Raw genomic sequence first — 57,671 nt, 5'->3', positions numbered from 1 at the left:
AACTGCGCGACGCGTTGCGGCAGGAATATTCGCGCCTTCTCGGCCAGTTCGAGAAGGCCGCCTGAGCGGTGCTCTCGCGCCTGTGGACAAGCGGGTATGCCTGCCGTTACAGGCATACCCGAATCCCTGCAGCGTGACGCGTTATCGCTGATGCGCAAGGAGCGTCGTAACACTTAACGACGGCGGAAACGGAAGATCGACAATGGCACGCAAGGACGGAACCCCGATTGGGCCGGAAGGCGCGGAAAGCGGCGAGATCGATCCGCGCAGCTCCTCGCTGTTCGTCGGTTCGTCCGAAAAGATGTTCCGCATCCTGCATGCCTTCGACGGCCCGCTGCGCCAGATGCCACTCTCGGACATCGCCAAGGTGGCGGAACTGGACCGCAGCGCAGCGCAACGGCTGGTCTACACGCTGGAGACGCTCGGCTATCTTCGCCGTGTGCAGAACACGCGCAACTATGCCTTGACCTCCAGGGTGCTACAATTCGCCTACAACTACCTGCATGCCCATGAAGTGCTGCACAAGGCAGCGCCCTACCTGCTTCAAATCAGCCGGGCCGTCGGGGAAACCGCGAACCTTCAGGAACTCGACGGACCGGAAATCGTCTATGTCGGGCGCTTTCCCGGCCAGCATCTCGTGAATGTCGATATCATGGTGGGCAGCCGCCTTCCGGCCCTGTTCACGGCGTCTGGCACGGTTATCCTGTCGCGGCGCACCGGCGCCGAACAGGACGAGGTGTTCGAGCAAACGGAATTCCGGCCCCTCACCCCATCGACAGTGACGGACAAGGGCCTGTTGCGCGCCCGTATTCAGGAAGCCGCCGAAAAGGGCTATGCCATCGTCGCCAATGAAACGGTGCTGGGCGACATTTCCGTCGCCGCCGCGATCACCGACGAACACGGCCGCGCCGTCGCCGCGGTCAACATTGCCGCGCCCACGACCCGCTGGACCATCGAAAGCGTGGAAGCCGAACTCGCCCACCATGTCCAGGTGGCCGCGACGTCGATCTCCATGACGAAATTCACGCCTTACATTCCGTAAGGCGTGTGCCGCTTTTCCCGATGCCTTCCAACGGAGTTCAGCGCCGGGAGGTTCATCGTCACGACAGGTATCTACGCATGAAACCGTTGAATGTTGCCGATTATCGCCGGCTTGCCAAAAAGCGGCTGCCCCGCGGCATGTTCGAATACATTGATCGCGGCACGGAGGACGAGGTGGGGCTGCGCGGCATCCGCAACGCGCTTGACGCCACGAAACTCTGCCAAAATCTTCTCAACGACGTGTCGCAGCCGGACACCTCCACCACCGTTTTCGGTAAGAAACTGCCGATCCCGGTCATCATCTCGCCGACCGCCGTCGCCGGATTGGTATGGCACGATGGCGAGGTGCATCTGGCCCGCGCCGCCGGCTCGATGGGCATTCCGTTTTGCGTCGCAACCCAATCCATGACCTCGATGGAAGATATTGCCGAGCGCGCAAAGGGCACCGACCTTTGGTTCCAGCTCTATGTCTTCGAGGATCGCAGCCTGACCCGCGACCTCCTCGTGCGCGCTAAAGCGCTCGGCATCCGCAACCTGCTCTTCACCGCCGATACGCCGCGCTCGCCGAAAAAGGAATGGAATATGCGCAACGGCTTCGGAATACCGATCAAGCCCTCCGTCGCCGGTGGGCTCGACTTACTCGCACATCCCCGCTGGTCTTTTTCTGTCATGCTGCGCTACATCCTGACGACAGGCATGCCGACCTATGCGCACTATCCCCCTGAATACCGCACCAGCATCACGCGGGCGAGCGTGTGGGACAATGTGAAGCTGGCGCGCAAGCTGACCTGGGACGACTTTGCGGAGGTTCGCCGCCAATGGGACGGCAATCTCGTCCTCAAGGGCGTACTGACGCCCTCTGATGCAGGGCGGGCGCTGAAGCTGGGAGCCGACGGCATCGTCGTCTCCTGCCACGGTGGACGCAACATGGATTGCGCGCCGACGGCGATCGACGCGCTCCCGAGGATCGCCGACGCCGTGGACGGACGTATGACCATCCTCGCAGACAGCGGCATCCGCCGCGGCAGCGACATCGCCAAATATATCGCTACCGGCGCCGACGCCGTGCTCATCGGACGCGCTACGCTCTACGGAACGGCCACAGCCGGAGAAAAAGGCGCCCGAGACGTTCTTGAGATCCTGCGAGAGGAACTGGATCATTGCATGGCCTTTACCGGCCAAGCCCGCCTTGACGACATCACCGCCGATCTAATCTGGAAGCAGACCCCGGCCGTTGGATGAGCACAGGATCGCAAAATGGGCCGGATCCCTCTTCCGGTCAGCGGCGCCGTGTTGGCCGCCCTCTACCTGAGCGACCTTCTAAAGGATTTGTATGCTGTTACGACAGAGCTGCCCATCTGATCAGTTCGCAATTTGCGGCTTATAGACTTAGGCGTAATCCCTCGAGGGATGCAGCCCCCAAGGGATCTTGCGGTCGGGACCGCACGCCCCTTGGCTGGAACCGTAGGTGAGTTTGGTCCGCCCGTCTTCGCGTTTGTCCTGAACAGATGATGGGGAGCAAGTCCCGTATGCAAGGCAAGGTTTCACCCAAACAAGACGCGGCATCTTCAGTTTACGTCGGCGTGGACGTGTAAAGACTGGCTCGATGTCGATGTCCTTATCCATCCCCAAGGCCAAAGCCGGCGGGTCAGCAATGACAAAAGCGGCATCGGTCAGCTGAAGTGGCTTCTGGTTCGGTTGGGGCCGGTATGCATCGTGATGGAGGCGACGGGCAAGTTCCATCGCCACGCCCATCGCTCGCTCAGTGCCGATGGCTTTCCCATCGCCATCGTTGATCCGCTGCGGGCCCGCATGTTGCCCGCTCCAGCGGCTAACTCGCAAAGACCGACCGGTTAGACGCTTGCCTCTTGGCCCTGCTGGCCCAGGCGCTCCGACCGGAGCCGAGCCCACCACCGTCCCCGGCCATCGAGACCCTACAGGAACTTGTCAATGCAAGATCGGCCGCGTTAGGGGAGCTCACCGCATTCAAGAACCGATTGAAGGCAACCAGAACCGCCTTTCTGCGCGCCGAGCTTTCCCGTCTCATCCAAGTCTTGCAGCGATGAGTGAAGAGATCGATCAAGATCTGCGATGACCGCCGATAGCGTGAAGCGGAAGCGGCTCCTTGGAAACTTCCGGCCCAGAGCGACGATGAGGTTTGGTGGACGACGATATCACTCCGGGAATGGTGCTCAATCTCAAAACGTGAGAGCATGTCTGCAGTAGCGACAAAGTGCGCGACGCAGCCAAAGTCTAGCTTTGCGAGCCGCGAAGGGACGGGGCGTGGAGCATTCTGGCTGGGGCGTAGTATGAAATCATTTTTCCTGGCCGCAGGGCTTTCCTTGTTCCTTCTCGCCGCCTGTTCTCACACTGTGCAAACATTCAGGCAAACACCGTCATATTCGCCCGCGCAGCCGACAAGCACGCGGCTGACACAAGCTGTCCAAAGGCTTGGTGATCCTAGGGACGGTCGCTCCGGGGTCAGGCTGATCGGCAACGGAGAAGAAGCGCTGGCGGCGCGCTTGGCGCTTGCAGCGGCCGCCGAACAGACGATCGATGCGCAGTATTACCTTCTGCACAATGATCCTACCGGAAAAATCTTTGCGTGGAGCTTGCTGCAAGCCGCGGATCGGGGTGTGCGGGTGCGGCTATTGCTCGATGACATGGACACTAAGGGCTATGACGCCGTGACTGCGGCTCTGGACTCGCATAAAAACATCGAAATCCGGCTCTTTAACCCGTTCTGGCGGAATCAGAGCCTTGTCGCGGCCGTCCTCACCGACTTCAAGCGGATCAACCGCCGGATGCACAACAAGTCGATGACCGCCGATAATGCCATGTCGATCGTCGGTGGCCGCAATATCGGCGATGAGTATTTCCTGGCCAAGAGGGAATTGAACTATTCGGATCTCGATGTGCTGGTTGCTGGACCCGTTGTCGATGAAGTCTCGACAAACTTTGATGAGTACTGGAACAGCAAGTTTGCAGTGCCGGCGCGCGCCGTCGTTGGCGAACCAGAGGGGTTCAGTCTCGACGAAGCGCGCGATCGCCTTGACGAGATCGTCGGGGATGCTCGAGAGACGGAATATGCCAGCGTGGTGCGTGCGGCTGCGAAGCAGCATCTAACGCCATCGACGCTGAAGCTCGCGTGGGTTCCCGCCAAAATGTACTCGGACCCCCCTTCAAAAGCGGCCGGTGAAGACAACGAAGAAGAGATTCTTGCCTCTCAACTGTCAAAGTATTTCGCCGATGCGACATCAAAGATTGAGATCATCTCTGCATATTTCGTGCCAGGCAAACGCGGCACAGAGTGGTTGCGGGAACTTGAGGCGCGGGGCGTCGAGGTGTTGGTTGTAACCAATTCGCTGGCATCGAACGACGTGAAACCAGTCTATGCGCATTATGCAAAGGACCGGCGGGCTCTTCTGGAAGGTGGAGTCCACCTCTACGAACTTCGGCCTGACGCAGATCAAGAAGCGCGGCGCGGCGTCAATTGGGGTGAATCGCGATCGGGTCTGCATGCCAAGGCGTTTACCATCGACGATCGTTACCTGTTCGTCGGCTCGTTCAACTGGGACCCGCGGTCGGTGAATATCAATACCGAGATGGGCATTCTGATCGACTCGCCTGAATTTACCAGGAAGACCTCGAATGCCCTAAGAGGCGTTTTAAGAGAAGAAACCTTTGCCGTAAGGCTGAACAAGGACAAGCGGATCTCGTGGACGCAGACCGAGCCGGACGGGACGCAGCGGATCTATTATCATGAGCCGACGGGTTCGCCCTGGGATCGATTCGTGGCGGGATTTTATGCGATTCTCCCTATCGGCTCGCAGCTCTGAGGTTTTCGCGACGCGGGGGCGCCGGTATTAGGCCTAGCGTTGGCAGGGGCAAAACCGTCCTAAGAAAATCTGGGGCTCCTATTCCGCTTTGGCCGGAGAGCCGCCGACCATCGAGTCTCTGCTCTTGAGGGGAATCGAACCGAGGATCGGCACCTTCGGATGGCTTAAACAGGATCGCGATTGCGAATCTGTATCGTATGATGATACATATTAATTGACTTTCACCAGTATCACCATATGATACAAGCATGAAGAGCGGGACGTGATCAGGTCATTTAACGATGACAAAACCGAGACTGTTGCGCGCTGCAAAGCCTCCAAAAGGCTTTCCTTCCGACATCGTGAGGTCAGCCGTTCGTAAATTGACGATCCTGAACAGCGCTGCTGCTCTGGACGACCTGCGTTCCCCTCCGGGAAATCGACTTGAAGCCCTTAAGGGCGATAGGAAGGCCAACATTCGATCTGGATCAATGATCAGTGGCGCATATGTTTTGTATGGACAGATGCCGGTATCGAAGACGTCGAAATAGTAGACTACCATTGATGGCCGATCGTGGCACACAGGAGCTTGAGATGACCCATATCCTTCCTCCGGTCCATCCGGGCGAAATCCTCCGCGAGGAGTACCTACTTCCGCTGAACATGAGCGCCGGTTCACTGGCGAAAAAGCTCAATGTCCCTCGCACTCGCATCGAGCGTATAGCGGCGGAGCAAACACCGATAACGACGGATACCGCTCTGCGCCTCGCCAAGTATTTCCGCACAACGCCGGAATTTTGGATGAACATGCAGACCAGCTTCAACCTCAAGACGGTGGAAATAGCGCTTCACGGCGAACTGGAGTTGATCCCGGAAATCGATAGAGCAGCATAGCCGGACCCTGCCCCTGGCACGGCACATTCCAGTCGATACATGGCCTTTATCAACCAAAGACAGCGACTGCTGATTTGACGATGATCCCACCATCCGGACTTCTGCGCATTTGGCGGCCGGTAGCGGTGCGAAAGACTTGCAGCAATTGCAGCGCCGGCGGTACCCGCGACCACAGGGTTTTCATGCGTTCCCTGCCATTTCGGCTTTTCCGCACTGCCTGGCCCGTAACAATGCTGTGACCAGCGGGAAGCCGATCTCGTGGAAATACAGGTCGGCATGCTGCGAGCTGATATGATGAAAGACGCCGGCAATTGTGCGAGGGACACGCTTAGTTCTGCAAACGGCAGCATTGCGCCCCATGCGGTTGTCCAGGCTACTGAAAGGAAATCCTAGAGGCCGACGGTCTGCTTTTCCGCTCGTTTCCTTCCGGAATCGCAGATCACCAGTCGCCTACTGGCCGCAAACCGGTCATTCACGCATTGCAAATCTGTGTCCGCTTGGAGCGTTGTAGAGACAAACAAGCTTCTCCACTGGCGGTTCAATTAGCTCACTGTCGCGAGCTCACGCGCAAGTTCCAAGAACGCCCTGACCCCGGCTGACAGATTTCGGCGCCCAGGGTAGTAAAGGCAAAGCCCCGGATATGGTGGCGTCCAGTCTTCCAGTACACGGACGACGCGCCCCGCCTCAATGTCCGGGAAAATGTCTTGCTCGAAGATGTAGCCTATACCGGCGCTTTCCAGGACAGCGGTTCTTGTGAGGCTAGCCTCGTCCAGCGATATCGGGCCGCGTGCATCGATTTGCACCTGCTCCCCGTCCTTCTCGAAACGCCACCGAAACAGGGAGCCATCGGGCAGGCGAACGCGAATGCATCGATGGCTGAGAAGGTCTGGAGGGACCACCGGCTTCCCATGCCTCTCGAAGTATTCAGGAGACCCAACCACAGCATGTCGCTGGGGCCGGCCGAGCGAAACGGCAATCATGTCGCTGGGAACGAGGCCCGCAACCCTGACTCCCAGATCAAACCCGTCCTTGACGATATCGACCATCTTTCCTTCAGTTACAATATCGACATTCATGTCGGGATAGCGGCGCAGGAACTCAAGCACGAGCGGTGAGATGATTGCGCGCGCCGCGAACGGCGCCGCGTTGATCCGTATTGTTCCGGAAGGTGTCTCACGTTGCGCACGCACCGAATTCAAAGCGGCATAGAGATCCTGGAGCGACGGCGCCACCTGCTGCACAAAGAGCCTGCCGGCATCCGTCAGCGACACGCTGCGTGTGGTGCGGTTGAACAATCGCACCCCAAGCTCCGCCTCAAGCCTGCCTATTGTGTGGCTCAATGCTGTCGTAGACATGCCGAGATCGATGGCCGCTGCGCGGAATGTGCCGCGCCGGGCGATAGCAATGACCGCTTCAAGTTCCTTCAGGTTGGCTTGTTCCATTGTCCCGATCTGTTCATTGCTGCATGCCGGCTTATCCCACTTATCTACGCAATGGTCGAGCGCTACTATCGGGTCAGCCAATGAGGAGAAACACAATGGATATGCCCGATATCGTGAACACGTACTTTGACGCTGACAGCGGCAGCAACGCGGATGCGCTGTCGAACACGTTTGCGATCGAAGCCGTTGTCGAAGACGAGGGATCGCGCCATCAAGGCGTCGTCGCAATCCGTGAATGGTGGGTGGCTGCGAAGAAGGCGACGCAGTACGTTTCTGAACCTTTGGAATCCACCCTTGACGGCAACAAAGTGCTCGTCCGAGCCAAAGTTAGCGGCCAGTTTCCCGGCAGTCCGGTGACGCTCTCATATGCCTTCACCATCAAGGACGGCAAGATCGCTAGGCTGGAGATCCGGTGATGACAGACTTTCTCAACCTGAGAGGCAAACGAGCCCTCATTACTGCTGGAACCAAGGGCGCCGGGGCTGCGACCGTTAGCCTGTTTCGGGAACTCGGCGCGCAGGTGTTGACGACCGCGCGGGCGCGTCCTGAGAACCTGCCGGAAGAATTGTTTGTCGAGGCCGATCTCACGACTGAAGAGGGTTGCGCGGCCGTCGCGGACGTTGCGCGTCAACGTCTCGGCAACATCGATATCATCGTTCATATGCTGGGTGGCTCGTCAGCAGCCGGCGGTGGCTTTGGGGCGCTAACTGATGCCGAGTGGCACAAAGAAATGTCTCTCAATCTTTTTCCCGCTGTTCGACTCGATCGCGAACTGGTTCCAGACATGGTCGCACGAGGAACCGGTGTGGTTGTGCATGTCACGTCCATCCAAAGAGTGCTGCCTCTCCCGGAAGCGACCACGGCTTATGCCGCAGCCAAGGCGGCACTCTCGACTTATAGCAAGGCCATGTCCAAGGAGGTATCGCCCAAGGGCGTCCGCGTCGTGCGAGTGTCTCCGGGTTGGATCGAAACGGAAGCGTCCGTTCACTTGGCCCAGCGCTTGGCGGACAAGGCGGGTACGGATCTTGAGGGTGGCAAGAAGATCATCATGGATAGTTTGGGCGGCATACCTCTCGGGCGCCCTGCCAAGCCGACGGAAGTGGCAAACCTGATTGCTTTCCTGGCATCGGATCGCGCTGAATCGATCACAGGTACCGAATACACCATCGATGGAGGAACTGTGCCAACAGCTTAGGATCGAGACGCCCTCACAGATCAAGCGGGCGCGTCCCATCCGCCGATCTGTGAATAATGGCGTCGCGGAGATGCCGGACATCGCGATTCAAGGATGCCAACTCCTGGGGCGTCTGTGTAGAAGTTGCGAGCAATGTGTCGCTGAGGCTTGACCGGTTAAGAGCCTCGTCTCGGAGGATCAGCATCGCGACGGCCAACGGCCGGGATCCTGCAAGCCTAGGCCCGGCAAGTCACTCCGCTTGATCGTTGGGGCGTGGCCAACGATTTGAACAAGGGCTTGTCCGGCCCTCATTGCAATGGAGCGCGCGCAACGTTCGCGTGCTCTGAGGACTTGTCCGAAGATCGGTCCGCAGCCCAGCTGCGGGCCGCTTTTGATATGCGTGATTTCGTCGCCATCCCTCACTCGGGGGAGGAGCGCTCCGCATCCACAATGGCCTGCAACTGCTTCATGTCAGTCCTTTCTCGCTTCCAGTTTGAGAAGCTCACCTACCATTTTGAAAAACTCATGAGCGCGCGAACTCCAGCAAGGGTCCGATATCGTGGTTATCGGCCGCCCGAAGTGCAGCAACATAATGGGCTCGGGTCTTGCCCGCATCGACCAGATTTGCCCGGCCCCAGCTAAATGGCGGTCGTCCAAGCTGGCGCCCGAGCAGATCGCCCGCTAGGCGAGAAAATCGGCCGTTTCCGTTTGGGAAGGGATGGATTGCCACCAGCCTGTGGCTGAACCGGACAGCGATCTCGTCGGGTGGAAAGGTCTCGTGTTCGACCCAATAGCGCACGTCGTCAGCCACCTGCCTGACATCCATTGCAATGCGATAGGCATCGACGCCGATGTTTCTAGGTGTTGTCCGGTACTGGCCAGCCCAATGCCAAACGTCCCCAAACATGCGGCGGTGCAACTCACTGAGGAATTCCTGGTCGAGCAGGTCCCTTTTTCGCGACTTCGCCCATCGCAAGCCTTCGCCGATGTTAACTTGCTCGGCCTCGTTCAATTCGTGCCGTGCCGCAAGGTGATGTAGGAGGGAATGAGCTGCTCCCGTTCCTCAGGGGTTAACGGCGTATTTGCTTCATCGTCGTCGTGGAAAAGAGGCTCCTCCTCCATAGAGTCAATCCTCTTCCCACAGGCGTCGCCCAGCGTCTGCAAGCAACGCGTCGATAAGCCGGCAACGTTCGTCCTCCAGGTCCGACTTGATCAACGCCTGGTTTTCCAGACGCATCGTATGATCGAGCCGCGTCATCTCCTCACCGACCTTTTCGGCCGCGCGCTCGCGAAGGATATCGTCAAGCGGCTTGATCGGCACGAAAGCGTAGACAAAGGTGCAATTCATTGCCGCGGCCGCTTCCCGTAGCGTCCTGATCGTTGTCGCTCCCGAAACTTCAGCCTTCTCGATTGCCGGTATGCGGGACGGAGCGGCACCCATGCGCATGGCGAGCTGGCGCGTAGTCATGCCGAGGGCCTCGCGGATGGCCTTCATCCAACCACGTGGCGGCGATATGAGCTCTAGGTCTCGCACCGGCGCCAGACGTCGTTCCAACTGTTTTCGAGCGAGGGCAGCTTGCTTTTTGTTCATCTATTTATGTCCATTTTCGAAAAAAATAGCATATAAAAATGAGCAATGATATCCGATTTGAGCATTTAAACGTATTCAGCGTGAGGGGCTTGGCTCGGGGCCCAGCATCCAGCATCCGCCTTATAACCTCAGTTACGGAAGCCGAAATCCGATACGGCATTGCGAGAATGGATGACGGGGTCGACGCCGCCAGCAACTTGAGAGCGCCGTCATTTCAATCTTCAGTGAAGATTTCGCTGGGAGAATTCTCCCATTCGACAGCGACGCGGCTTTCGCGTACGCAGCGGTCGTGTGTGAACGCGTCCAGGCTGGACGGCCGATCAGCCAATTCGATGCCCAGATCGCCGCGATGCGCGCGGCGGGCCGCTGGCAACGCGCAACGTGCGGGACTTTGAGGGGACGGGAACCGTGACGTCGACCCTTGGGAATACAGCGCTTAACAAGGATACAAACGCGACCTCATTCGGCCGGGCACGATCGCAGTAATGCCTCACCTTCAGCTAAGCGCTCCCAAAACTGCTTCTACTCCAGCCAAGCGTCCGTGATGGGCAGAACTCAACGTTATCAGTTCGTGGTAGGCGAGATGGCGAGCGCATATATCGCGGACGCCAGATTGTCGGTGATATTTACCCCCAATCTTTGCTCGCGCCGGTTCCCTCGTAAAACGGACGAGCCTTCGAGCAATGCGACGATAAGGGCAGCCCGCGACCGAATACACGCGTCAGGGTGATCGTGAGGGATATTTGTTCTGATGAGCAAACACACGCGGTCGATGTAGCCGCTATAGAAAGATGTCAAGGTATCGTTTGCCGCAGGATCCCGACCGGACAACGCCCAGAGTTCCCATAGCAGCTGGCAATCGTCACGTTCCTTTTGCTTTCGCAACATGAAATCAACCGCGCCCCTAAGCTCGGTCGGACCGTCCTGCATTACGGTATCCCATTCCTGCAGATGGCACTCCACCACAGCCGCTAGCACCAGGTCTATTGTCTTGAAGTAATATTGAACGTGGCTAAGCCCGATCCCTGCTTCAGACGCAATCGCTCGCATTCGAAAACCATGAGCGCCTTCTCGGATTAGGACCCTCAGGGCAGCATGTACGATTGTGTCTCGTCGTTCGTCACCTTTTGTCACGATATGTTTCCCCTATCCACAAATCCTTTGTAACAAAAAGCAAGGCTTGTTCAAATGACCAACTTTGGTTATAGGTCATTTGACCAATATGGAGTTCAGCCTTGACTCAGCGAAAAATAGTGCTTGTTGGCGGTAGCGGGGTGGTCGGAGCCCAAGTTGCCCATATCCTGAAACGCAGGCAGCCACACGTTGATATGATTATCGCCGGCCGAAACATCGATACGGCGCAAGCGGTGGCAACCTCAGTGGGAGGTTCCGCACTCAGCATCGATGTCAATGCTCCCGATTTGCCCAGTGACCTAGACGGCGCCATTATTGTTGCCCTGACAAACGATCCACATGACCATCTTCTTAAATTGGCACTCATGAGAGGGCTGCCTTACGTCGATATCACGCGTTGGACTGAGCGTGTGAAACAGGCGCTCATAACAGTAGCGGGGCAAGGACCTTTACGGGCGCCTGCCGTTTTTGCCTCTGCTTGGATGGCTTCCGTATCTGGGTTGTTGGTCCGTTACGCGTGTAAACCACTGTCTGTGGTGGACAGTATCTCGATCGATATTCTCTTCGCTGTATCCGATCAGGCTGGTCCCAATTCAGCGGCCTATATGGACCGACTTTCCGAACCCTTCTACACTTTGGATAAGGGCCATTGGGTGCGCCGCACCGGGTTGATCGACGGCCATGCGGTAGAATTCCGCGGTGTGGGCAGCTATAAGACTTATCGTTTTGATGCACCGGATCAGGCAAATTTGCCACGAATAACCGGAGCCTCTACCGTCGATGCACGTATAGGCTTTGACGACCGAAAGGCGACAACCCTTCTTCATCTTTTGGTACGCAGTGGAATCTGGTCTTTGTTGTCGCGCCCGATATTCGACAGCGTTCGCCGTTCAATCCTCTACAACCCTGGGCCAGGAGCCGCACATCGTATTAAACTTACCGTCAACGGCCGTGACGAAACAGGCAAGTACTGTACGGAAACCATGCAAATTATTGACCCGGCGGGCCAAACGCACCTGACCGCTCTTGGTGCGGTACTGCAAATCGAGAATTTGTTGAGCGCCTCCGCGCCTCCTGCTGGGAGCTACCTCGGCGAAGCACTGTTGGAACCCGCATATGTTTTGATGCAGTTGAAGAATGAAGGTGTAAGCGTTCTTCAGGAGAACACGGAATGAGCAGACCTTTTCCGCGGGCGCTGGGAACCGGCAAATGGGCCGAGGCTCGGCGGCCCTGATACCGGTCGATCGTCGGCAGCACCTGTTGTGACAGCCTCTTCCTCCGACTTCAACTTCTTGGCCTTGGTCCGCTTGTTGAACTGGGCGATGAAGCTGGCCGAAACGCGCCTCAGACGCTGCAGGTCGATCATGTTTTCACAGTCGGCTGGGCGGACATCAGCTTTAGAGTTTAATGAGATAATTCACGCTCATTTCGGTCTTGCCGGAGGGAACAACCTCGGGCTGCGCCTCGCCCACCTGTTCAAAGCCTGCAAGGAGAAGAATCCTTTGCGAAGCGGGATTCTCTTCCACCGTTCGAGCGCGTAGCCCTTTTAGACCAAGGGTACGGGCGACTTCGATGGCCAGGGCAAGTGCTCGGCTCGAAACCTTTTGGCCGCGACGCTCTGGAGCAACCCAATAGCCAATCTCTGCGTTATCCGTTTTGATGTCGAAGAAGACAAGACTTCCAAGTAAGGCATCCGACTTTGCATCGGCGATCGTAAGGACGGCCAGAGTTCCATCGCGCAGGCCATCTGCAATCGCGCCTTCGATCAAATGGCAAACGAGCTGCGGAGTATAGTTATCCATCGGCAAGTGAGCGAAGCGCTTCACCAGAGCATCATCCGTTCCGGCCGCGTATGCTTCTGCGTCAGCGTTTGACATGGCTCTGATCGTTACCGTCCCGTCTGAAACAGGCAACGATGCGAGAAAATCGTGATACGGCGACCTGCCAGAATTATCATCTGGGTTCGCAGCTTCAGCCTTCATACTCTTCTATACCTTGGTTTCCGACACGTCGTCCCGGGATGTTAAATTAGACCCTGCGTTTCGATGAACTCGCCAAATCCTAGGCCAATGATCTGTTTCTCGAACATTGTTCGATATTTAGAATGATGTGCTAGATTGCGCTCGACTGTCAAGCGAACGTCGGGAGAGAGCAATGGCGAAGAATGGACTATCGAAAGTGGGATGCAGTTCCCCAACCATCTGGCTAAAACCGGCGAGGCGCTCGCGTGACGCTCCGGCGCTGACACGAGAACGCATCGTCCAAGCCGCGGTCGAAATTCTTGACGTGGCGGAACAAGGCGGTCTAACGATGCGCAAGTTGGCACAACGTCTTAATGCCGGTGCTACATCGCTCTACTGGCATGTAGAAACACGCGACGATGTGCTTGAACTCGCGCTGGACAGCATCCTTGGAGAAATTTCCCTTTCAGAAAAGGAGCAGAAGTGGGACAGGGAGTTGACACGCTTCCTGTTAGAGTGGCGTCACACGCTTCTACGACATCCTTGGTCAACCAGCCTGTTCGGTTTTCGACCGCTACTTGGTCCAAATGCCTTGGTGCGATCCGAGCATCTTCGAGCAACCATCACAAAGTCAGGCTTGTCGGACGTCGATGTAGTGCATGCAGGATATACATTGTCGAACTTCATGCTTGGGTCGGTTGCCACACAGGTAGCTTGGCAGGCCGGGGATGTGGCTGCATCGCATGATCGCATCGTCGACTTCTTTAAAGAAAATACGGCGCAGTATCCTACCCTTTCTTCTCAGATCGGGAGCGAGACCGATGATTGGGACATGAGCTTTTCTCGTGGCCTGGAGTGGATAATTCGCTCCTTGGCTTCTTAATAGGATTTGGCTGGATGCGATGCGGCGGCGCTTGCAAAAGCTTTCCGACGTTGACGAGGCGTCGCCGTTATTGCGTGGCCGCGTCACAACGGAAGCACTTGTTCAGACGTTTGCAGTGGCTGATTATCTGAACGTTGACGCCCCAGAGAGAAATCGCTGACCGAACGGCAACTGGTATTTCCTGGTTGGGTTGATGCCGCGCTATACGAATTTAATCGGCGTCTGTTAGCCCCCGAAGAAAACTCGTCAGCAACAGTGGTAACGCTCCTGAAGGATAGCCCCCTTCCTGCACGACCAGCGTTTTCCGCCTCAACCCACCCAGCATGGCACCCATCCGCTCAAAACCTTCGATATTCACACCCATGCAGGCGAATGGATCGGAAACGGCAGCGTCCAATCCGAGTGCGATGATAACGATATCGGGCGCGAATGCTGTTACCGCGTCGCAACCGACAGCGAGGGCTGCAAGATAAACGCCGCTGTCGCTGAAGAGCGGTACCGGGAAATTCCGGTTGAATCCCAGCCCTGCCCCTTTGCCTCGCTCATCTTCATAGCCAGCATAATACGGATAGAGAAATGCTGGGTCGCCGTGGACAGACACCGTCAAGACATCCGCGCGATCATAGAAAATCGTTTGCGTACCGTTCCCGTGGTGTACGTCGACATCGATAATAGCCACTCGGCAGCCGAGCTGTGATGCAAGATTGGCGGCAATCGCCGTGTTGTTCAGATAACAAAAGCCACCTGCCTTATCACCATAGGCGTGGTGACCGGGCGGGCGACACAGCGCATAAGCACGGTTCTCGCCCGCAAGGACGCGTGACATGGCGTCGATTGCAGTATTGGCACTGGCGCGCACGGCCTGCCAAGTTCCCTCCACCAGGACGCAACTGGCGTCGGCCTGAAAATATCCGGCCCGTCCGAGAAGGTCGAGCGGCTTTCGGTTCATGTAGACGTTCGGGTGAACGCTGGCACGCAATTCTGGCCCATTGGCAGGCGACTTCCGCCATGCGGCAAAGCCGTGCTCCAGGAAGTCCAGATAGTCGGCATCGTGGATTGCCCGGATTGCCTCGTCGCCATGTTCGGCCGGCTTGATGACCGGCACGCCTGCAGCTTTAAGGCCAGCCAGGAGCATTTCGAGGCGTTCCGGTTTTTCCGGGCTCGAAACCAATTGCCCCCCGGCCAGGCGCGTCAACGGTTCATGCAGCGCCTGGCGTTCATCATATATCGCAATCATTCAACTCATGCTCCAGGCTCAGTCGAGCTTGCCGCCACTGGCGATATAGGCGTCCAATGAACTGTCGAGCGCGCGCTTGAAGCGGGAAGCGATCTCGTCGAGCTGATCGTTCGTGCAGACAAGCGGCGGCGCAAAGGCGATGGCGCTTCCGAGAGATCGACACACAAGCCCGTTCTCGAAAGCACGATTCTGGACGCCAAGTCCGAACTGAAGGTCTGCGGCGAAGGCCTCGCGGGTCTGTTTGTTAGAGACGAGTTCCACGCCCCACATTAGGCCGACGCCCCGCACTTCTCCGACAAGGGGATGGTCGATCAGTGGATGCATGAGATTGCCCATGTGCTCCCCAAGCGCCTTCACGCCATCGATTACGCCGTCTTCTTCGTAGATCCTCAGTGCTTCGACACCCACGGCGCAGGCGACCGGATGGGCACCATAGGTATACCCGTGTGCGAAAACCCCAATCTTTTCGCTTTGCGCACGCAAACCTTCATAAATCCGCTCGGAGAGCAGAATCGCCGACAGCGGCATATAGGCAGAGGTCAATGCTTTGGCGCAGGTGATAATGTCGGGGCGTAGATCATATGTCTGCGACCCCCACCAGGAACCGGTCCGACCGAAACCCGTGATAACCTCATCGGCGACGAGAAGGACATCATGCTTCGTCAAAACCTTCTGTATCTTTTCGAAGTAGGTCTTCGGCGGCAGTACAACTCCACCGGTACCCATGGCCGGTTCTGCGAAAAAGGCCGCGACGGTTTCGGGACCTTCCGCGATGATCAGGGCGTCGAGTTCCTCGGCCAGCCGTGTCGCGAACTGCTCCTCGGTCTCACCCGGCAGCCCGTCCCGATAGAAATGCGGGCAGGTCACATGAAGGAAGCCATCAAGGGGCAGGTTCCAGTCGCGATGCAGATGCGGGAGCCCCGTAATGCTGGCGGATGCGATCGAAGTTCCATGATAGGAGCGCTTGCGGCTGATGATCTTCTTCTTTTCGGAACGCCCCTGCGCGTGGAAGTAATACCAGACCAGCTTGACAGCGGTGTCGTTGGCTTCCGATCCCGAACTTTGGAAGAGCACCTTCGACATCGGTACGGGGGCCAGCCGCAGCAGGCGATCAGACAGCTCAATGCCCGGCTCCGTCGCGCGATGCGCGAAGTTCTGATAGTAGGGCAATGTATTCAGCTGCCTGGTCGCGGCCTCGACCAGGCGCTTCTCGCTCATCCCGAGCGCGGCGCACCACAGCCCGGACATCCCCTCGATGTACTGCTTGCCGTCATCATCGTAGACATAGGCGCCCTCGCCGCGAGACATGATCGTCGGTCCCAGCTTCTCATGCAGAGCGAGGTTGGTCTGGGGATGGATCTGCACGGCGATGTCGCGCATGCGAAGCGAGTTATGCAGCATGGTCATTCTCCTTGGGAATCTAGTGTCGTTCAGTGGGTCGAAATTGGTGCAGCTTTGCCCGGTCGTTTCACGAACTGGGCCGCGACGAAAATGACGATGGAAGCGATGACCAACATCGAGGAAATGGCCGCCACTGTCGGGTCGACCTGATCACGGATGTTAGCGAACATGCGCTTGGTCAGCGTCGAATTGGCGCCGCTCGAGACAAATAGGGAAACGATCACTTCATCGAACGAGGTGATGAACGCAAACAACATGCCCGACAGTACGGAAATCTTGATCTGCGGCAGGGTGATCGTGAAAAAGGCGCGCGCCGGCGAAGCGCCGAGACTGCGCGCTGCACGTTCTTGATTGATATCAAACCCAACAAGGCCGTTGGTCACGGCGATCATCACGAAAGGGATCGCCAACGTCGTATGGGCGAGGATCAGTCCTGTTAGCGTGTTGTTCATTCCAATGCGGGCAAAGACGAAGAACACCCCGATTGCGACGAAGATCAGCGGCACCATCATCGGCAGGACGAGAATGCCGCGGATCGCAAAATTGAAGATGTTGGACGATTTGAACAGACCGTAGCTCGCCAGCGTACCTAGCACCGTCGCAAAAACTGTCGTTGCACCGGCCACTTGGAACGACACCATGGCCGATTGCCGCCACTCCGTAGACGAAAAGAAAGCCTCATACCAACGCAGGCTCCAAACCCGCGGTGGAAACTCGAGATATTGTGAATCCGAAAAGGACATCGGAACAACGATGAGGCATGGGATGATCAGGAAGGCCACGATCAGCGCCACCACGGCATAGAGCCAAAGGCGGTCGAGGTGCGTTATCTGGGTTGATGTCGCAGCTTGCTTCAGCATTATCGCCCTCCCCTGGTGACACTGGCAACCTGGAACAAAGCCTTGACGGCCCAGAGTATCAGGCCGGTTACGACGAGCAGCACCACACTCAGCGCGCTTGCGGCGCCCCAGTTTGCAAACTTGGCGATCATGTCGGCAATTTGTGTGGACCACATCGCGACGCGACCGCCCCCCAGCAGCGCCGGCGTCAGGTAAAAGCCGAGGCAGAGTACAAAGATCAGTGCGACACCGGTGGCAAGCCCCGGCAGTGACAAGGGCAGGAACACCTGGCGGAACGCCTGCGCGGGCGACGCTCCGCAATTGGCGGCCGCCCGTAGCAGGATCGGATCGATCGTCTTCATCGAGGCATAGAGCGGCAGGATCAGGAACGGCAGCATGATGTGCACCATGCCGATGACCGTGCCGGTGAGATTGTTGACGAGCGGCAGAGGCTCGGAGATTACACCCAGCGACGTCAGCCAGGTGTTGATGATGCCCTGTCTTTGCAGCAGTACCAGCCATGCATAGGTGCGAACCAGCACCGACGTCCAAAATGGCAGAATGATAAAGATCAACAGGATCTGAGCCGCACGCTCCGGCAACTGCGACAACAGGTACGATACGGGGTAACCGAGTATGACGCAGACAACGGTTACGATCCCGGCAACCTTGAAGGTCGTCAGGAAGCTGTCGACATATGCCGGCCGGAGGAGCCGGGCATAATTCTCCGTCGACAACGCGCCAGATGCGTCAAACAGCGACAGCCAGGAAAGCCACGCGAAGGGAACGATCAATACCAGCGCCACCAGAACCAGGGCCGGCATCGCCAGCCCGACCAGAGCGCGGTCCGCCCTCTGTCGGGAGCGCCGCAAGACGTCTGCATTGAGATCGACCGCAGTCCCCATATATGCTCCAACCATCGTCATTGCCTTGGACCTCCGACAATGACACTCGACTGGGGGGTCATCCAGAGCTTAAGGCTGTCACCCGACGCCGGAAGGGCCACGCCCTCAGCGCCGGTATGGCGAATTGAGATCTCGTCATTCTCGGGAAGTGCGATCGAGATCATGTGGCTGTCACCCTGATAGATCACGTCGACCACCCTGCCCTCGATACAGTTGTCCTGCTCAGGAGCACCATGCCAGCGCAGCCTTTCCGGGCGAACCATCAGCCATGCATCCTCACCCGCCTTGGGCTTTGCCGGGTTGCTGAGCCTGACCCGTTTACCGTTGAGGGCGAAGTCTGAACCGCTGCGTACGACCGACAGGAACCGGGTGTCACCCATAAAGCCGGCCACGAACTTGCAGTTCGGGGCATCATAAATATTCCTTGGGGTGTCGAGTTGCATGATACGCCCGCGATCCAGGACCGCGATCCGGTCCGACATCGTCAAAGCCTCCTGCTGGTCATGGGTCACATAGACGGTCGTCATGCCGAGGCTGCGGTGCAGCCTTTTCAGCTCGATCTGCATGTGCTCGCGCAGGTTCTTGTCGAGTGCGGACAGCGGTTCGTCCATAAGCAGAAGCTTCGGCTCAAAGACGATCGCCCTGGCAAGTGCAACCCGCTGGCGCTGCCCGCCTGAGAGTTCGTTGATACGGCGTCCGGCGAGATGGGCCATGTGAACCGTCTCCAGAGCCTTGGTCACCTTCAGCTTTGTGGTGGCGGCATCGACTTTGCGCAATTTCAGCGGATAGGCGACGTTGGCAAAGACATCCATATGGGGAAACAGGGCATAGCTCTGGAACACCATGCCCAGATTGCGTTTGTGGGGCGGCTTCGTAATGAACTCTGCATTGTCGACCAGCAGGCTGCCGCCGTCCGGTCGCTCGAAGCCGGCAATGACATTGAGCAGCGTCGTCTTGCCTGACCCCGACGGACCGAGAAGCGTTAAGAACTCCCCGGCGGCGATATCGAGCGATATGCCGTCCAGTGCCTTGTAACTTCCATAAGCCTTATGGATCTGACGTAGCGAAACTGCACCCAATGTCATTGCCGTTCTCCGTGTCCGATATGCGTCAGTTCGACATCATCAGGCTGTAGTCCTCGCGAACGAGGGCATTGTTGTCCCGCCACCAGTTGGCATTGAGGAAGGTCTGCTTCTTGATATTCTCGGGAGACATGTTGGATTTCGCGAGAACATCTGGAGCGAACTTCTTGACCTCGAAGGCACGACTGTTCGGCGGACCGTAGTAGGGCATCATTTCGGGAATCCGGGCTTGTGTTTCGGGCGCAACGACACCGGCGATGAATTTCTGTGCGGCCGCCGCGTTTGGCGATCCCTTGAGAATTGCCAGGCAACCATAGCCGAGTATCGCATCCTGATAGGTGAATTCCACCGGGGCGCCATCATTGATGACACTTGCCACCCGGCTGCCCCAGATCGCAATCATATCCACTTCATGGTCCTTGATCAGCTGCGCCGATTGGGCACCGGAAGACCACCAGACGGCGATATCCTTCTTGATCTTCTCCAGCGCTTCGAAAGCGCGCTTGCTATCCAGGGGATAAAGCTTGTCCTTGTCGGCACCACTGCCCATGAGGGCGACTTCCAGCATTTCCTGCGGATAGGTGCTCAATGCGCGCCGACCGGGAAACGTCTCGGTATCCCAGAAATCCTTCCAACCCTGCGGCTTCTTGTCTTTATAGACATCCGAGCGCCAGGCGAGCACGACGGAATAGGTGTTCGTCGCGATCCAGTTCTCGCCATAGGCTAGCTTGTCGAAGCCATCGGTGCTGATGACCTTGTAGTCCAGCGGCTCGAACAGACCTTCTTGGCCGCCCACCGCGCATTCGTCGGCACCCAGATGAACCACATCCCATGTCGGCGAGCCGGACTGCACCTGCACCCGAACCGCAGCCAGACCGTCATGCGTCTCTTCACGCAATTCCACCCCCGCGGCATCCGCCGCCGGTTGCCATAAGGTCTTGCGCAGATCGTTCTGCAGATTGCCGCCAAAACCGGCGATCGTCAGTGACGTATTTTCTGCCACTGCACTCGATGCGATGGATGCAAGAACTGCGGCGCCAAATAGGCCGGCCGCACGACGCCTTAGGGAAATCATGGTTGCTCCTCCAGCAAAGACTGATCCAGATCGGCGCAACTCACTCCCAAGCTGCTTCGGCTGGTCGACAATCCGACCGCGCCATGCCAATCTAGTTGACGAACTTAACTATATCGTTCACGTTGTCAACCAATTTATTGCTCGGCATTCCCAAAAAGCCAGCAGCGAGCAAATCTGGATGGAGCGGAAATCGATAAAGCCGCAACCTGAGAGGAAACATGACGCGAAACCACGATGACCTGGATTCAAAGGCCGGCGATTACTTCAAGCGCCGCGAAGCGCTGCAGGAGAGAGAGGCCGACATTCGCGACCTGTTTTCATTTCAAGTGCAGCGCCTGGCCAGCCTATCTACTCGGATCGCAGCGCTATCCATCCGCCCACGTTATGGCATTACTCCGCGAGAGTGGCGGGTTATCGCGGTCTTGAAATACCTTGAAAAAACGTCGCTGCAGGACCTGGCAAAGCATAGCGGGGTCTTGAAAAGTCAGATGAGCCGGACGGTCTCGGCGTTGATCGAGCGCGGCTACATCGCCAAGGCTGCCAATCCCGAGGACGGGCGCAGCATCCTTTTACAACTGAGCGCTGAGGGTCTCGAGCTTTCAAGCAAGGTTCTGGAAGATTCCTTCCGCCGTAACGACGAAATGCTGGCGACGCTGAGCCACGCAGAGCAGCAGATACTCGTCGAGCTGCTTCGCAGGGTCACGCAGACGAGCAGCAAATACTACCACGAACTCAAGAGTTCTGCGTCGCAATCGGACCTCAAGAGCATCGAGGAAGAGTAACAAGATGGAATTTTTCTCGGCAACAATGGTTGACAATGTGAACAAATAATCTCAGTCTTGCCTCACGTCGAATGGAGGTGAGGCATGTCGACCGAGATAACGCTATGTGAATGCTTTGCTCGTGACGGGCTGCAGCACGAGACCGTTTCCGTTCCCGCAGGGGAAAAGATTGCATTGATCAATGCTTTCTCAGACGCAGGGTTTCAGCGCATAGAAGCGACCAGCTACAGCAGTCCTGTCCATGTCCCTGTTTTTGCGGATGCTTCAAGGGTGCTGGCCGGCATCGCAAAACGGCCCGGCGTCGCGTACAAGGCCACCTGTCCGAATTCGAAGGCCGTGCAACGAGCCTTATCGGATCTGGATGCCGGCCATGGCGTCGAAGAGGTCAGCTTGCTGGTATCTGCGACTGAAGCGCATACCCAGCGCAATCTGCGCACCACGCGCGAAAGCCAATGGGCCAATGTCGCCGACATGGTTAGACTGGCAGGGGGCCGCTTCAGGCTCATCGGCGTGATTTCCATGGCCCTGGGTTGCCCATTCGAAGGCAAGGTGGATCCATCCAGCGTGATCGCCGATCTGCAGCGCTTCTGCGACCTCGGCGTCAGCCACGTCTCTGTGTGTGATACCACGGGACATGGGACGCCAAGCGCGATCCGCCGCCTCTTCGACAGAATTGCGCGTGAGACGCCCGATGTAACGCCAATTGCCCATTTCCACGACAGTCGCGGCACGGGCATTGCCAACTGCTTGGCCGCCTACGAAGCCGGATGCCGCTGGTTCGACAGCTCCATCGGCGGCGTTGGCGGTCACCCCACGCAGATCCGGTACGGCGAAGGATATACCGGTAACGTCGCCACCGAGGACCTCGTCAATCTATTCGAAGCGGAAGGGATCAGCACGGGGTTGGATCTTGAAAAATTGCGGGAAGCGTCCCGGCAGTGCGAAGCTGTGCTCAAAAGAGAACTCCTGAGCAAGGTCGCCCGCAGCGGCTTCGGCCATCTGGCAGCATAGGATCAACATGACAAGCACTTCTCAATCTTCCGTCGTCCTGGTTGAAACGCAAGGGGCCGTCCGCATCATCACGATGAACCGCCCAGACAAGCTCAACGCCCTGAACACCGAGCTCACCCAAGCCATTTACGATGCCCTGCTTGCGGCAGACAACGATCCGTCCGTCCGTGCCATCGTTCTTGCCGGAAATGGCCGTGGCTTTTGTGCCGGTGCTGACCTTTCGGAATTCGACACATTGACGCCGGCCAACCAGGATCTCGTGGAAAAGCGCGCCGATCTGACCTGCCGGACGCAGGCGATGATGCAGGGCCTTTCGAAGCCTGTCGTCTCGGCGGTGCAGGGAGCAGCCGTCGGCGGCGGTGCTGGACTGGCAATCGGCTGCGACATGATGGTGGCGGCGACAAACCTGAAGTTCGGCTATCCGGAACTGAAGCACTCGATCGTTCCAGCGTTGGTTATGACCGGCCTGCAGCGATCACTCGGACGCAAGGCCGCGTTCGAAATGATCAGCCTCGGCCGTCTGATCGGCGCCGACGAGGCGTTGTCGCTTGGGCTTTGCAATCGCGTGGTTGCACCACAGGATGTTCTGGGGAAAGCGGTTGAGATTGCTGAAGCCTGGTCCGCCGCCAACTCTCTCGCCATGTCGGCCGCAAAGGCCCTTTACTATGCGGTCGAAGACCTTCCTTACGCCGAGGCGATGGCCGCCGGTCGCGACCTCAATGCAAAGATGCGTAGCTTCCGGGGTGACGCCAAATGAAGCCTCTCGACGGTATTCGTATCTTGGACTTCTCTCGGGTTCTTGCAGGACCGATGGCGACACAGATCCTAGCCGAGCTCGGCGCGACCGTCACGAAAGTGGAGCGACCGGGCGGAGGTGATGAGTCACGCATTTTCGAACCCCGTCTTCCCGGTGGCGAAAGCGCATATTTCTTCGCGTTCAATCGAGGCAAGCGGTCAATGACGCTGAACCTCAAGTCGCCGAAAGCCCAGGCCATTGCAGCACGGCTTGCTGCGCGGCACGATGTCGTGCTCGAGAACTTCCTGCCGGGGGACATGGATCGTTTCAATCTCGGCTATACGCAGCTGTCAGCGCTCAATCCACAACTGATCTATGTGTCCAACACAGGCTTTGGGCAAAGCGGGCCTTATCGCAACAGAGCGGGTTACGACACCGTGTTCCAGGCATTGTCTGGCATCATGCATCTCACAGGCCATCCGGATTCGCCGCCAGCCAAAACCGGCGTGCCGATTGCCGACATGACCGCCGGATTGTGGATCGCCATAGCCATCCTCACGGGCCTTGTTGGCCGGGCACGAAGCCAGAAGGGCTGCCATATCGACCTTGCCATGATGGATATCCAGGCCAGTCTCCTGGCGCTCGCCGCTGCCCGCTTGTTTGCGCTGAACGAAGATATCTCTCGCTCGGGCACCGAGCATCCCGGTCGCGTGCCTTCCGCCGCCTTCCAATGCCGCGATGGTGGCTGGCTGCATATCAGCGGCAGTGATCAGCATTGGTTAGGGATGTGCAAGGTTCTCCGTCTTGATGACCTTGCGGCCAATCCGGCCCTCGCCAAAAACGCCGGGCGCGTTGCCAACCGCAACCAGGTCATGGACGCGATGCGAACCGCGATTGCCGCCCGCGATCGTGAGAGCCTTGCCGAAGATTTGCGTGCTAGCGGCATTCCAGCTGGCGAAGTAAACACCGTGCGCGAGATCCTAGATGATCCGCACATGCGCGAGCGCGGGACTGTTGGCACCTTCGACCATCCGGCAGAAGGCCATTTCCCGGCCCTGCGCACGCCGGTCAATTTTGACGGCTTCGATCCGCCACAGATCGGCTGCCCTCCGCTGCTCGGCGCAGATACCGACGACATCCTGAAACATGAACTGAACCTGAGCGCCGCCGAAATCGACGAGCTCCATAATGAAGGAGTGATCTGATGACGGAAACCCATGATGCGGTGCTTGTTCGGCAGGACGGCGCCATTGCACACGTAATCTTGAACCGGCCTCAGGCACGCAATGCCGTCAATCTGGAAATGTGTGTCGCTCTTCGTGAGGCTTTTGAACGGCTCGACACGAAATCTGACATCCGCGTCATTCTTTTGTCCGCCAACGGCCCGGTGTTCTGCGCCGGCGCCGATCTGAAAGAACGGACGGACAAGGACGAGGCGTGGATCATAGCACGCCGGCACGCATCCTTTGCAGCCTATGACGCCATCGGGCGCTGCTCGAAACCTGTCGTCGCCCTCACTCAAGGGGCCGTCGTGGGGTCCGGTGGCGAAATCCTGATGAGCTGCGACTTCGTTATCGCTTCTGAGAAGACGACGTTCCGTTTCCCCGAACCGCAATGGGGAACAGTTGGTGCAACTCAGCGCCTGCAGCGTGTCATCGGACGCATGGGCGCCAAGGAGCTGTTGTTTACGGGCCGCCTAATGCCTGCGCAAGAGGCCTACCAGCGCGGTCTTGTGGCGCGCATTGTCGCGGCTGACGCGCTTGTAGCGGTCGGACAGGAAATCGCCCACGCCATCGCTGCCGCCCCTGCACTGGCCATCGCCCTGACCAAGCAGGCGGTCGATCTTGGTCATGAAACGAACCTAACCAATGGCATCCGCATCGAGATGGCGGCAATCGAACGTTGTCTGGCCGATGGAGGCTGGCGATCCAGCATCGAAAAGTTTTCCGAAATCGTCGGTGGGAGGAGTGGCAAATGAAGAGCGTACACCTCGATCTCGCGACCATTTGCCCCCTCACTGTATCGGCGGCACTCGCCCGCGCCGCGACCATCGCGCCCGATGTCGAGGCAATCGTGGCGGCCGGCGGCAGGCTCACCTTCCAAGAACTTGCCGAAAGAGTCACAAACGCCCGAGCAGCCCTCGTCGCCGCCGGCGTCCGCAAGGGCGATCATGTTGGTTTGTGTCTCGGCAATTCCACCGATTGGGCGGTTATATTCCTGGCGATCGGCACGCTGGGCGCGGTGACCGTGCCTGTCAACACCCGTTTCGTCGCAGTCGAGATGGCCTACGCGCTGAAGCAGTCGCGTGTCACGACCCTGATCACCTGCGATCGCTTCCTCAAGATCGACTTCATCGAAATGTTGCGTGAGATCTGCCCGGGTGTCGACAACACGCTTCCGCACGGTGCCCTGCCCGACCTTAATCGCATCCTCGTCGTCGGCGACGATATCCCCTCGACGGCCATCAGTTGGCGCCAGTTATGCGCGAGCGAGCCGGAACCGGTCGCTGCAGGCGATCATGCAGAGGATATTTTGCTGATCCAGTATACGTCCGGCACCACTTCCTTTCCCAAGGGTGTCCTTCTGCGCCACCGCAACATGCTCGCCAATGCGTTTTTCTCTGGCATGCGAACCGGCCTGCGACCAGGTGACCGGTTTCACAGTGCCCGTCCCTTCTTCCATGTTGCCGGTACCACGCTGTCCATCCTGGCCTGCCTTCAGCATGCCGTCACGCTCGTCAGTATGGACAGGTTCGATCCCGGCGAGGCGCTACGGTTGATGGAGGAGGAAAAGTGCACCCATTTCTCCGGTAATGATACGATGGCGCTGATGCTGCTGTCACATCCCGACCGCCCATCCCGCGCACTGAACCTGCGTGGTGCTTGGCTTGCGGCATCTCCCACGATTGTTCGTCGCGTGATCGATGAACTTGGCGCGCGCGAGTGCGTGGTTGGCTATGGCCTTTCGGAAGCGTCCCCAAATGTCGCCCAGTCTTGCTGGTGGGAACCTGAGGAGGTTCGTATCAGTGCAGCCATGCGCGTGCAGCCCGGTGTGGAGGTGCGCATACGCACAGAAAGCGGCCATGACGCCGGTCCGGACGAACAGGGTGAGATCCTGGTTCGCGGCTGGAACGTCATGAAGGGTTATTTCGACAAACCTGAGGAAACTGCTGCCGCTCTTGACGCAGAGGGCTGGCTGTCTACCGGCGATCTCGGCGCTCTGGATAGGGCCGGACGGCTACGTTTTCTTGGGCGCGCCAAGGACATCGTGCGGGTCGGCGGAGAAAATGTGTCGCCGGCAGATGTCGAGAACGTTTTGCACCGGAACCGGCTGATCCGCCAGGCCGCGGTCGTGGGTGTCCCGGACGAGCGACTGGTCGAGGTGACGGCAGCGTTCGTCATCCTCAAGGAAGGCTGCGCAGCCACGCCAGCTGAGATCATTGACTGGTCGAAGCGTGAGATGGCCGGTTTCAAGGTGCCGCGGCATGTCTGGATTGTCGACGATTTTGAATCGATCGGCATGACTGCAAGCTCGAAAATCCAGAAAAAGCAGCTTGCCGCCCATGCGCGCAAGCTCGCAGGCATCGAGGTCTAGAATGCGCATCGAAACCAACGTCACGAAACTGCTCGGCATCGATCTTCCCGTCATTCAGGCAGGCATGTCCTGGGCATCCTCCAACGCGGCATTGCCGCTTGCAGTTTCCAATGCGGGTGGTCTCGGGGTCATCGCCGCCGGGCCGATGTTTCCTCATCACCTGGAAGAAGCAATCGATGAGGTGAAGGCCGGGACCGACCGTCCTTTTGCCGTCAACTTGCCGCTCTACCGGGAAGGTGCCGACCAGATCATAGACATGCTGTTGAAAAAGCGCATCCCGGTCCTGATCGCCTCGCAGGGCGGGCCAAAAAAATACCTTGATCGGTTCAAGGCGGTTGGCACCATCTGCCTTCACGTGGTGTCCGGCGAGGTGCACGCCCGCAAGGCGGCTGATGCCGGCGTCGACGGACTGATCGCCGTTGGCGGCGAGGCCGGCGGGCATCCGCCACCCGAACTTGTTTCCACCCTGGTCCTCGGCCGCGCGATCGCCAAGGCGGTGCCAGATGTGCCGCTGATCCTCAGCGGTGGATTTGCCGATGGTCACGGCCTTGCCGCGGCGCTCTCGCTCGGTGCCGGAGCTGCGCAGTTCGGGTCGAGATTCATGCTGTCGCGTGAAGCCAGACTGCACCCGGCCTATCAGGATCTGCTCGTCAAGGCTGGCGTCGAAGACACGATGGTGGTCGGCCGGGGATTTGGCGTTATCCGCGTCATTCGCAACCGATTTGCAGAAGACATGTCCAAGGCGGAAACTGACGGTTTGTCCGATGAAGATCGAAAGGCGCTCTTCATCGCCAGTTCGCTGAAGTCCGCGGCGTTTGACGGCGATGTGGACGGGGGCAAGGTCGAGGCCGGACAGAGCACGGGACTGGTTTCCGAGATCCTCCCTGCCGCCGAAATCGTCAAGCGTATTGCCGAGGAATATGTGCGGGTCGCTCGCGACCTGCCGAAGCCAGTTTCAAGTCAAAGCCATGAAGGATTGAGCCATGTTGGATAAGCCGCTTCTGATCAACGGGACCTGGTGCGCGCCCTCGGGAAATCGCGTTGCCGAGGTCAAAAATCCGGCAACCGGCCAGACCATCGCAAAATTGCCGATCTGCGAGCGCGACGATCTCGACAGGGCGCTTGCCGCCGCAGAGGCAGGGTATCGCACATGGCGGAAAATGACGGCCCTTGAACGTGGTCGCATCATGCACCGAGCAGCCGCCTTGGTGCGCGACCGGGCGGAAGCAATCGCGCAGCATATGGTGAGAGAACAGGGCAAACCACTGGCCGAAGCGCGGGGCGAGGCCAATGCCGCGGCCGAGCATATCGAATGGCATGCCGAAGAAGGCCGTCGTGCCTATGGCCGCGTCATTCCTTCCCGAATTCCAGGCGCCCGCCAGATGGTGGTCAAGGAGCCGGTTGGACCGGTCGCGGCCTTCTCCCCCTGGAATTTCCCGATCAATCAGCTTGTACGCAAGATCTCCGCCGCACTGGCTGCAGGATGCTCGATCATCGCAAAGCCTCCGGAAGAAACGCCCTCCGCCTGCATCTTGCTCGTCAAGGCATTCCAGGATGCCGGCGTGCCTGATGGCGTGATCAATATCGTTTTCGGCGTACCACCCGAGGTCTCCGAATATCTCATCGCCTCGCCGATCATCCGGAAGGTGTCCTTTACGGGGTCGGTTCCCGTCGGCAAGGCGCTTGGGGCCATGGCTGCCTCCGGCATGAAACGATCGACCATGGAGCTTGGCGGCCACGCGCCCTACATCGTCGCCAGCGATGCGGATGTTAGGGCCGCAGCCGCGCTCGGCGTCATGCTGAAGTTTCGCAACGCCGGTCAAGTGTGCGCTTCGCCAACTCGCTTTTATGTCCAGGACGCCGTCTACGATAGTTTCAAGGAGAGTTTCGTTGCCGGCGCTCAGGCGCTCAAGGTTGGTGACGGTCTTGCAGATGGAACACAAATGGGGCCGCTTGCAAATCCTCGCCGGCTTGATGCGGTGGAGATGTTCGTGGAGGACGCCGTCAGTTGCGGTGCCACGTTGGAGTGCGGTGGACGGCGTATCGGCAATGCGGGGTTCTTTTTCGAACCAACCGTTCTGTCCGATGTTCCCGAACATGCTCGCATCATGAACGAAGAACCATTCGGGCCGGTTGCTGCGCTGGTGCGCGTCGGTTCGCTCGATGAAGCGATCGAACGCAGCAACCGCCTGCCCTTCGGACTGGCTGCATTCGCCTTTACTCGATCTCTGGCAACGGCGGATCGGTTCGCCACGGAACTCGAAGCGGGAATGGTCTCCATCAACCATTTTGGCATTGCATCGGCTGAGACGCCGTTCGGCGGCATCAAGGACAGCGGCTGGGGCAGCGAAGGTGGCACCGAGGGACTTGAGGCTCACCTCACGGTCAAGTTCGTCAGTCATATCGGCGCGTGACGCAAAGCGTCTTGGCAAAAAAAAACGGGGCGTCACCGCGCTGCCGTATCGCTTCCAGCAGGAGTTGAAGCTCGGATGAAGACGTTCGATTACATCGTCGTTGGGGGCGGTTCGTCAGGCTGCGTGGTGACAAACCGGCTGGTGTCAGCGGGTAAAAGCGTACTTCTGCTTGAGGCGGGCCCGCGCGACAACACCCCATACATACACATTCCTGCGACTTTCGTGCGCGTCCTCGGCACCAGGCGCACCTGGATGTACGAGACCGAGCCGGAACCCGGCGCCAACGGGCGCGTGCTCGTCGTGCCGCAGGGTCGGACACTCGGTGGCGGCTCATCGGTCAACGCGATGATCTACATCCGTGGTCAGGCGCAGGACTACGACACATGGCGTGACCTCGGCTGCGAAGATTGGGGATACGACGAAGTTCTGCCGGTGTTCCGGCGCTGCGAGGATAATGAGACGCTAGCGGATGCATTTCATGGAACGGGCGGGCCGCTCAAAGTGTCCGAACCGCGGTTTCGCCATCCAATCAGCTCCGCCTTTGTGCGGGCCGCACAGGAGATCGGCCTACCCTTTACCCATGATTTCAATGGCGCGTCACAGGAAGGCATCGGGTTCTTTCAGACGACCACGTCCAAGGCACGCCGCGGCTCGACAGCGGCAACCTATCTGAAAGCCGTGAAGGCCTCACCACTGCTGACGATCAGCACTGAAAGTGCGGTTCAAAACATCATCATGGAAAATGGAAGCGCGTCCGGCATTTCCTACCGCACCGCGGACGGCGCTGTGCACCGTGCCCGAGCAAGAGAAGAGGTAATCCTTTGCGCCGGTGCGCTGGCGACACCGAAGCTCTTGATGCTGTCTGGGATTGGACCCGCGGCGCATCTTTCCTCGCTGGGCATCCAGGTCCTGCGCGACCTGCCAGGTGTCGGCGAAAACTTCCAGGACCACATCACGGCATCGGTTTATGGCATCACGGATCGACCTATCTCACTGAAGGGGCAGGACAAAGGGTTTCGTGCCGCAATCAACGGCCTACAGTATCTGTTTAATCGGTCCGGCTTGCTTTCGTCCAACGTGGTGGAAAGCGGCGGCTTCGTTGATACGTCGGGCTGCGGCCGGCCGGATATCCAGTTCCACGTAACCCCCGCACTGGTCGGAGATGCCTCGCGTGGCCAGATGGATGGTCACGGCGTATCGATCAATCCTTGCATTCTGCGTCCAGAGGCACGCGGAAAAGTGTTGCTGAGAACCTCGAAGGCACAAGACCCCATCATCTTTGTAGGCAACAACCTTACCAGCAAGGCCGACGTCGATACGCTGGTCAGGGGCATCAAGCTCGGTCGCCGTATTCTTGCCGCACCCGCCATGAAGGCACTGGGTTTTCGGGAGCTGGCGCCCGGTGACGACGCACAATCCGACGAGGCGCTCGAAAACCACGCGCGTTCAATCGCCAAGACGGTCTATCACCCATCGGGCACGTGCAAGATGGGAAGGGACGCAATGGCGGTGGTCGATAACCAACTGAGAGTGATCGGTGTCCCACGTCTACGTGTTGCTGACGCGTCGATCATGCCAACACTGGTCAGTGGCAACACGAATGCTCCGGCCATCATGATTGCCGAACGCTGCGCCGATTTCATTCTGCAGAGCCACGCGCGGCGGTCGCGCTAAAAAAGAGTCAAATGCCGTCTGGAAACACGGATGATGGTCAAGTGAAACGGCTCTGTTGAAGTTCATCAAAAAAGTTAGCGTCACTTGCCCAATTTCTCGTTCGCACCGCCTTCGCTCAAGTGAACGTCGGGAACAGATCCCGGTTGGCGAACTCCCTATCTCTCGCACCCTCTTCGAAACGCTCCAGCATCTTTCTTAGCTGAACACCGGGCGCGCTCGCCTATCATCGCCAGTTCGAGATATGCTGTTGCCTACGGTTGCAGTGCTGAATAGGTCGGGCGTGGAGTTTACAGCGCGGGCACCGCCCGCCGCGCTGTAAACTCCACAAGGCCATAAATGTCTGTCGTTTCAACCAGTTAGCTGGTCTTCCTAAAGGAGAAAATCTCGCCCGCCGCCATGATCGCAAATCCGTATCGGGATCATTGGTCAGACGTAGGTAAACGCGCAACCCAGCCACATTGCAGGAGGTCGCCTCGGTCCAGTCCAGCCTGACAATGGGTGCGCTGCCTCGAATGCACCGCTATCTGCTGAAGCTACAGTTTCTCCACCGATGCCCCTTCTCAGCGCATTGACCAACGCCCGACTAGTGAGGGGAAAAGCGCTTGCATACCCGGCGGGTCAAGGTTAAGCCGGCGCCACCCCTGTGACCACGCCAAGCTGGAAAACCTCTGTCTCCTCGCCGCGCCCGCGCAGCCTATGCTCACCCATCGGGATTGTTGTGAAGCTTTCGTCAAGCCTCGAGGCAGTCGCTTTGGAAATGGTGATGCAGGCGGCTGTATCCGGCATCGACAGCTTTCCCACCTCCAGGAGCCGCTGGCTGATGTTCACGGTATCCCCCACGATTGTGTAGTTGACCCGGTCGGACGCTCCAATATTGCCGACAATGACAAGGCCAGTGTGGATGCCGATGCGCACCCGGAGGGGTGGTCGACCTTCCACCGCTCCTTTTTTATTGTCGTTCTCCAGATCTTCGCGGATGGCTGCGGCTGCACGGACCGCGGCAACAGCGTGATCGTCCAAATGGTCCGGGGCACCGAAGAATGCCAGCATTCCGTCGCCCAGAAACTTGTCGACGGCACCGCCGTTTGCGTCAACCGAGCGGCATAGAATGCCAAAGTGATGGTTGAGTAGCTTCCCGGCAGAGGCCGCATCCATTTGCTCCGACAACGTTGTAAAGCCAGTGATGTCAGTGAACATGACGGTGACAATTGCTTCGCGAGGTTCGGCAATCCCAGTCTGTCCGGTGCGTACCAGCTTGGCGACCAGGGAACGGGGAACGTAGGTGGAAAACGCCCGAAGACCCACAAGCATCGCGTTGAAGGCAGATGCCTGCTCATCCAGTTCCAGCACCCTGCTGCGCGGCAGGGGCCTTAAGTCATCAAGCTCGAAATTGGCAACGCGCGAGGCCTGGCTCGCGATCTCCTGAATCGGACGTGACAGACGCCTGCCCAGCAGGACCGCTACGACCACCGCCGCAGCCATTCCGCCAAGCCCCAGGAGTGCCGACCCCATGACGCGTTCAATCTCGTCGCCAATTTGCCTAGCCTCAAAATACGCGCCAATCGTCCAGGGCCGGCCGCCATAACCTGTGATCTTGCGCGTGATGGCGACATACGTGTCCGCTCCCGGTCGCAAGAACGATGCACCTTGCCCATCGGTCTGGATCTCGGCAACCTCAATATCGCGGCCGCGCTTAGCGCTGAACTCCGTCTGCCTTGACCGCTCGCTGTATCGCGCAAGAACTGGATCGCCGAATGTATCAAGCGGCGTCAGTGGTAGAATGCCCGCATCCGGATCGGCCAAGCGCGGGTCCGCCAGGATTGTGCCGTCGCCATCCAGAATGAAAGCATGCGTACCGAAGCGAGAAGACAATTCCTGGGTGATTTCCGACAGCTTCTGTAATTCCACCGCGGCGATCACCCAACCGCGCGTCACACCATCGCGTTTGAGTGGCGCTGAGACGTTCGCGAACAGACCATGCTCGTTGGCTACGAACGCACCCCACTGGCGCCCACTGATCATCCGCCGATTTTCAAGGAAAGCTCTGACCTCGGGAGATTTCTCAGGCTCCGCCGGAACATGCCGGATCCCGCTGCTCGGACCACCGTGCGAGCCGCGTACCGCACCACTGCAGATCAGGTCGGTGGTGCATACCAGCATCGCGTTTGCGCCGGACGTGGCCGAAAGGGCGCCTGCAAGCGCGGCCGACATCGTCGCCTCGTCGATCTGGAAATCGCCCTGAGAATAAAGCTGTGAGACGCCGTCCACTGCGTTCTCGGGGCCTCCCATTTGGGCACGTAGTAGGTCCTCCATAGCATCGACCAGGAGAGTCGACTGAGCGCCAAGCAGGTCGAAAGTATTGCGAATGTTAGCGCCCACCGACAACACCAAAACTCCGCCCACTGACACAAGCACCAGTGCACCGAAACTCAACGCCATGAGCACCGCTACGGGAATGCGGCGCCATCTTTTTCCGGAATGAACCAGATGCATTGATTGCTCGGAGGTGTTCATGCGTTCAATGTCGTCAAGTCCCCCGGATTTGCAAGCCTCTCATCATGCGGCAAGGTGACCTTCTCCATGTCGGGCATGGTCGTACCTTGGGTCTTTACTCTGGCAACCCGCTTTACCAATGCGTGTCGCCGGGTCCGGGTGGCGCGAAGCGTAGCTCGCAACCGCCCGTTTATAATCTCAGCGTCCCTTCAGCTCAAATAAGGGAGGGGCGCAGTGGCGGCGGCCGCCTTCCGCCGCGCTCTCGTTGGCGTAGATATCTCGATAGAGCCGCAAAGCTGCCTCCTGAAGAATGTCCAGTGTGCGGCAGGCCGAATGAAACGATCGGGTCTGCCAACTGCATCTATTCTGCGGGATCCGACAGCGCTTCACGCTGCTGCATTGCCACCAGTTCGCCGGCTTTGATATCGTCCGCCGTAACGGACGTGAGTTTCCTAAGTCGTCTACTAAGCCATATGTTTACATCATCCATTACCGTGAACATTGCTGGAACAAACACCAAGCTAAGCCCGGTCGACGCTATGAGCCCTCCGATCACCGCCACGGCCATCGGCGCCCGCATGCCGGCATCAGCTCCAACGCCAATTGCCGCTGGCACCATACCTGCCACCATCGCTATGGTCGTCATGATAATCGGTCGTGCTCGTGTAATACCTGCCTTTAGCAATGCGGAACGACGATCCAGCCCTTCCTTGCGCACCACAATCGCGTAGTCGACAAGCAAGATTGAGTTCTTGCACACGATACCCATCAACATCAGGATGCCGATGGTTGACGAGAGGTCGAGGGCAGCGCCGTAGAGTATCAAGGCCAGGGCCGCACCGCCGATCGATAGCGGAAGCGCAATCAGAATTGTCATCGGTTGTAGGAAGTCCTTGAAGAGTAACACAAGGACGGCAGCAACCACCATGATGCCCGTAAGGAGCGCGAGCGCGAAATTACTGAACATCTCGTTCATGTATTCGGTATCGCCGTATTCTATCCGGCTCACACTTGCCGGAAGGCTCTTCAGAGAAGGCAATGCTGAAATTGCTTCAATAGCCGTTCCGAGTGTTGCACCGTTATTAAGATTTGACTCGACTGCGATAAGGCGTTTGCGATCAAGCCGTTCAACCTTCCCTTCTTCGGCACCGAACGAGAGGTCGGCCACAGAGGTGAGCGGCACCACGCCCCCCGCTGCAGTTCCAACGCGAAGTTTCTGTATGGTCCCTAGATCCCCCCGTGCGCCTTTGTCGAGAAGCACGCGAATAGGTACCTGACGATCACCGAGGTTAAACTGAGCCGATCCGGAATCAATGTCACCGATTGTAGCTATTCGAGCAATCGTGCCAAGTGAAACGACGGAAACGCCAAGGCGTGCGGCTTCATCAAGGCGGGGTGTCACGGCAAGTTCTGGCGCACGCAATGGTTCAGTAGACAGAACATTCGTGAGCTCGGGAAGCATGCGCATTTCGGACTCAAGCTGACGGGCCGCCTTGGTCAGCTCCTCTGAATTGTTTCCGACGAGGTATATCGAGACTTCCTTGGCGCCGGTATCCGTGACAAAAGTGAAGAGAACATCTGGTGTTTCGGCCAGGATTGGACGAATGGCCAGCTCGAATGACTTCTTGTCGAGTTTGCGTTCGCCGCGTGGCTTCAGCTTGATGAGCAGCTGTACTTCGCTAACACTGTCTGCGACCGCCAGCACACTTTCGATCTCCGGCCGCGCTGATAGGCGCTTGACTATCCCGTCGGACACCTTCGCAGTTTCTTCCAGCCGCGTCCCAGGAGGCATGGACACTTTGACTTGAGAAATGTTGGTATCATCTTCTGGCAGAAAACCTGTCGGAAGAAGGGCGAGTAGATAGATGGAACCTGCAAAGATTGCACCGACAAGTGCAAACGCCGTTTTCCGATGATCGAGCGTCCAGGCAAGGAGTTTTAGGTAAGAGTTGCCTATCCGGGATGTTTTCTCCTCGTGATGGGCAGCTGATTTAGGCTGCAAGATATAGGCTGCCATAAGTGGCGTAAGCAACCGCGCCACGACCAGCGAGAGCATTACGGCGATCGCCACTGTCAGGCCAAACTGCTTGAAGTATTGCCCAACCGCTCCGCCGATAAAACTCACAGGCGTAAAGACGGCAACAATCGTCAATGTTGTGGCAACCACAGCCAGGCCGATTGCATCTGCCGCTTCGATAGCTGCTATGTAGGGCCGCTTGCCCATATCGATATGTCGTTCGATATTCTCGATCTCGACGATTGCGTCATCCACCAGGATGCCGATCACGAGTGTGAGGGCCAAAAGACTAATGCTGTTCAGCGTAAAGCCAAGCAGATGCATGGCCGCAAATGTCGGCAATATAGACAATGGCATGGCCACGGCAGCTATAAGCGTCGCGCGCCAATTTCGAAGAAACAAGAACACGACAATAACAGTAAGAGCGGCGCCTTCCACCAGCGCGGCGACCGCATTGTCGTAACTCTGAAGGGTGTACTCAACGGTAGAGATCAGCTCCTTGATATCGACGTCAGGTGTCCGACCCTGGATTTCCGCAAGGCGTTTGGTAACGCCAGCAGCGACGGCAGTATCGCTATATCCTTTGGCGCGAGCGACCGAGAAGCCGACGACCGGTTGCGTATCAAGGTGGGCGAAAGTGCGTGGCTCCACGGGTCCGTCATCGATCCTCGCAATCTCGCGAAGCGGAATCCAACGATTTCCGGGCAAGGGAATGGTTAGGCGCGCGAACTCCTCGAGTGTCTTGGCGCTGCCAACCGTGCGGATGGATTGCTCCCTGTCACCGATTTCACCACGCCCGCTGGGAACGTTTACATTGGTTTCTCGCAGGGCCGTATTGACCTGGTCGGCCGTCACGCCAAGTGCCAGCAGACGATCGGGGTTTAGCGAGACTCGGATCTCCCGGTTTACACCGCCCAGGCGTTGAACCTTTTGAACGCCTGGAACGGTGAGGAGCTCTCTATTGATTGTGTCCTCAACAAACCAGGACAGATCGACTGCCGACATTGCTGGCGCGCGGACGGTGTAGTAAAGGATCGCTCCACCATCAACGTCGACACGCGAAACCACGGGCTCCTGGATTGTTTGCGGAAGATCGGACCTGATCTGGGTAACAGCCTCACGCACATCGTTCGTTGCGCGGTCGGGATCCGTGCCGATCTTGAACTCTACCGTTGTCGTAGAGACACCGTCGCCTATAGTCGATCGAATGTGCTGAACGCCAGCAATGCCGGACGCAGCACCCTCAATGCGTTGCGTCACCTGGGTTTCCATTTCGGCAGGCGCCGCGCTCGATTGCGTCACCGTGATTGCAACCACTGGAAACGACACATTAGGATTGGCGTTAATCGGCAGTTTGAGAAACGCCGCCCACCCCACTAAGGTGAGAACGATAAACAGCACGATTGTAGGAACCGGCTTACTGATTGCCCACGCCGATATATTGCTCGTCATTTTCTGTCGCTTTCGGAGGAAGTCGAGATATCAATTGCCCTGACGATGTCACCGGCTCGAAGGGAAGCTGCTGCTTTTGCAACCACCCGGTCGCCGACATTCAAACCGGCAAGAATTTCGACTTCGCCGTTTTTGCGAAGTCCGATCTTGACCGTCTGCTTGATGACGCGGTTGTCCTTGACAGTGAAAACTGAACTGTCGTTAGGCAGGGCCCCGTAGAATAGCGCTGACTCTGCGATTACCATTGCCTCGCGTTTCGCAATCACGATCTCTGCCCGCCCAAATGTCCCGGGAAAAAGCGGCGTGTCGCTTTCAAGGGCAATTTGCGCGATGCCGAGCCGTGTCTCCCGGTCGATCTTTGGTGAAATCCAGCGGACACGCCCGTGCACGACGTTGCCGTTGGGCAGCACCACTCTCGCAGCCTGTTTGGCTTCGACTAACGGCAATTCGCTTTCCGGAACCTCGGCGGCAAGCTCTATCACTCCTCCCCGGATCAGGCGGACAAGAGGGTCCGAACCGGCCAATGCGCCGGCGCGGGCCTGACGCTCGGAAACTACTCCCGCCGCGGGCGCCAGAACGACCGCCCGGGCTCGCTCCCGCTGCGCTTCGGCATATCGCGCTTCCGCTTGAGCGTGCTCGGCACGTTCTGCGGCTGCGCCTTGCTGCGCTATGGCTACGGCGGCCACTCGCTCATCGTAGCCCTGCTCGGTGATCGTTTCTGATGCACGCAAAAGCTGCGCGCGATTAAGATTGGCCTGAGCCTGCTTCAAGGATGCTTCCTGCTGTGCAAGAGCTGCTTTCGCGCGCGCGACCTGCCCTTCGGTTTCCCTTAGCTGATTGTCCAGTTTCTCTGTTTCTAGTGTGAGAAGTACCTGCCCAGCAACAACATGGTCTCCCACTTCCACTTCCACTGTCGCGATGCGTTGATCCTCCAATGAGGTGCCCACGGCGATCTCATCACGAGCGACAAATACGCCGCTGAATGACAGTGACCACTCGGTCAATGCCTTCTCCGCTGCGAATGTGGATACTGAGCGAGCGCTGGCAGGAACCTTTGATGCCTCTGCGCCGGTGGCTCCCGCCACGTTGGAACCAACAGTGGCAGCTAGCAAAGCTGCAAGTCCAATAAGATTGCAAAAGAGGCGCGTCATGTTGCGTACCTTCTGGTGTCAAGATGCATTTCGCGCACATGCCCGGTTTACCAGGGCTGGGACTCTGCATCATTTTAATAATTCATTTTAATAAGCGAGCAGTCACTTTATTATTAACGGCCTTCGTCGCTGTCAAGAAGGCATCGATGCACCTTAGTGCAAACCTGGGTTAAGGAACCCGCCTCTTGACGCCAATCGTTCTTTTATTTAATAGCGTGAGTACTCGGTTTATTTATGCGCAGTCGCGCATTTTCCCCTGTCGGTGCACCACCCCATAGGGAGCAGCAGAAGCGCATGCCCAAAAATGATGAAGCACCTGCAGCCAGAGCTGCAGATCCCCACTGGCCCAGACGGAAACGATGATACTTATGAACGCTGCAACGCTGGATTCGAAAACCCTTCGTCTCGCGAAAAGTTTCTGGCCCTTCGCTGGTCTGCAGATCACGAGCGTGTTCGTGAACTTGAGCAACGCGATTACGGCAGTCGTCTATCCTTGGCTGGTCTACGACATGACTGGCAGTGTGAGTTGGATGGGCGTCATTGCAGCTCTCGCGCTTTTTCCGGCCGTTGGAGGGATGGCTATCGGTGGGCTTGTCGCCGAGCGCTTAGGCATACGCCAGATCGCGCTTGTGTCCACCGCCTTGGGAGCCGCGGCATCTGTTGCTGCCGCAGCAGCCTATGATGCAGGGGCCCTGTCAATCGGAATTTTTGCGATTCTAACCGTCCTGGGCGCGATCCTCGACGGCCCTGGGGGCGTCGCAATCGAGGCCCGCGTTCCAGAAATGGCGAGGATCGCGCGGATGCCTCTTTTGCGAGCCAACGCCATCGATGACCTTATTGACAGCTGCGCAGGGATCATAGCACCCGCCACAGCAGCCTTCCTCGTGGCTATCGTCAGCACAACAGACCTCCTTTGGCTCGTGGCGATCAGCAACATCATTGCCACCACATTGGTAGCGCTCAGCGTCCCGCGCTTCAGACTGCGCCGAAGGACTAGTTCACCGTTCGCCGAGGTGAAAACAGCTCTAAAATTTATCACAAGCTCAAGAACGTTTCGGGTCGCCCTGACCCTTGCGAGCATTGGGACTGGCGTTTTCGTAGCATTTGAGACGATTGCGTTACCTGGGATCCTGAAGCTCTCAGGTGCGTCTGCCACATTGCTCGGCATGTTTATGGCCGCAGCGGGCACGGGCGCGGTTGCGGTCAACCTGGCGCTTGCGATGAGGGCGAACGGAGCACAATCCTCATTGCGCAACATCTTCGTCTGGGCATTCATAGGACTAGCCGCGGGCGTCGCCCTCGTAACATACGATCGCTCTGCTGTCTCCCTTATCGCTGCGGGAGGAATTTTCGGCATCTCTGCTGGACCACTCACGCCCGTGTTCACTACACTTCTACAGGTCAGCGCTCCCAAGGCGCTTCGCGCAAATCTCATTGGCGTTTCGATGAGTCTGATACTGCTGAGTGCGCCGATAGCGGCCCTGATTGCGGGGGTTGCGTTGGACGCTTTCGGTCCAACAATCGTTCTTGTCGCTTTGGTTGCAGTGCTTGGCGCGTGCGCTTTTGCCGCGTTCTTTGCGTTGGTGGATGGGCCCGCGCCATAACGCGGGCGCCGCTCCATAGTTCCATACATTCATCAGCCAACTTGGCGGCTCGCTTCGGTACAGCTCTCCCCATCAGTCGGGCCCAGTATCCCACGCGCCAAGGGCAACCTCACAACAAGAGAACAATACAGCTATGCAATTAACCAATTTTGTTGCCGCAAGCCTACTCGTTGGCTTTTGCGGAGGGGCGGTCCACGCGGAAACTATCTCCGACGCGCTCGCGAAAGCCTATAGGAACAATCCGACATTAAATGCATCCCGCGCAGGAACACGCGCCACAAACGAGGGGGTTGCGATCGCCAAGTCTGCTGGCCGGCCCACAATTTTCGGCTCAGGCGAAGTGGAGAGTTCTGCTGGTCCCCACCACGAGGACCAGGACAATCAACGCTCTCGAATAAACAGCGCAACGTTTGGAGTGGAGATTCAACAAAGCCTATTCGACGGCTTCCAAACAAGAAACAGTGTCGCCACGGCAAAAGCGAAAGCGTTTGCGGCTGAACAAACGCTTCGAAACGACGAACAGAGCATTTTGTACGACGCGGCCAGCGTTTACCTCGGGCTAATCTGTGATCGCCGGATTGTGGCGCTGCGAGAGCAGAACCTACGGTTCTCAGAAGAACAAGTCCGTACCGAGCGTGCGCGCCGAGCTGCCGGCGAAGGCACACGGACCAATATCGCGCAGGCCGAAGCGAGCCACGCCGCGGCCAAGGCGGATTTGGCTGACGCCCGAGCTCAAGTGAAGGCGAGTACCGCCAGATATCGGCAAATTGTCGGTGATGAGCCTGGCAAGCTAGACCGGGCCTCGCCAATTACAAATTTGCTTCCCCTTACCCTCGACAACGCTGTCGTGGGATCCAGGCAACATCCGGCCATTCTAGCAACCGAGTACCTGGTTAAAGCGGCCGCGCACACTGCCAGATCGGCAGAGGGGGCCCTACTGCCGAAGCTGACGGCGAATGCCGGCGTATCCAGATCGGTTTCCGACGGTCCAGCAGTGAACATCCTGCCGGGGACCGAAGGAGCCCGAGCGACAGTCGGCATCACTCTCACGATCCCGATCTTTGAGGGAGGGCGGACGTCCGCCGAGGTTCGTCAGTCAAAGGAGGCGCTTGGACAAGCGCAATTTGAAGTGGACTCTAGCCGTCGTCAGGTTCTGACGGCCGTCGCAGCGGCGTGGACCCAGTATACCGCGGCGCGAGCGAGTGCTGAGGCAAACCTCAAGATGGTCGCGTCAACCAAGCTCGCGCTTAAGGGCGTCGTGAGCGAGCGCAATGTGGGCCAACGAACGACCATGGACGTTCTTGAGCAGCAAGCCGACTTAATAAAAGCGCAAGTTGAACTCGCAAATTCAGAGCGTGATGAATCCGTTGCGAGTTACGCGATTCTGGCGGCGATCGGTCAACTTTCAGTCAAGAAGCTCGGACTAAACGTCATGGAATACAGCTCGCGCGAACACTACGACGCTACGAAGGACAAATGGCACGGGCTTAGAACGACGGACGGCGACTGAGGCAGGCCGCTGATGATGGGACATGACCGTACACAGTGTATGCGGATTGGGCCCAGGTGAAAAACCAAAGCGCAGTCGCTAGCCCTGACTTGGATAGACAGGCTTTGCCAGGGTCGAAGTTATCGACCGGCATGAGCGCCGCCGGCTGCTGCACCAAACGAGTTTGACTTCCCGGCTACTTTACTATAATTTTACTGATTAGTCGGTTTATGAAAATAGAGTACCTGATGCGCAAAGTAGATCCTGAAAAACACGAGGCAAAACGGCAAGAGATACTTGCTGCAGCCATCACCTGTTTTGCGAGCAAGGGATTTCATCGCACCTCAACAGCGGAGATCTGTGTGGCCGCGGGCATGAGTTCCGGCAACCTGTTCCATTATTTTCCGAGCAAGCAAGCGATTATCGCCGCGATCGTTGAGATGGAGGGGAAAGAGGTAACAGCTTATTTTAGAGGCATTGATCACTCCTCAAATCTTCTTGAGGAACTTCTGCATTTTTTGGACATGGTCCTGGATCGCGGAGCCGACGAAGCATACCTCAAGCTTGCGCTTGAAATTGCAGCCGAGGCGATGCGCGACGAACAAATCGGCGCGCTTGCTGCAAAAAATGATGCCGAGCTACAAAATGCACTCAACTCACTTCTAAGAAACGCCGCGGCTCGAGGTCAGATTGACCCTTCACTTGATCCTGCCGATACCGCGCGCTGGATTTCTGCATTGATCGACGGCGTTTTCAATCGCATCGCAGTTGATCCAGCGTTCAGGGCGCAAGAGAAGCGCGAGATGATGAGGCTCCTCATAACACGGTTCCTGCAGCCCCCCGTACGCCCCAAAAGCTCGACCCGTGTTTGATAGACCTTGTCGATGACGCCCCGGGGCTGCTCGATCTGGTGATTTGGTTGTTTCGGCTCCTTCGTGACGACGGTATCGTATAATCAAGCAGCACAACCCCTGGCGTTGTGATACTCTGGTCGCGCGATGTGATCCATCGCGGTTTTTGACTTGCGAGGCAGCGGTGGTGCAAGTGGCGGAGGGCCAATTCGCCAGCTCATCTCGATTGAATATCGTCATGGCAAGGGTCGGACGCGATGCGCTCGACCGCTTAGACGCAGATAGCAACCGGCGCAGTTGCGAGCATTGATCTCTCGATCGAACGCCCGAAAGCGTTCGCAGCAGGACTGTCGAGTAGGCGAAACTGGTCTTATGAAGTAAAGTGCACTACTCAAAGTTGCTCACCTTCGATACCTTTGCCTATTGCAGAACCATGTCCCAACGATCAATGCCTGGCCCGTGACCGCGGCGTAATTGCGTAGAACGGTTGAGTAGAAATGCGCAAGAAATCACGGAACGCAATGCGTTCTGACACGTCGAAAAACCGTGGGGCATTACCGTCGAAAAGACGAAGTGTAATGGCCCCATTCTAGTCGTAGTCACCTTTCGGCTTTGTATGTCGATGGGAACCCGTGTCGTTTGGCGACCCAGGCGACTATGAGTGTTGGGACGAGGATCCCGATCATGACCCAAGGGAAAAAGGTCGCACCGAGTGTGCTAAGCAGCACGCCGCCCAAAAGTCCACCGCCTGCGACAGCTGTGTTCCACACTGCGACGAACATAGCCTGTGCGACATCGGCGGAGCCCGCTGCCGCCTTCGCGGAAGCGGTCTGGAACAAGGCCGGCGCTCCACCGAGAACCGCACCCCAGATGCCTACGGCGACATAGGCCACAAACGGTGAAGCCCTCCACAACCCCAACGCCAGGACGGCGCCCCCAAACGCGATGATGGAAATCAGAACCAATTCTCGTAGCCAGCGGTCGATCAGGACGCCAGCGATCCAGAGACCGACAAGGCCACACAGGCCGAACGCTAACAGGATTGTGTCGACGCGCTCCCCCAAACCGACGGGAACCAGGAATGGCGCAATGTAGGTGTAAAGAATATTGTGGGCGATGACGAAAGCGAACATGACAAACAGAATCGGGCGAATACCCGGCAGCGCGTACACCCGCCCAATAGACAGCCGCTTGCCCGACGGTTGCCCCGGAAAATCCGGCACTCTGGCAAGTACCCAGCCAATGAGGACGACCGCCAGCACGCTCATGGCAGCGAAGGCAAAGCGCCAGCCGACTATGCCACCGAGGAACGTCCCGGCCGGAACGCCGATCGAAAAAGCCAGCGGTGCCCCAATACCGGTAATGGCGATCGCTCGACCCGCGAGATGCGGTGGAGCCATGCGAACAGCGTAACCCGCCAGAAGCGCCCAGACGAGGCCGCCAAACACACCTGCGAAAAAACGTGCAACGAGCGTCAGAGTGTAGTTGTCGGATATCGCCGTCACTGTGTTAACGATGGCGAAGCCACCAATGGCAATCAACAGCAGCGGTCGCCGTCGCAGCCCTTGGGTGAGGGTCATCAATGGAATGGAGGACGACAAAGAACCGACCGCATAGGCGGTAATTAACTGACCAGCCATACTTTCCGAGACATATAAGCTTGCACTGATTTGCGGCAACAGTCCCGCTGGCATTACTTCCGTCAGCAGCGTAACGAATGCCGCCAGGGACAACGCCAACAATCCTAAGATGGGAAGTCGTTCCGTTGAGGTGGCGTGACCGCTACCTGCTATGTCGTTATGGGTATCCGCGGTCCGGACGTCCGCCGAAGTGGTCGATGTCATAAGGCTTGGTTCCTCGAAAGGTCGGGATGAGGCAAGGATGGAGCCGCTGTCCAGAAGAGAACAACGCGACCCGTCATGGTTCCATCGACCTTAGCCTCTCGCCATTGGCCGACAAATGCGCAATAGTTCACAACACTTTAGACAAGAATGTCGTGCAGAGAGTGAAAAGTAGGATGGACAGTCTCGGCGCGCTCAGCGCTTTCGTTCAAGCTGCCGATGCTAGCGGCTTCACCGAAGCGGGGCGCAAGCTCGGCGTTTCGCCGTCCGCCGTCAGCAAGGCTATTCAGCGGTTGGAAGAGCGTCTCGGCGCCCAACTGTTTTACCGATCGACACGCAGCATAACTCTGACACCGGAAGGCGCCGTGTTTCTTGAGCGCTGCCGCCGTATCCTGTGTGAAGTAGAGGCTGCCGAGACGGAGCTGACGCAAGCGCAGAGCGTGCCAAAGGGCAAGCTCCGGATCAGTCTTCCCTCTGTCGGCATCCTCTTCATGCCAAGGTTCGCTGAATTTAAACGGCTCCACCCCAAGATCGAAATAGAGTTGGATTTCAGCGACCGGCTAGTGGACGTGATCGACGAGGGATTCGATGCGGTCATTCGCACGGGCGAGCAAAGCGACTCGCGGTTGATGGCCCGGAAGCTCGGGGTCTATCGCAAGGTCATCGTCGGTTCACCCGTGTATTTCCGGCAGGCTGGCCTCCCGATCCATCCCGAGGATCTCACCACACATTCGTGCCTGATCTATCGCTATCCCTCGACGGGCAAGCTGGACAGTTGGCCGCTGCGCCGCGACGGGGAATTGGTTGACGTCGCGCTGACGACCAGCATGGTGATGAACACACTGGAGCCACAAATCAGCCTTGCAGAGCAGGGGCTCGGCATTGCCTGCTTACCCGATATTGCCATCCAAAAACAGTTGGAAGACGGCTCACTCATCAGCGTACTCGACGACTACATGGGAACCTGTACTATTCTGCGTGTACTGTGGCCATCCAGCCGCCACATCTCGCCAAAGCTTCGGGCGTTTGTTGATTTCGTGGCAGACAAACTGCTGGAGACTGCGACGTCCCGGTGCCGTTAGCGCGGCTTTCTACCTGAGGCTTGGGACGTCGTGTTGTTGCGGAACCACTGACCAAAGGAATAGCCTTGAATAGTCAGCATTCAGTGCGGGGATGTTTAGGCGAACGATGCTCGCGATATGCCGCTGCCAGTGCCCGCAAGGCATCGCGTGAGTGCTCATCGGTCAACGTCGAGTGCAACATGATCCGCGACGAAGGTAGTTCAGCCAGGCCCATGCGCTGACTCACCTCCACAGTGTCGGGCGGGGCCAGGCGACAGGAAAAGCTGCAACCGCCAGCCCTGCCGATACCGCCGCGACAACGGCGGCATGACCACCGCCGACAAAGACTTCGCTCCATTCGATGTCTGCGCCATCCAGTGCACGCGTGGGGGCCAGGGCCGCCAGCCGCAAGGGCTTGCCAGGCTGTTGATGGAAGCCTGGCGCGGCAAACCAGCCGAAGTGCTCCGGCCCTAGGTCTTCGCCATCACGGCGGTCATCTTCCTGGCGGACGATCACAGCATCTAACGCGCCATTGTCAAAAGCATCGAGCAGACTGCGGGAGTTCTCCAGACGCACTTCAATCGTCAACGCCGCGTCGCGTTCGTTCAGTCGCGCTAGCAGCGTGGGGATTTCCGGCCCGGCTACATGCTCGGCGATACCCAGCCGAAAGCGACGACATTTGCACGACAAGGCCACTACCGCCCGGTCATGCGCGGATATGAAATCGCGCGCTGGATTGAGAAACACGGCCCCTTGCGCCGACAGGCGCACCTGCCGAGGCGTGCGCTCGATCAGTTTGTAGCCCAATCGTTCCTCTAGGCGCTTCAATTTTACACTGATAGCGCCTTGTGTCGTGCCTAAAGCTTCGGCGGCCTTGGTGAAGCTTTGGAAATCGGCAATCGTGACGAACGTCAGCACAGATTCCACATCGAGCGCCGGTCGGGTCATGAATCATCCTGATTTGTTGTCTCTGATATATAGAACGCCGCCAGCGCGACGGCGATAGTGACGAGCGTCACGCCGATCTGCCGCGACGGCCGGTACGAGACACAACTGCCGCCTCGCGCATGAAACATCAATCAATTATTCAATTGAATATAATCTGATGTTCGTTTATTCGGATGTGAACCGCAATCTCGGCCGTGACCCCACGCAGGCTTTGGCAGCTCCGCAATTCTCATACCAATGAAAGAAAATGTCGTGACTCTCTCCCCACACGCAAAGCTTTTTGACAGCCTATTCGCACTCGCCGGAGGATGCTTCAAATGAGCCGGATCGTACATGATACGGGCAGCGGTCCCGCAGTCCTTATGGCCCACGGTACAATGATGGACTGGTCTATGTTCATCCCGCAAATCCTCGCGTTGCGCGACCACAACCGCATCGTAGCCTTCAATCAGCGCGCGCGCACGGACGCTGCCGACACCCCTTATTCGCTCTCGGAGTTAGCGGCCGACTGTCGTCTGGTAATGGACGAGCTTGGAATTGAGCGCTGCGTTTTGGCGGGGATGTCTATGGGAGGTTTCATGGCTATGGAGTTCGCCAACCTCTTCCCTGAACGGATCGATGGCCTGATCTTGATCGGCTCCCAAATTGGCGCCTACACGAACGACGAACAGGCGCTCTTCGGCGCGGAATTCGCGAAATTCAACTGTGATGGAAAGGTTACACGCGATCTGGCTGAAGGGTCTGCCTCTCTTGTATTTGGTGCTACCAGCACAACAGACCGAAAGGAATTGATCGGCGAATGGATTGAGCGATGGTCTGAGCTACCGGCACGCTCAGTCTACTACGAGACGCAATCCTGGTTGAGCAAGTCCGAGCATCGAACGATCGCGCGGAGCGTGAACAAGCCGGTGCTCGTTGTGCATGGAGAGGAAGACTACGTTCTGCCTATTGACGCCAAGACGGACGAGATGAGGGCTGCATTTCCTGATGTCGAGATTGCGCGGATCGCCAAGGCAGGACATCTCGTCAACCTGGAGCAGCCTGCAGCAACCAACAATGCCATTGCGCGCTTTCTCGCTCGTATCGGTTATCGACGGTGAGTGGGTAAGACAGTAAATTGCATCGCTTCGATTGAGGTTGTTCGCCGTGCTGCGGGGATTTCATGGCGAAGGGTGCGCAGAGACCAAAGGCATTTTCCGCGCCTGAAAGGGAGCGGCGCCTTCCACCAGCGCGGCTACCGCAATGCCGTAACTCTGGGGGGCCGGCTGCGACAGTGGAATAGTATACCCTTTCGCTCGAGCCAGCGAGAACCCGACGACCGTTGCGCATCAATATGGCTGAAAATCCGTGGCTAACCGCTCTGAAACGCTGCTGCTCGATGCCAGATTGCCCCCTTTCGATCCTGCCGAGACTAGATTCGTCATTGATTGACGGCATCTTTAATTGCGTCGCGGTCGATCCAGGGTTCAGGGCTAAGGAGAAACGTGACATGACAACACGGTTCCCCCAGCACCCCACATCCCCCAAGGGCTAGATTCGTGTTTGGTAGACCTTGTCGATGATCCCCCAAGCTAGTGCCTCTTCGGCGGTCATGAAGTGATCTCGATCTAGCGTTTGCGCAACATCATCCCGCCCTCGGCCGCTGTGTCGAGCGTACAAATCGGTCAATCTGCGTTTCGTTCGCAGCATATCTTCTGCGTGCCTTTCAATGTCGGAGACATGCCCTTGAAACGCTCCTGATGGCTGACGAAGCATAATCGACGCGTGAGGCAAAGCGGCGCGTTGCCCCGGCTCTCCCGCCATCAACAGAAGCGATGCGATGGCGGAAGCTGTGCCCATGCATAGCGTGGAAACTGGGCATCGAAGATACTGCATCGTGTCGTAGATGGCCAAACCACTCACCACGGCGCCACCGGAAGAATTGATGTAAAGGGAAGCCGGGCGCTTGGGATTGTCGGCCTCCAGGAATAGAAGTTGCGCGCAAACTACGGTTGCCACCGCGTCGTCGACTGGACCATTTAGGAATACAATCCGCTCCTGCAGGAGACGCGAATAGATATCGAAGGAGCGTTCGCCCCTGCTCGATTGTTCGACGACGATTGGAAGGAAGTTCAATTTCGCTCCCCCTGCCCGGCAAGGCGTTCGATCATTCCCAAAAGCGCCTGGCGTTCCGTGGCGGCTATTTCTTTGTCTTGGCGGCGTTCATCCTCAGATCGATCAAGACGCGCACGAAGATCGTCGATCTGGGCAAAAAGAGCATCAACCAGCTCTTCCGCACCCTCTCGGCGTTGCAACGGCGTCGCAACGCCAACCGCCAATTTCTGGTCGACAGAAAGATGTGCGGCCGGTTGATCACTTTCAGCAAGATCAATCCACCATTGCCCGCGGTTATCGCGTTCACCCGCAATTGCTCCGCTCCTCAGACGACGCCGCACCGAATCGACCGACACATTGAGCCGACTTGCCGCCTCTGTAACGCTTGCCTTAACCATTCTGGAACTCCCTTGGTCTATGCGTGCGATATGCATAGCGCACGGCACATGCATATGCAACGCTGTAGTGGCGTTTGCCTGGAGATGGCTGTGAACAGCCACAGATGGGCCGAACATGGGCGATGGAATGCTTGCACCCGATGGTTGGAAGCAGGCTGAGACGACCGGGCACTCTCTCGGTCACGCGACGCGTGTGAGATCTTTTAGAAGCGACCGCCCGTCGGAACGCTGCATCCAGGATTTTGCCAAAATAGGGAAAATTGTCCCACTGCGGTTTCGCCGACTAAGGCGAACTCGGGGGCTTCACTTAGATCGGCGGTCTCGATCCGTTGCTGCTGATATTTTGTGACGTATTGGCTCGCTCATTCGACCGTTGACGGAATGCCTTATCGAAGGTGGAATTACACTGGCCGGTTCGTGTCGATCTTTTTGCAGTTACAATGGCCCGCCCACAGCATCTTCGTGAGAAGAGCTTCGCGGCTTCCGAATACCGAGACCCCGCCTCCCCTTGCCAATCACGTCGCGATGAAACTTCCATACGCATTGCGCGCGGTTCCGTTTGCAATCGGCGGAAAGGATTCGAATGTAGCCAAATGCGATCATTTCCTCTGACGCCATCAGCTGCCTTCAGGATCGGTCGCGCCGCCGACTTGAACGCGTCCGCATCCGACAAGCCAGTATCTAAACAACTGCGTCGAGCAGAATCACCGGCGGATTACGGCGCGTCAGACCGATGCTTTGACACCTTGTTTGAGAACAGCTGCGCGGACGGCTGTCAGAATGCCCGCCAGTGGCGCGATCGAAAAGGCTGCAAAGAGCCAGAAGGCCGCACTTGACGTGCCTGGGACCCCCCCTGGTACTGTCAAGCCGCCAAGATTAACCACCATACCAGCCAGCGCGGCCCCCACTGCGGTGGCACAGAGTTGCACCGTTGTAATCGATACCGATGCGAGATCCTGCTCATCCTTAGGGGCGACCTGAAGAACGCGAGTGAGGAGGTGCGGCCAACCCAGACCAACACCAAATCCGACGATGAGAAGAGCGACTGTGATTGGCCCGAGCACGAGCCAACGCCCATCGCTGACAGTGGGTACGAGTAGAGAGAGGGTGACCAAACCGAGGAGCCCCAAGACAGGAGCCGCAACGATAACGCGTGCAGCCCCTCGGCCCTGTGCTCCGGAGCTGGCAATCGACCCGACTGTCCAGCCCGCAGCCATAGCGGCCGCTAAATACCCCGCAACAAGCGGAGGCTGCGCGTGCAGCACCTGGAGAAACAGGGGGACGAAGATCTCGCTGGCCGTCACGGTGATCGCGAGCAGCGACATGGTCGCGAACAGCACCCCCAGCGGCGCCGTGACCGAAAACGAACCGCGCGGAAGCAACCGCGAAACCGCGCCGCGCTCGACTAGAACCAGCAGGGCAAAGACGGTTGCCGCAACTGCGAGGCCCGCTGCATTCCATGCCAAATCGGCCCGAACACTCCCTACCGATAATGCGAGAACGGCTACGACAAGCAGGAAAAGTTGGGCGAAAGGCAGGTTCGAGCGTTCATTGCCATCCTGATTGCGGGCGGGTAGCGTCGCGAACGCCAGGAACCCGAAGAGAAGTGCCAGCGGAATCATAATCCAGAAAGCAGCCCGCCAGGCGTTCAATTCGGCAAAAATACCACCCACTGCCGGCCCGACGAGTGTTGCTACACCCCACATGCCCGATACAAGCGCCATGGCACGCGGCCAGAGAGCTTCGTCAAACACGATCCGTATCATCGCGTAGGAAAGTGCAAAGAGAAAACCGCCGCCAAGTCCCTGGATCGTGCGTCCGACCAGCATGACCTCCATGGTCGGTGCGAATGCGCAGACCAGCGTGCCCGCGGCGAATAGGGCAACTGCTGTCAGGTAGGCGCCACGCGGACCTGTGCCCTGCAACAGCTTCGCCGAGAGAGCGGAGCCGATAATCGATGCGACGACAAATAATGTTGTGTTCCAAGCATAAAAATCCAGGCCGCCTATATCGGCTACGACAGAGGGCAGGATGGTGGTTGCGACATAGACGTTGATTGCGTGCAGTGCGACACCACCAGCAAGGGCCAGAGACCGGACGCCGTTGCGTCCGGCGAGCAATGCTCCCCAGCCCAATTCTCGTTCAGACATAATTCCTCCGGTCGCACGTGGCGGGGATCACAGATTGACGACGAGCGCAGCCATCACGGTGGCGATAAGCAGCGCGATATGGGTGAGTTGCAGGATATCTTGACGGATCCAATAGGCGAACCAGAGGCCGGCGATGAGCATCGCGAACCACGCGACCGCGAGCATGGCCAGCCCTGCGCTGGCCATGCTCGGTGCTGAGAGGAACCCGGGGAGCAATGGAAGTCCGGCGAAAGCGAGACTTCCGATAGTCAGAAGAAACCCCGCCAAGACCTGTAGGACCATCACCCCAACCACCGCCGCCCGGGCAAGGATCAGCCCGCCAAGCGCGCGATGATCGAACGCGGTTGTGATCGCCGGATCGTCCTTCAGAGGCGCCATAGACGTGGTCCGCGCAATCGCCATTACCGATGCCGAAAAGCCCACGAAATTATTTAGTGCAGCAAGCAAGCTCCAAAGCGCAAAGCCCGTGCACACTACGATTTTAAACAGCAGGATGCCGGCAGGATCAGTCATCGTTCGTTTCTTTCGGTCCGGCGCGCTGAAACCAGACCAATATCTGCCGCGCGGTTTGAATTTCCCCAGCCCGTGGGCAGGATCCACGATGGATGGAGGCGGTTCCAGCTGAAACAGCATACTGAGCTCCGACTTGCCCAACTCTTCAAGCTGGCGTATTTAACAAGATGTAACTTTGAAAAATATCTCCAACGGGCAATATGTCAACCTATAGCTTGGAAAAACAACGCGGTCATGCTGGCGAGCGCGTGCTCCTCGAACTCAAGATGCGGGGGCCACAAACGGCGGCGCAGGTGGGACAGCGCCTCGGCACCAGTGGCGAGAATGCTCGTCAACTGTTGCTCAAACTTAGCGATGACGGTCTTGTGGTGTCTCAGAGTGTTGCGCTCGGAGTCGGACGACCGAAGCAAGTCTGGCATCTTACAGAGGCCGCCAGGTCCCGTTTTCCCGATACGCATGCAGAACTCACGATCGGATTGATCCACGGTATCCGCGGTTTGTTTGGCGAAGGCGCACTGGAGCAACTCATCGCCGCCCGAGAACTGGAAACGCGAAGATCATATGCTCTAGCTGTCGCCGGTGCGACGAGTACCGAGGATCGTCTCATGAGACTGACCGCCATCAGGTCGCGCGAGGGATACATGGCGGAATGTACCGTAGCCGATGACGGCGATGGCTGGCTTCTTGTGGAGAATCACTGTCCGATTTGCGCTGCAGCACAACTCTGCCAAGGTTTCTGCAGAGCTGAGTTGGCGATTTTCCAGGAGATCTTAGGGAATGACGTCTCGGTTCAACGAGACGAACATATCCTCGCTGGGGCCCGTCGTTGCGCTTACCGCATTCGGCTCGCCGATCAGAAAGTTCCGGCGGCGCCATGATAGACCGGCCAACGGATGAGAGAACGATACGCTGAAACAGTCGACTTCACAGATCATCTCTTTGGGATCAACGCATGCTCGAATATTGGCTCGTGCTGCGCATTAGCGTCCTGCCCTTTAAAACGGATTTACGTGTTTACTCCCTCCGGGACACCAAAAGACCTGCGCAGGGTTGTTGGCGGCAAAATTGGCGAGGAACTGATCGTTGCAAATGGCCTGATCTTTTCCACTGTCCAGCTACTATGCGCCGGCAAGATTTAGCCGAGCCATCTGCTACGCAAGCTCGCTCCCACCCCAGCCAGAACGCTCTAACGATTGCGTTGCGCGAGATCGCCAGCGTCGAGTGGGCGTTGTCATAGAGTGGAATTTCGACGCTGACATGTAGCGCCCACCCGGATCGGTATCAACGAGGACGAAACGCTCCTTGCGCTTCGTATTGGCCGCAGAGTGAAATCCCTGACCCCGCGCAGAGGCAGCATTAAAGGATCGCCGGGCTCACCTGCGCAGCGCAATCATCATCTACTGGAACACCGTCCACCTCGGGAGTGCCATCGCCGAGCGACGAAATGAAGGGCTGGATGCGCCACCGGAGCTTCTACATCACCACTGGCGCGGAGCGCACAATATTGCGGGCCGGAGAGTATCTGTGGCCTGACAAAGCATGCGCTTAGAAGTTCGTTTTGCCCCTTCCGGATCGATCCCATCGTACGCTGAACGAATGCTCAGCGTACCAGTTCCGTTACGGAGCAGACGCAACGCCCCATATTCAGAGACGTTGATGCACATGCCTCAGTCCATCAGCTGGCGGGCTCGGGGATGGGCTTTGTTAAGTTCACGATACCGAAGCGTTCAGAAATAACCGGGCAGGACATTGGCCGGCCGTCCTTGATCTCGGTGTCGCGAAAGGCCCCGGTCTGTTCAAGGACGACGCCATCTTCCTCAAACATTTCCTCCAGACCTGACGGAGCCAGGAGGATCAAAATTCGCGCCAGCTTATCTGACTCGTTGCGGAAACCACGCACGGAGTTCACCGGGCAATTAAGAAAAGTCCCTGTTGGGGCATGGATCCTTTCATTCTCAGTGAAGAAGACCATTTCTCCTTCCAGCACGAAAAACGCCTCCTCCTCACGTTCATGCAGATGAAATGGCGCGCCCTGGCCTGGCTTAACGAGGGATTCAAGCAGAGCATATCGACCGTGCGTCTCAGCGCCGCTGGCAAGAACGCGGTAGATGTTGCCAGCCGAGGCGAGGCGCTTGCCTTCGTTATCGGTCCGGACGGTGACTGGGAGGCTCAAATTACTCACGGCTGTATTCCTTAGTTTTTGTTTGGGCGCATCCCTCTGATTGTTAGAAGTATGCTTCATACAGATGGCGGCGATAGCTCAATAAATCAATCCAATTATCAATTGAATGATTGCTATCGTGCGAATTGAGCCACCCTCGTGGGAACCGTTGGGCGCTCAGCCTGCTTCTCGAGGCCCGAAAATCGCGCCCGATCATCCGATGAACCGCATTACTGCGCCGCAAAGAACATCGCATAGGTCAGGCGCGAAATCGTCGCTCTAATCGGGATATTTACGCGTAGCGGAAACACATTGAGATTGTTGTGTTTCCCTGCTATTGAACAGTTGGGCTTGCATAGCCCCAGCGAGTGCAGACGCAAACTCGCACCGCAGTGCCCCAGTCATAAAGCCGGCACTGCTCTCACGTCCCTAAAAGACGTTCATAAATCTCCCAAATCAATTCGCTCCGGCGTTGCGAATGCCCTCGTGGGTATCGTGCGCCGGCTTTCTTCCAGCTCTATTATTTAAGGAGGACAATCGTGCCTTCACGATTCCTTTTGCCTGCCCTTGCTCTTGCGGTCTTCTTTGTGGGAGCGACCGAATTCATGCTTTCGACAATGCTCTCGCCTTTGGCGACCGCCTTCGACACCACGCCGGCACACGCCTCTTGGCTCGTGTCCAGCTACGCCCTCTCCTATGCCGTGGCAGCACCAATCTTCGGCCTTCTGTCTGATCGCATCGACCGCCGTCGCCTCTTACTAGTCTCGCTTGCATTGTTCGCGATCGATGGATTTGCATTGACTGTAGCTCCCAGCTTCGGCGTTGCCATTGTTCTTCGGATATTTGGCGGCTTGGCATCGGCGGCGCTTGTTCCAACGGCATTCGCGTTGGTGGCCGACATCATCCCCACGCATCGGCAATCCGCTGCCATGGGCACTGTCATGGTGGGGATGACGTTCGGAATTGTCGCTGGTCCTGTAATCGCCGGCATCCTGACAGAAACGTTCGATTGGCGCGCGCCCTTCCTTACGACTGCAGGGGGCTGCCTGTTGACGCTCAGTGTTGCCCATCGCCTTCTCCCGAAGCGCGCAGCTGGCCATTCCGAAACAAAGATGCGGTGCTTCGGCTGGATCACCAAAGGAAGCATTACACGCCCGTTGGTCGCAAAAGGTCTCTGGAACGGAACGGCCGTCGCTGGCTTCCTGCTTGCCGGCGAGGTTCTACGACAACGCCATGACCTCAGCGTCGGGATCGTCGGCGTCTCGGTCTCCGCATTCGGCCTCGGACTTCTGCTCGGAAATCTCGGGGTTGGGCGAGTTGTCCACCTCTTTCGAGGAGACGAACGGACGCTCATGGCTGCGTTGCTGCTCCTGAGCGTAGCGGTTAGCATATTTATGATCGCACCATTGCCGCTAGGGGGAGGACTGGCTTTCCTGACCATTTGGGGCTTTGCGCTTGGACTAGCCGCACCGACCAGTACTTCAATGCTCGCCACTCGAAGCGAGGACGACAAGGGTCAGGTGCTGTCGGTTTCAGAAAGCCTCAATAATTTGACGGTTCTCGCCGTTCTACCCCTGGCAGCAATGGAGTTTGAAATCGCAGGATCGGCCAGAACTATGCTGGTGTTCGGCATCACCTTAGCACTTGCGGCCATACTGACTATCGCAGACAGACGCATTATGGATCCGCAAAAATCCTAAGTTTTGCGACTGAAAAGGCGCTCTGAATCACAAAGGGAAAACCGGTCGCAAAAGTCTGTCGCAAAAGCCGGAGATTCGCGACCGACTTTTGCGACAGCTCAGGCGATCATAGGAACCTCAACGGCACCCGGCGCACGGTGGATGTTCTTTTTACCTACTTCAATTGACTGCGAAGCCCGGTAGTCGAGCGCCCATTCGAGCAGACTCAGGTGACTTCGTCATTGAACTGGCCTACGACGACCGCGAAATTGGACGAAGGTGTGGTGTACACTACCGCTCCTCCACTATACCAAGGCGGCTGCACTTATGCGAGAAAGGCTTCCCGCTATAGTCCTCTCAACCACATCGAAAAGCACCACGGTCTGGTGATCAACCTCAATGTTGAGGAGGTCGCCGGGCTGGTAACTGGCGAATGTCGTTTGCCGAAGCGTTTCCGGAATGAGGTTGATGGTAACAACATTGTCCTCAACTTCGGCCACTGTCAGACTACAGCCGTTCACGCCCAGGAACCCGCGGGGGAAGATATATTTCGCCCACTTCGCGGGTACGTGGAACCGGATGAAGGCCCCTTCCTCGCGAACGGAAAGTTCCACTACCTCGGCCGTTGTGGCGACATGGCCCGCCATCAGATGCCCGCCTACTTCCTCGTTCATTCTCGCGGATCGCTCGATGTTCACGACGTCACCCGACTTGAAGCGGCGAAGGTTTGTGCGGTTGAGTGTTGCCGACATCGCCTCGAAGGTCACGCGAGGGCCTGCAAGCCCGGCTACCGTCATGCAGGTACCCTCGACGCTGACGCTTGCGCCAATCTTCAAGTCAGCCAGCAGCTCGTCGGTGAAGTCGATCGCGAATTGGGTATGACCCGCATAGGGCGTTACACCGGTAAGGGGGCGAACGGCCTTGACGATACCTGTATACATTAGCGCGGCCCTCCGCATGATCCATGCAGGCGTAGGGCTGGCGACGATAAGGAAAAATTGTGTTTGTTCATGTGAACGCATCCTTTGTTAGACAAATGCGTCCTCTGGGCATCAATGGAACGTATGGGCGCGTTTGCAAGAACACACCTTCGGCCCATTATCTTCTTTCATCCGGACTGTGACCGTCGGCTCAGGCATCTAACCTGATCTGCTGGACCCTTCCTTACGGAAGGCGCTCGCGGGCTCCGGAATTGCTTCCAATACCGCCGGTGGGGAGTTTCACCCCGCCCTGAAGACCGGCGGAAGCTAGCTTAGCGTTGACTTTATAGCAAGCGGGACGCGCCGTGACTGCCGGATAAGTCCGCGTTTGGGCCGAAAGGCGAAGCATGGGTCGAAAGGAGAGCGTAAGATTTCACTGTTCGCTTCGCAGACATGGATCGTCGTCCGCAATCGGCACGAAGCGGACGTCAGACGCGTCGCAAAACTCGGTCGCGAAAGCTCGACTTTTGCAAAAGTTTTGCGACACAAATTCCTCTTATTTTTCCAGCGCCGAGCAATCTGTCGCTGAATTTAGGGTTTCCGCGACGACCGGCCGTTAAACCTGCCCTTAAAGGTAGCTTATGCAATGACAGTCTCCGGTTCATCCGGCAGGGCACGCAATCCCAACACTGGCGAAAGGAGGATAATGAGAAACTGGATCAAGAATCCCCCCGTTGCCACGAATAAACATGTCGCAACGCCGAAGTAGCCAGCGACTAGAGCGCCGATCGCAGCCCCGAGCGGCCTTGAACCATAGGTGGCGGTCATTATCAGCGCAGAGACCCGACCAAGCATGACGTTAGGCGTGACTGCTTGGCGCAGTGTCATCGTCGTGATGGTCCAAAGGATTGGCCCGACTCCAAACATGAAGAAACTGGCACATACCAGCCAGAATGACGGAAACCACAACGTCAGCAACATTAGGCAAGCTCCACAAAATCCTCCAAGCGGCCCCAGAACGATCATGGTTCCAATCGAGAAGCGCCGCCCGAGGATTGGCACGATCATGGCTCCTATAATCATACCGACCCCATCAACTCCCAACGCAATGCCGACCTGAGTGGCACTCATGCTGAGGTTCTGAACGGCATAGGCAACATACACGGCCATCAGGACCACCCACGCGGTATTGAAGAAAATTGCGGTAAACAGGATCGGAAGCAAGAATTGATGCTGCGCAACGAATGTCGCTCCTTCCTTCAGGTCTTGTAGGGGATTGCTCAGAGGGCGCGACGTCACATTGTCTTTCGGAATGCTAACCAGATATAGCGCGGCCAGAATGGAAAGTACGGTTGCAAGCACATAGGCCGTAGCAGCGCCGGCCCAACCCACCAACGCACCGCCGAGAGCGGGGCCTGCGGCGAACGCGGCGCTACGCACCAACTCAAGCCAGCGGTTCGCCTCGCCGAGTCGTGCACGGGGTATAATTGAAGGGATGAGCGCGGGAGCGGCCACGCTATAACAAACAGTCCCAACGGCCCCGACGAAGCCGAGAATCGCCAGTAGCGGTACATTCAGCATCCCGAACGCCAAAAGCAGCACGATAACGATAAGGGAAAGCCCGCGCAGGACTTCCGAACCCACCATCAACGCTTTGCGCGAGGCGCGATCGACCGCCAATCCGGCCGGAATGGATAGCAGCAAAAAGGGGAGGGTTTGTGCCATCTGCAGCCAGCCTGTTTCAACCGGTCCCGCACCAAGCAACAAAACCGCCGCTAGTGGAGCGGCTGCCAATGCTATCTGCTCGGAAAACTGTGCGAAGAGATTCGACCAGCCTATGCGTCTGAACGCGGATGGTAGTGGAGCAGATTGGATGGAATTCAGCATCGATTTTCCTCATGTAACATGAGGACAGATGGCCTGATCTACAAAGCCGCAGGCCACCCGTTTCTTGCGGCTAAATTCTCTTTGACGCTTTAATCCCGATTAAAGCGACACTTGTTTTTCCGGACTTTTGCGACGTCGCAGAATAAGGAATTGCGACAGCCGCAATGACCGGTATTGTGAAGGGTTTCGGATGCCGGCTATCCACGTGTTGGCCTGGCGCCGGGCCGGCGTCCGAAAGCCTCCAGAGAAAGAACCCGCGGGATGGAGAGGGCAG

At 57.8% G+C, this 57,671-nt stretch carries 46 protein-coding genes, 6 pseudogenes and 1 riboswitch (1 of these 53 running past the window's edge); of the genes and pseudogenes, 27 read left to right on the top strand and 25 right to left on the bottom strand.

What is annotated here, in order from left to right:
- The 7 genes and pseudogenes from dapA to ASD00_RS17935 form a co-directional block, all read left to right on the top strand.
- A protein-coding gene (dapA, locus tag ASD00_RS17960; RefSeq protein WP_225906510.1) for a 4-hydroxy-tetrahydrodipicolinate synthase crosses the window boundary here: on the top strand, positions 1 to 65 show its end. The gene continues 847 nt to the left of window position 1, outside the view; 65 of the gene's 912 nt are visible here — the last part of the coding sequence; its start codon lies beyond the left edge, outside the window; its stop codon occupies positions 63 to 65.
- Positions 66 to 202: 137 nt separating this feature from the next.
- The gene (locus ASD00_RS17955) at positions 203 to 1,042 is read left to right on the top strand and encodes an IclR family transcriptional regulator C-terminal domain-containing protein (protein WP_057207849.1); all 840 of its coding nucleotides are present in this window, start codon (positions 203 to 205) and stop codon (positions 1,040 to 1,042) included.
- Between the two features lie 77 nt (positions 1,043 to 1,119).
- The gene (locus ASD00_RS17950) at positions 1,120 to 2,283 is read left to right on the top strand and encodes an alpha-hydroxy acid oxidase (RefSeq protein WP_057207847.1); all 1,164 of its coding nucleotides are present in this window, start codon (positions 1,120 to 1,122) and stop codon (positions 2,281 to 2,283) included.
- A gap of 608 nt (positions 2,284 to 2,891) precedes the next feature.
- Positions 2,892 to 3,107, top strand: a pseudogene (locus ASD00_RS38900) (IS110 family transposase); the annotation flags it as partial.
- A 243-nt stretch (positions 3,108 to 3,350) separates the two neighbouring features.
- The gene (locus ASD00_RS17940) at positions 3,351 to 4,880 is read left to right on the top strand and encodes a phospholipase D family protein (RefSeq protein WP_057207843.1); all 1,530 of its coding nucleotides are present in this window, start codon (positions 3,351 to 3,353) and stop codon (positions 4,878 to 4,880) included.
- A 262-nt stretch (positions 4,881 to 5,142) separates the two neighbouring features.
- Positions 5,143 to 5,424, top strand: a pseudogene (locus ASD00_RS38895) (type II toxin-antitoxin system RelE/ParE family toxin).
- Positions 5,425 to 5,453: 29 nt separating this feature from the next.
- Positions 5,454 to 5,753, top strand: a complete 300-nt coding sequence (locus tag ASD00_RS17935; protein WP_057207929.1) for a HigA family addiction module antitoxin — start codon at positions 5,454 to 5,456, stop codon at positions 5,751 to 5,753.
- A gap of 49 nt (positions 5,754 to 5,802) precedes the next feature.
- Here the strand turns inward: ASD00_RS17935 and ASD00_RS38890 are convergent.
- Both ASD00_RS38890 and ASD00_RS17930 read right to left on the bottom strand, forming a co-directional pair.
- A pseudogene (locus ASD00_RS38890) lies at positions 5,803 to 6,080 on the bottom strand (IS1595 family transposase); the annotation flags it as partial.
- 215 nt (positions 6,081 to 6,295) lie between these two features.
- Positions 6,296 to 7,195: a LysR family transcriptional regulator gene (locus tag ASD00_RS17930; RefSeq protein WP_057207841.1), complete on the bottom strand. Its 900-nt coding sequence runs from the start codon at positions 7,193 to 7,195 to the stop codon at positions 6,296 to 6,298.
- 95 nt (positions 7,196 to 7,290) lie between these two features.
- On the opposite strand from ASD00_RS17930, the gene ASD00_RS17925 reads away from it, so the two are divergent.
- Positions 7,291 to 7,611 carry a nuclear transport factor 2 family protein gene (locus tag ASD00_RS17925; protein WP_057207839.1) on the top strand — a complete coding sequence of 107 codons (321 nt, stop codon included), beginning with the start codon at positions 7,291 to 7,293 and terminating at the stop codon, positions 7,609 to 7,611.
- Positions 7,611 to 8,390, top strand: a complete 780-nt coding sequence (locus tag ASD00_RS17920) for an SDR family oxidoreductase (protein ID WP_057207837.1) — start codon at positions 7,611 to 7,613, stop codon at positions 8,388 to 8,390. The genes ASD00_RS17925 and ASD00_RS17920 overlap by 1 nt, the downstream gene beginning before the upstream one ends.
- Before the next feature lie 20 nt (positions 8,391 to 8,410).
- Here ASD00_RS17920 and ASD00_RS41190 read toward each other — a convergent pair.
- The 4 genes and pseudogenes from ASD00_RS41190 to ASD00_RS17905 all read right to left on the bottom strand — a co-directional run.
- Positions 8,411 to 8,535 (bottom strand): annotated as a pseudogene (locus ASD00_RS41190) (MarR family transcriptional regulator); the annotation flags it as partial.
- A gap of 357 nt (positions 8,536 to 8,892) precedes the next feature.
- Positions 8,893 to 9,491 (bottom strand): annotated as a pseudogene (locus tag ASD00_RS17915) (mobile mystery protein B).
- Positions 9,492 to 9,495: 4 nt separating this feature from the next.
- Positions 9,496 to 9,960: a mobile mystery protein A gene (locus ASD00_RS17910; protein ID WP_057207835.1), complete on the bottom strand. Its 465-nt coding sequence runs from the start codon at positions 9,958 to 9,960 to the stop codon at positions 9,496 to 9,498.
- A gap of 564 nt (positions 9,961 to 10,524) precedes the next feature.
- A complete protein-coding gene (locus tag ASD00_RS17905) occupies positions 10,525 to 11,094 on the bottom strand; it encodes a TetR family transcriptional regulator (RefSeq protein WP_162249735.1) in 570 nt (189 codons plus the stop codon).
- Positions 11,095 to 11,195: 101 nt separating this feature from the next.
- Here ASD00_RS17905 and ASD00_RS17900 point away from each other — a divergent pair, with 101 nt between their 5' ends.
- Complete coding sequence (locus tag ASD00_RS17900) at positions 11,196 to 12,269, top strand: hypothetical protein (RefSeq protein WP_063963292.1); 1,074 nt, start codon at positions 11,196 to 11,198, stop codon at positions 12,267 to 12,269.
- 222 nt (positions 12,270 to 12,491) lie between these two features.
- Here the strand turns inward: ASD00_RS17900 and ASD00_RS17890 are convergent, their stop codons facing one another.
- Complete coding sequence (locus tag ASD00_RS17890; RefSeq protein WP_057207828.1) at positions 12,492 to 13,076, bottom strand: GNAT family protein; 585 nt, start codon at positions 13,074 to 13,076, stop codon at positions 12,492 to 12,494.
- A 172-nt stretch (positions 13,077 to 13,248) separates the two neighbouring features.
- On the opposite strand from ASD00_RS17890, the gene ASD00_RS17885 reads away from it, so the two are divergent.
- The gene (locus ASD00_RS17885) at positions 13,249 to 13,938 is read left to right on the top strand and encodes a TetR/AcrR family transcriptional regulator C-terminal domain-containing protein (RefSeq protein ID WP_057207827.1); all 690 of its coding nucleotides are present in this window, start codon (positions 13,249 to 13,251) and stop codon (positions 13,936 to 13,938) included.
- 211 nt (positions 13,939 to 14,149) lie between these two features.
- On the opposite strand, the gene ASD00_RS17880 is transcribed toward ASD00_RS17885, so the two are convergent.
- From ASD00_RS17880 to ASD00_RS17855, 6 genes are read right to left on the bottom strand one after another with little or no spacing between them, the layout of a single operon-like run.
- Positions 14,150 to 15,175 carry a histone deacetylase family protein gene (locus ASD00_RS17880; protein ID WP_057207824.1) on the bottom strand — a complete coding sequence of 342 codons (1,026 nt, stop codon included), beginning with the start codon at positions 15,173 to 15,175 and terminating at the stop codon, positions 14,150 to 14,152.
- Between the two features lie 18 nt (positions 15,176 to 15,193).
- Positions 15,194 to 16,582 (bottom strand): aminotransferase, encoded by a 1,389-nt coding sequence (locus ASD00_RS17875; RefSeq protein ID WP_200951476.1) that lies wholly within the window; start codon positions 16,580 to 16,582, stop codon positions 15,194 to 15,196.
- A 23-nt stretch (positions 16,583 to 16,605) separates the two neighbouring features.
- A complete protein-coding gene (locus ASD00_RS17870; RefSeq protein WP_057207822.1) occupies positions 16,606 to 17,436 on the bottom strand; it encodes an ABC transporter permease in 831 nt (276 codons plus the stop codon).
- Positions 17,436 to 18,341: an ABC transporter permease gene (locus ASD00_RS17865; protein ID WP_156585662.1), complete on the bottom strand. Its 906-nt coding sequence runs from the start codon at positions 18,339 to 18,341 to the stop codon at positions 17,436 to 17,438. Before ASD00_RS17865 ends, ASD00_RS17870 begins: the two co-directional genes overlap by 1 nt.
- Positions 18,338 to 19,405 (bottom strand): ABC transporter ATP-binding protein, encoded by a 1,068-nt coding sequence (locus tag ASD00_RS17860; RefSeq protein ID WP_057207820.1) that lies wholly within the window; start codon positions 19,403 to 19,405, stop codon positions 18,338 to 18,340. Before ASD00_RS17860 ends, ASD00_RS17865 begins: the two co-directional genes overlap by 4 nt.
- 25 nt (positions 19,406 to 19,430) lie before the next feature.
- On the bottom strand, positions 19,431 to 20,477 hold the full coding sequence (locus ASD00_RS17855) for an ABC transporter substrate-binding protein (RefSeq protein ID WP_057207819.1): 1,047 nt from the start codon (positions 20,475 to 20,477) through the stop codon (positions 19,431 to 19,433).
- Positions 20,478 to 20,695: 218 nt separating this feature from the next.
- Between ASD00_RS17855 and ASD00_RS17850 the strand changes: the two genes are divergently transcribed.
- The 9 genes from ASD00_RS17850 to ASD00_RS17810 all read left to right on the top strand — a co-directional run bounded on the left by ASD00_RS17850 (position 20,696) and on the right by ASD00_RS17810 (position 30,688).
- A complete protein-coding gene (locus ASD00_RS17850; protein ID WP_057207818.1) occupies positions 20,696 to 21,259 on the top strand; it encodes a MarR family transcriptional regulator in 564 nt (187 codons plus the stop codon).
- An 84-nt stretch (positions 21,260 to 21,343) separates the two neighbouring features.
- The gene (locus ASD00_RS17845; protein ID WP_057207817.1) at positions 21,344 to 22,270 is read left to right on the top strand and encodes a hydroxymethylglutaryl-CoA lyase; all 927 of its coding nucleotides are present in this window, start codon (positions 21,344 to 21,346) and stop codon (positions 22,268 to 22,270) included.
- A 7-nt stretch (positions 22,271 to 22,277) separates the two neighbouring features.
- On the top strand, positions 22,278 to 23,027 hold the full coding sequence (locus ASD00_RS17840) for an enoyl-CoA hydratase/isomerase family protein (RefSeq protein WP_057207816.1): 750 nt from the start codon (positions 22,278 to 22,280) through the stop codon (positions 23,025 to 23,027).
- Complete coding sequence (locus ASD00_RS17835; RefSeq protein ID WP_057207815.1) at positions 23,024 to 24,211, top strand: CoA transferase; 1,188 nt, start codon at positions 23,024 to 23,026, stop codon at positions 24,209 to 24,211. Before ASD00_RS17840 ends, ASD00_RS17835 begins: the two co-directional genes overlap by 4 nt.
- Positions 24,211 to 24,984 carry an enoyl-CoA hydratase/isomerase family protein gene (locus ASD00_RS17830; protein WP_057207814.1) on the top strand — a complete coding sequence of 258 codons (774 nt, stop codon included), beginning with the start codon at positions 24,211 to 24,213 and terminating at the stop codon, positions 24,982 to 24,984. Before ASD00_RS17835 ends, ASD00_RS17830 begins: the two co-directional genes overlap by 1 nt.
- Positions 24,981 to 26,600, top strand: coding sequence for an AMP-binding protein (locus tag ASD00_RS17825; protein ID WP_057207813.1), 1,620 nt, complete (start codon positions 24,981 to 24,983; stop codon positions 26,598 to 26,600). Before ASD00_RS17830 ends, ASD00_RS17825 begins: the two co-directional genes overlap by 4 nt.
- Position 26,601: 1 nt before the next feature.
- Positions 26,602 to 27,594, top strand: coding sequence for a nitronate monooxygenase family protein (locus ASD00_RS17820; protein WP_057207812.1), 993 nt, complete (start codon positions 26,602 to 26,604; stop codon positions 27,592 to 27,594).
- Positions 27,584 to 29,014, top strand: a complete 1,431-nt coding sequence (locus ASD00_RS17815; RefSeq protein WP_057207811.1) for an NAD-dependent succinate-semialdehyde dehydrogenase — start codon at positions 27,584 to 27,586, stop codon at positions 29,012 to 29,014. The genes ASD00_RS17820 and ASD00_RS17815 overlap by 11 nt, the downstream gene beginning before the upstream one ends.
- A gap of 75 nt (positions 29,015 to 29,089) precedes the next feature.
- Complete coding sequence (locus tag ASD00_RS17810; protein ID WP_057207810.1) at positions 29,090 to 30,688, top strand: GMC family oxidoreductase N-terminal domain-containing protein; 1,599 nt, start codon at positions 29,090 to 29,092, stop codon at positions 30,686 to 30,688.
- Between the two features lie 624 nt (positions 30,689 to 31,312).
- On the opposite strand, the gene ASD00_RS17805 is transcribed toward ASD00_RS17810, so the two are convergent.
- From ASD00_RS17805 to ASD00_RS17795, 3 genes are all read right to left on the bottom strand, one after another.
- Complete coding sequence (locus tag ASD00_RS17805) at positions 31,313 to 33,202, bottom strand: adenylate/guanylate cyclase domain-containing protein (RefSeq protein WP_244496083.1); 1,890 nt, start codon at positions 33,200 to 33,202, stop codon at positions 31,313 to 31,315.
- A gap of 340 nt (positions 33,203 to 33,542) precedes the next feature.
- Positions 33,543 to 36,650: an efflux RND transporter permease subunit gene (locus tag ASD00_RS17800; protein WP_057207809.1), complete on the bottom strand. Its 3,108-nt coding sequence runs from the start codon at positions 36,648 to 36,650 to the stop codon at positions 33,543 to 33,545.
- A complete protein-coding gene (locus ASD00_RS17795) occupies positions 36,647 to 37,801 on the bottom strand; it encodes an efflux RND transporter periplasmic adaptor subunit (protein ID WP_082523623.1) in 1,155 nt (384 codons plus the stop codon). Before ASD00_RS17795 ends, ASD00_RS17800 begins: the two co-directional genes overlap by 4 nt.
- Before the next feature lie 368 nt (positions 37,802 to 38,169).
- Between ASD00_RS17795 and ASD00_RS17790 the strand changes: the two genes are divergently transcribed.
- The 3 genes from ASD00_RS17790 to ASD00_RS17780 all read left to right on the top strand — a co-directional run bounded on the left by ASD00_RS17790 (position 38,170) and on the right by ASD00_RS17780 (position 41,766).
- Positions 38,170 to 39,405 (top strand): MFS transporter, encoded by a 1,236-nt coding sequence (locus ASD00_RS17790; RefSeq protein WP_162249734.1) that lies wholly within the window; start codon positions 38,170 to 38,172, stop codon positions 39,403 to 39,405.
- A 133-nt stretch (positions 39,406 to 39,538) separates the two neighbouring features.
- Positions 39,539 to 40,915 carry a TolC family outer membrane protein gene (locus ASD00_RS17785; protein ID WP_057207806.1) on the top strand — a complete coding sequence of 459 codons (1,377 nt, stop codon included), beginning with the start codon at positions 39,539 to 39,541 and terminating at the stop codon, positions 40,913 to 40,915.
- A gap of 227 nt (positions 40,916 to 41,142) precedes the next feature.
- Positions 41,143 to 41,766, top strand: coding sequence for a TetR/AcrR family transcriptional regulator (locus tag ASD00_RS17780; RefSeq protein ID WP_057207805.1), 624 nt, complete (start codon positions 41,143 to 41,145; stop codon positions 41,764 to 41,766).
- Positions 41,767 to 42,344: 578 nt separating this feature from the next.
- On the opposite strand, the gene ASD00_RS17775 is transcribed toward ASD00_RS17780, so the two are convergent.
- Complete coding sequence (locus tag ASD00_RS17775; RefSeq protein WP_082523622.1) at positions 42,345 to 43,589, bottom strand: MFS transporter; 1,245 nt, start codon at positions 43,587 to 43,589, stop codon at positions 42,345 to 42,347.
- 173 nt (positions 43,590 to 43,762) lie between these two features.
- Between ASD00_RS17775 and ASD00_RS17770 the strand changes: the two genes are divergently transcribed.
- Complete coding sequence (locus ASD00_RS17770) at positions 43,763 to 44,668, top strand: LysR family transcriptional regulator (RefSeq protein WP_057207804.1); 906 nt, start codon at positions 43,763 to 43,765, stop codon at positions 44,666 to 44,668.
- 73 nt (positions 44,669 to 44,741) lie between these two features.
- Here the strand turns inward: ASD00_RS17770 and ASD00_RS17765 are convergent.
- Positions 44,742 to 45,595, bottom strand: a pseudogene (locus tag ASD00_RS17765) (LysR family transcriptional regulator).
- A 317-nt stretch (positions 45,596 to 45,912) separates the two neighbouring features.
- On the opposite strand from ASD00_RS17765, the gene ASD00_RS17760 reads away from it, so the two are divergent.
- A complete protein-coding gene (locus tag ASD00_RS17760; protein WP_057207803.1) occupies positions 45,913 to 46,695 on the top strand; it encodes an alpha/beta hydrolase in 783 nt (260 codons plus the stop codon).
- A gap of 430 nt (positions 46,696 to 47,125) precedes the next feature.
- On the opposite strand, the gene ASD00_RS17755 is transcribed toward ASD00_RS17760, so the two are convergent.
- The 4 genes from ASD00_RS17755 to ASD00_RS17740 all read right to left on the bottom strand — a co-directional run bounded on the left by ASD00_RS17755 (position 47,126) and on the right by ASD00_RS17740 (position 50,870).
- Entirely contained in the window at positions 47,126 to 47,710 is a 585-nt protein-coding gene (locus ASD00_RS17755) for an ATP-dependent Clp protease proteolytic subunit (RefSeq protein WP_057207802.1), read from the bottom strand.
- Entirely contained in the window at positions 47,707 to 48,087 is a 381-nt protein-coding gene (locus tag ASD00_RS40125) for a hypothetical protein (RefSeq protein ID WP_156585660.1), read from the bottom strand. The genes ASD00_RS17755 and ASD00_RS40125 overlap by 4 nt, the downstream gene beginning before the upstream one ends.
- Positions 48,088 to 48,812: 725 nt before the next feature.
- Positions 48,813 to 50,237 (bottom strand): MFS transporter, encoded by a 1,425-nt coding sequence (locus tag ASD00_RS17745; RefSeq protein ID WP_057207800.1) that lies wholly within the window; start codon positions 50,235 to 50,237, stop codon positions 48,813 to 48,815.
- 27 nt (positions 50,238 to 50,264) lie between these two features.
- The gene (locus tag ASD00_RS17740; RefSeq protein ID WP_156585658.1) at positions 50,265 to 50,870 is read right to left on the bottom strand and encodes a DUF2165 family protein; all 606 of its coding nucleotides are present in this window, start codon (positions 50,868 to 50,870) and stop codon (positions 50,265 to 50,267) included.
- Between the two features lie 80 nt (positions 50,871 to 50,950).
- Between ASD00_RS17740 and ASD00_RS17735 the strand changes: the two genes are divergently transcribed.
- The gene (locus ASD00_RS17735; protein WP_057207798.1) at positions 50,951 to 51,628 is read left to right on the top strand and encodes a metalloregulator ArsR/SmtB family transcription factor; all 678 of its coding nucleotides are present in this window, start codon (positions 50,951 to 50,953) and stop codon (positions 51,626 to 51,628) included.
- Positions 51,629 to 52,425: 797 nt separating this feature from the next.
- On the opposite strand, the gene ASD00_RS17730 is transcribed toward ASD00_RS17735, so the two are convergent.
- Complete coding sequence (locus tag ASD00_RS17730) at positions 52,426 to 52,932, bottom strand: cupin domain-containing protein (RefSeq protein ID WP_057207797.1); 507 nt, start codon at positions 52,930 to 52,932, stop codon at positions 52,426 to 52,428.
- A gap of 518 nt (positions 52,933 to 53,450) precedes the next feature.
- On the opposite strand from ASD00_RS17730, the gene ASD00_RS17725 reads away from it, so the two are divergent.
- Positions 53,451 to 54,611: an MFS transporter gene (locus ASD00_RS17725; protein WP_156585656.1), complete on the top strand. Its 1,161-nt coding sequence runs from the start codon at positions 53,451 to 53,453 to the stop codon at positions 54,609 to 54,611.
- Between the two features lie 284 nt (positions 54,612 to 54,895).
- Here the strand turns inward: ASD00_RS17725 and ASD00_RS17720 are convergent, their stop codons facing one another.
- Positions 54,896 to 55,531: a riboflavin synthase gene (locus tag ASD00_RS17720; protein WP_057207795.1), complete on the bottom strand. Its 636-nt coding sequence runs from the start codon at positions 55,529 to 55,531 to the stop codon at positions 54,896 to 54,898.
- A gap of 155 nt (positions 55,532 to 55,686) precedes the next feature.
- A riboswitch (FMN riboswitch) is annotated at positions 55,687 to 55,832 on the bottom strand.
- 317 nt (positions 55,833 to 56,149) lie between these two features.
- Entirely contained in the window at positions 56,150 to 57,397 is a 1,248-nt protein-coding gene (locus tag ASD00_RS17715) for an MFS transporter (protein WP_057207794.1), read from the bottom strand.
- Positions 57,398 to 57,671 lie beyond the last annotated feature (274 nt).

The organism is Ensifer sp. Root31, from assembly GCF_001424825.1.
Taxonomy (GTDB): domain Bacteria; phylum Pseudomonadota; class Alphaproteobacteria; order Rhizobiales; family Rhizobiaceae; genus Ensifer; species Ensifer canadensis.
Note: the sequence above shows the minus strand (reverse complement) of the source record. Positions and strands in the feature narration are given on the sequence as shown.

Coding starts and splice junctions, on each gene's coding strand:
- ASD00_RS17955 (WP_057207849.1), top strand. CDS start 203: ATGGCACGCAAGGACGGAACCCCGATTGGGCCGGAAGGCGCGGAAAGC.
- ASD00_RS17950 (WP_057207847.1), top strand. CDS start 1,120: ATGAAACCGTTGAATGTTGCCGATTATCGCCGGCTTGCCAAAAAGCGG.
- ASD00_RS17940 (WP_057207843.1), top strand. CDS start 3,351: ATGAAATCATTTTTCCTGGCCGCAGGGCTTTCCTTGTTCCTTCTCGCC.
- ASD00_RS17935 (WP_057207929.1), top strand. CDS start 5,454: ATGACCCATATCCTTCCTCCGGTCCATCCGGGCGAAATCCTCCGCGAG.
- ASD00_RS17930 (WP_057207841.1), bottom strand. CDS start 7,195: ATGGAACAAGCCAACCTGAAGGAACTTGAAGCGGTCATTGCTATCGCC.
- ASD00_RS17925 (WP_057207839.1), top strand. CDS start 7,291: ATGGATATGCCCGATATCGTGAACACGTACTTTGACGCTGACAGCGGC.
- ASD00_RS17920 (WP_057207837.1), top strand. CDS start 7,611: ATGACAGACTTTCTCAACCTGAGAGGCAAACGAGCCCTCATTACTGCT.
- ASD00_RS17910 (WP_057207835.1), bottom strand. CDS start 9,960: ATGAACAAAAAGCAAGCTGCCCTCGCTCGAAAACAGTTGGAACGACGT.
- ASD00_RS17890 (WP_057207828.1), bottom strand. CDS start 13,076: ATGAAGGCTGAAGCTGCGAACCCAGATGATAATTCTGGCAGGTCGCCG.
- ASD00_RS17885 (WP_057207827.1), top strand. CDS start 13,249: ATGGCGAAGAATGGACTATCGAAAGTGGGATGCAGTTCCCCAACCATC.
- ASD00_RS17880 (WP_057207824.1), bottom strand. CDS start 15,175: ATGATTGCGATATATGATGAACGCCAGGCGCTGCATGAACCGTTGACG.
- ASD00_RS17875 (WP_200951476.1), bottom strand. CDS start 16,582: ATGACCATGCTGCATAACTCGCTTCGCATGCGCGACATCGCCGTGCAG.
- ASD00_RS17870 (WP_057207822.1), bottom strand. CDS start 17,436: ATGCTGAAGCAAGCTGCGACATCAACCCAGATAACGCACCTCGACCGC.
- ASD00_RS17865 (WP_156585662.1), bottom strand. CDS start 18,341: ATGACGATGGTTGGAGCATATATGGGGACTGCGGTCGATCTCAATGCA.
- ASD00_RS17860 (WP_057207820.1), bottom strand. CDS start 19,405: ATGACATTGGGTGCAGTTTCGCTACGTCAGATCCATAAGGCTTATGGA.
- ASD00_RS17855 (WP_057207819.1), bottom strand. CDS start 20,477: ATGATTTCCCTAAGGCGTCGTGCGGCCGGCCTATTTGGCGCCGCAGTT.
- ASD00_RS17850 (WP_057207818.1), top strand. CDS start 20,696: ATGACGCGAAACCACGATGACCTGGATTCAAAGGCCGGCGATTACTTC.
- ASD00_RS17845 (WP_057207817.1), top strand. CDS start 21,344: ATGTCGACCGAGATAACGCTATGTGAATGCTTTGCTCGTGACGGGCTG.
- ASD00_RS17840 (WP_057207816.1), top strand. CDS start 22,278: ATGACAAGCACTTCTCAATCTTCCGTCGTCCTGGTTGAAACGCAAGGG.
- ASD00_RS17835 (WP_057207815.1), top strand. CDS start 23,024: ATGAAGCCTCTCGACGGTATTCGTATCTTGGACTTCTCTCGGGTTCTT.
- ASD00_RS17830 (WP_057207814.1), top strand. CDS start 24,211: ATGACGGAAACCCATGATGCGGTGCTTGTTCGGCAGGACGGCGCCATT.
- ASD00_RS17825 (WP_057207813.1), top strand. CDS start 24,981: ATGAAGAGCGTACACCTCGATCTCGCGACCATTTGCCCCCTCACTGTA.
- ASD00_RS17820 (WP_057207812.1), top strand. CDS start 26,602: ATGCGCATCGAAACCAACGTCACGAAACTGCTCGGCATCGATCTTCCC.
- ASD00_RS17815 (WP_057207811.1), top strand. CDS start 27,584: ATGTTGGATAAGCCGCTTCTGATCAACGGGACCTGGTGCGCGCCCTCG.
- ASD00_RS17810 (WP_057207810.1), top strand. CDS start 29,090: ATGAAGACGTTCGATTACATCGTCGTTGGGGGCGGTTCGTCAGGCTGC.
- ASD00_RS17805 (WP_244496083.1), bottom strand. CDS start 33,202: ATGAACACCTCCGAGCAATCAATGCATCTGGTTCATTCCGGAAAAAGA.
- ASD00_RS17800 (WP_057207809.1), bottom strand. CDS start 36,650: ATGACGAGCAATATATCGGCGTGGGCAATCAGTAAGCCGGTTCCTACA.
- ASD00_RS17795 (WP_082523623.1), bottom strand. CDS start 37,801: ATGACGCGCCTCTTTTGCAATCTTATTGGACTTGCAGCTTTGCTAGCT.
- ASD00_RS17790 (WP_162249734.1), top strand. CDS start 38,170: ATGAACGCTGCAACGCTGGATTCGAAAACCCTTCGTCTCGCGAAAAGT.
- ASD00_RS17785 (WP_057207806.1), top strand. CDS start 39,539: ATGCAATTAACCAATTTTGTTGCCGCAAGCCTACTCGTTGGCTTTTGC.
- ASD00_RS17780 (WP_057207805.1), top strand. CDS start 41,143: ATGCGCAAAGTAGATCCTGAAAAACACGAGGCAAAACGGCAAGAGATA.
- ASD00_RS17775 (WP_082523622.1), bottom strand. CDS start 43,589: ATGACATCGACCACTTCGGCGGACGTCCGGACCGCGGATACCCATAAC.
- ASD00_RS17770 (WP_057207804.1), top strand. CDS start 43,763: ATGGACAGTCTCGGCGCGCTCAGCGCTTTCGTTCAAGCTGCCGATGCT.
- ASD00_RS17760 (WP_057207803.1), top strand. CDS start 45,913: ATGAGCCGGATCGTACATGATACGGGCAGCGGTCCCGCAGTCCTTATG.
- ASD00_RS40125 (WP_156585660.1), bottom strand. CDS start 48,087: ATGGTTAAGGCAAGCGTTACAGAGGCGGCAAGTCGGCTCAATGTGTCG.
- ASD00_RS17745 (WP_057207800.1), bottom strand. CDS start 50,237: ATGTCTGAACGAGAATTGGGCTGGGGAGCATTGCTCGCCGGACGCAAC.
- ASD00_RS17740 (WP_156585658.1), bottom strand. CDS start 50,870: ATGCTGTTTCAGCTGGAACCGCCTCCATCCATCGTGGATCCTGCCCAC.
- ASD00_RS17735 (WP_057207798.1), top strand. CDS start 50,951: ATGTCAACCTATAGCTTGGAAAAACAACGCGGTCATGCTGGCGAGCGC.
- ASD00_RS17720 (WP_057207795.1), bottom strand. CDS start 55,531: ATGTATACAGGTATCGTCAAGGCCGTTCGCCCCCTTACCGGTGTAACG.
- ASD00_RS17715 (WP_057207794.1), bottom strand. CDS start 57,397: ATGCTGAATTCCATCCAATCTGCTCCACTACCATCCGCGTTCAGACGC.